Source organism: Cronobacter condimenti 1330 (assembly GCF_001277255.1).
GTDB classification, from domain to species: Bacteria; Pseudomonadota; Gammaproteobacteria; order Enterobacterales; family Enterobacteriaceae; genus Cronobacter; species Cronobacter condimenti.
Genome location: NZ_CP012264.1, coordinates 56,898 through 114,029, shown reverse-complemented (window position 1 = coordinate 114,029; position 57,132 = coordinate 56,898). Strand labels below are relative to the sequence as shown.

General features: G+C 57.4%; 54 protein-coding genes and 2 pseudogenes (2 of these 56 running past the window's edge). 4 read left to right on the top strand and 52 right to left on the bottom strand.

The annotated features are described in order from the left end of the window. The 37 genes and pseudogenes from AFK62_RS00555 to AFK62_RS00375 form a co-directional block, all read right to left on the bottom strand. A protein-coding gene (locus AFK62_RS00555; RefSeq protein ID WP_053531659.1) for a type VI secretion system Vgr family protein crosses the window boundary here: on the bottom strand, positions 1-963 show its beginning. 1,176 nt of this gene lie to the left of the window's left edge; the window shows 963 of its 2,139 coding nt (coding positions 1-963); it begins with the start codon at positions 961-963; its stop codon lies off the left edge, out of view. 252 nt (positions 964-1,215) lie between these two features. Next, positions 1,216-1,608: a DUF4150 domain-containing protein gene (locus AFK62_RS00550; RefSeq protein WP_007679141.1), complete on the bottom strand. Its 393-nt coding sequence runs from the start codon at positions 1,606-1,608 to the stop codon at positions 1,216-1,218. Between the two features lie 5 nt (positions 1,609-1,613). Then, positions 1,614-2,219, bottom strand: a complete 606-nt coding sequence (locus tag AFK62_RS00545) for a DUF3540 domain-containing protein (protein ID WP_007679143.1) — start codon at positions 2,217-2,219, stop codon at positions 1,614-1,616. Between the two features lie 9 nt (positions 2,220-2,228). Continuing rightward, a complete protein-coding gene (locus AFK62_RS00540) occupies positions 2,229-3,299 on the bottom strand; it encodes a pentapeptide repeat-containing protein (protein ID WP_007679146.1) in 1,071 nt (356 codons plus the stop codon). Further along, positions 3,296-5,836: a DUF2169 family type VI secretion system accessory protein gene (locus AFK62_RS00535; RefSeq protein ID WP_053531658.1), complete on the bottom strand. Its 2,541-nt coding sequence runs from the start codon at positions 5,834-5,836 to the stop codon at positions 3,296-3,298. The genes AFK62_RS00540 and AFK62_RS00535 overlap by 4 nt, the downstream gene beginning before the upstream one ends. 147 nt (positions 5,837-5,983) lie before the next feature. Then, positions 5,984-6,349, bottom strand: coding sequence for a DUF3592 domain-containing protein (locus tag AFK62_RS00530; RefSeq protein ID WP_007679153.1), 366 nt, complete (start codon positions 6,347-6,349; stop codon positions 5,984-5,986). A 16-nt stretch (positions 6,350-6,365) separates the two neighbouring features. Next, positions 6,366-6,698, bottom strand: coding sequence for a DUF3592 domain-containing protein (locus tag AFK62_RS00525; protein ID WP_038866215.1), 333 nt, complete (start codon positions 6,696-6,698; stop codon positions 6,366-6,368). Position 6,699: 1 nt separating this feature from the next. Next, on the bottom strand, positions 6,700-8,904 hold the full coding sequence (locus AFK62_RS00520; protein WP_082363035.1) for a type VI secretion system Vgr family protein: 2,205 nt from the start codon (positions 8,902-8,904) through the stop codon (positions 6,700-6,702). Between the two features lie 141 nt (positions 8,905-9,045). Then, the gene (locus tag AFK62_RS00515; RefSeq protein WP_007668245.1) at positions 9,046-9,804 is read right to left on the bottom strand and encodes an ankyrin repeat domain-containing protein; all 759 of its coding nucleotides are present in this window, start codon (positions 9,802-9,804) and stop codon (positions 9,046-9,048) included. Further along, entirely contained in the window at positions 9,801-11,267 is a 1,467-nt protein-coding gene (locus AFK62_RS00510; RefSeq protein ID WP_007668262.1) for a hypothetical protein, read from the bottom strand. Before AFK62_RS00510 ends, AFK62_RS00515 begins: the two co-directional genes overlap by 4 nt. 120 nt (positions 11,268-11,387) lie before the next feature. Continuing rightward, positions 11,388-12,800 carry a serine/threonine protein kinase gene (locus AFK62_RS00505; RefSeq protein ID WP_007668265.1) on the bottom strand — a complete coding sequence of 471 codons (1,413 nt, stop codon included), beginning with the start codon at positions 12,798-12,800 and terminating at the stop codon, positions 11,388-11,390. Between the two features lie 30 nt (positions 12,801-12,830). Further along, positions 12,831-15,446: a type VI secretion system ATPase TssH gene (tssH, locus tag AFK62_RS00500; RefSeq protein WP_007668272.1), complete on the bottom strand. Its 2,616-nt coding sequence runs from the start codon at positions 15,444-15,446 to the stop codon at positions 12,831-12,833. Positions 15,447-15,492: 46 nt separating this feature from the next. Then, on the bottom strand, positions 15,493-15,810 hold the full coding sequence (locus tag AFK62_RS00495; RefSeq protein ID WP_032984155.1) for a hypothetical protein: 318 nt from the start codon (positions 15,808-15,810) through the stop codon (positions 15,493-15,495). Continuing rightward, a pseudogene (locus AFK62_RS23025) lies at positions 15,810-16,316 on the bottom strand (DUF4225 domain-containing protein). Before AFK62_RS23025 ends, AFK62_RS00495 begins: the two are co-directional and overlap by 1 nt. 258 nt (positions 16,317-16,574) lie before the next feature. After that, positions 16,575-17,618: a type VI secretion system baseplate subunit TssG gene (gene tssG / locus AFK62_RS00485; protein WP_007674830.1), complete on the bottom strand. Its 1,044-nt coding sequence runs from the start codon at positions 17,616-17,618 to the stop codon at positions 16,575-16,577. Next, positions 17,615-19,486: a type VI secretion system baseplate subunit TssF gene (gene tssF, locus AFK62_RS00480; protein ID WP_053531657.1), complete on the bottom strand. Its 1,872-nt coding sequence runs from the start codon at positions 19,484-19,486 to the stop codon at positions 17,615-17,617. Before tssF ends, tssG begins: the two co-directional genes overlap by 4 nt. Before the next feature lie 2 nt (positions 19,487-19,488). Then, complete coding sequence (gene tssE / locus AFK62_RS00475; RefSeq protein ID WP_007674824.1) at positions 19,489-20,058, bottom strand: type VI secretion system baseplate subunit TssE; 570 nt, start codon at positions 20,056-20,058, stop codon at positions 19,489-19,491. Continuing rightward, positions 20,051-20,884 carry a type VI secretion system accessory protein TagJ gene (locus tag AFK62_RS00470; protein ID WP_007674822.1) on the bottom strand — a complete coding sequence of 278 codons (834 nt, stop codon included), beginning with the start codon at positions 20,882-20,884 and terminating at the stop codon, positions 20,051-20,053. The genes tssE and AFK62_RS00470 overlap by 8 nt, the downstream gene beginning before the upstream one ends. Before the next feature lie 25 nt (positions 20,885-20,909). Then, positions 20,910-21,902: a hypothetical protein gene (locus AFK62_RS00465; RefSeq protein WP_007674818.1), complete on the bottom strand. Its 993-nt coding sequence runs from the start codon at positions 21,900-21,902 to the stop codon at positions 20,910-20,912. Positions 21,903-21,920: 18 nt separating this feature from the next. Beyond that, entirely contained in the window at positions 21,921-22,715 is a 795-nt protein-coding gene (locus AFK62_RS00460; protein ID WP_007674815.1) for a PP2C family protein-serine/threonine phosphatase, read from the bottom strand. Further along, complete coding sequence (tagH, locus tag AFK62_RS00455; RefSeq protein ID WP_053531656.1) at positions 22,712-24,631, bottom strand: type VI secretion system-associated FHA domain protein TagH; 1,920 nt, start codon at positions 24,629-24,631, stop codon at positions 22,712-22,714. Before tagH ends, AFK62_RS00460 begins: the two co-directional genes overlap by 4 nt. 229 nt (positions 24,632-24,860) lie before the next feature. After that, positions 24,861-25,259: a T6SS amidase immunity protein Tai4 family protein gene (locus AFK62_RS00450; RefSeq protein ID WP_007674807.1), complete on the bottom strand. Its 399-nt coding sequence runs from the start codon at positions 25,257-25,259 to the stop codon at positions 24,861-24,863. A 25-nt stretch (positions 25,260-25,284) separates the two neighbouring features. Further along, positions 25,285-25,653, bottom strand: a complete 369-nt coding sequence (locus AFK62_RS00445) for a T6SS amidase immunity protein Tai4 family protein (RefSeq protein ID WP_032984500.1) — start codon at positions 25,651-25,653, stop codon at positions 25,285-25,287. Positions 25,654-25,952: 299 nt separating this feature from the next. Beyond that, complete coding sequence (locus AFK62_RS00440) at positions 25,953-26,630, bottom strand: hypothetical protein (RefSeq protein ID WP_007674801.1); 678 nt, start codon at positions 26,628-26,630, stop codon at positions 25,953-25,955. Between the two features lie 530 nt (positions 26,631-27,160). Further along, positions 27,161-27,643 (bottom strand): Hcp family type VI secretion system effector, encoded by a 483-nt coding sequence (locus AFK62_RS00435; protein WP_007674798.1) that lies wholly within the window; start codon positions 27,641-27,643, stop codon positions 27,161-27,163. Between the two features lie 205 nt (positions 27,644-27,848). After that, on the bottom strand, positions 27,849-28,250 hold the full coding sequence (locus AFK62_RS00430; protein WP_053531655.1) for a Rap1a/Tai family immunity protein: 402 nt from the start codon (positions 28,248-28,250) through the stop codon (positions 27,849-27,851). 56 nt (positions 28,251-28,306) lie between these two features. Beyond that, entirely contained in the window at positions 28,307-28,735 is a 429-nt protein-coding gene (locus tag AFK62_RS00425; RefSeq protein ID WP_007674792.1) for a T6SS amidase immunity protein Tai4 family protein, read from the bottom strand. 6 nt (positions 28,736-28,741) lie between these two features. Continuing rightward, a complete protein-coding gene (locus tag AFK62_RS00420) occupies positions 28,742-29,161 on the bottom strand; it encodes a Rap1a/Tai family immunity protein (protein WP_007674790.1) in 420 nt (139 codons plus the stop codon). Positions 29,162-29,228: 67 nt separating this feature from the next. Further along, positions 29,229-30,728, bottom strand: a complete 1,500-nt coding sequence (gene tssC, locus AFK62_RS00415) for a type VI secretion system contractile sheath large subunit (RefSeq protein ID WP_007674787.1) — start codon at positions 30,726-30,728, stop codon at positions 29,229-29,231. 3 nt (positions 30,729-30,731) lie between these two features. Next, on the bottom strand, positions 30,732-31,256 hold the full coding sequence (gene tssB, locus AFK62_RS00410) for a type VI secretion system contractile sheath small subunit (protein WP_007674784.1): 525 nt from the start codon (positions 31,254-31,256) through the stop codon (positions 30,732-30,734). A gap of 75 nt (positions 31,257-31,331) precedes the next feature. Then, positions 31,332-32,357, bottom strand: coding sequence for a type VI secretion system protein TssA (tssA, locus tag AFK62_RS00405; protein WP_007674781.1), 1,026 nt, complete (start codon positions 32,355-32,357; stop codon positions 31,332-31,334). Between the two features lie 9 nt (positions 32,358-32,366). Beyond that, positions 32,367-33,077 (bottom strand): type VI secretion system-associated protein TagF, encoded by a 711-nt coding sequence (gene tagF, locus AFK62_RS00400; protein ID WP_007674778.1) that lies wholly within the window; start codon positions 33,075-33,077, stop codon positions 32,367-32,369. Between the two features lie 16 nt (positions 33,078-33,093). Beyond that, entirely contained in the window at positions 33,094-36,711 is a 3,618-nt protein-coding gene (tssM, locus tag AFK62_RS00395) for a type VI secretion system membrane subunit TssM (protein WP_007674773.1), read from the bottom strand. Positions 36,712-36,713: 2 nt separating this feature from the next. Next, entirely contained in the window at positions 36,714-37,949 is a 1,236-nt protein-coding gene (locus AFK62_RS00390) for a DotU family type VI secretion system protein (protein WP_007674770.1), read from the bottom strand. A 17-nt stretch (positions 37,950-37,966) separates the two neighbouring features. Next, the gene (tssK, locus tag AFK62_RS00385; RefSeq protein WP_007674768.1) at positions 37,967-39,310 is read right to left on the bottom strand and encodes a type VI secretion system baseplate subunit TssK; all 1,344 of its coding nucleotides are present in this window, start codon (positions 39,308-39,310) and stop codon (positions 37,967-37,969) included. A gap of 24 nt (positions 39,311-39,334) precedes the next feature. Next, on the bottom strand, positions 39,335-39,841 hold the full coding sequence (tssJ, locus tag AFK62_RS00380) for a type VI secretion system lipoprotein TssJ (RefSeq protein ID WP_007674764.1): 507 nt from the start codon (positions 39,839-39,841) through the stop codon (positions 39,335-39,337). Positions 39,842-39,865: 24 nt separating this feature from the next. Continuing rightward, a complete protein-coding gene (locus tag AFK62_RS00375; RefSeq protein WP_007674762.1) occupies positions 39,866-40,360 on the bottom strand; it encodes a YdgH/BhsA/McbA family protein in 495 nt (164 codons plus the stop codon). A gap of 1,235 nt (positions 40,361-41,595) precedes the next feature. On the opposite strand from AFK62_RS00375, the gene tisB reads away from it, so the two are divergent. The 3 genes from tisB (at position 41,596) to emrD (ending at position 43,611) form a co-directional block, all read left to right on the top strand. Continuing rightward, on the top strand, positions 41,596-41,685 hold the full coding sequence (gene tisB / locus AFK62_RS00370) for a type I toxin-antitoxin system toxin TisB (RefSeq protein WP_032803729.1): 90 nt from the start codon (positions 41,596-41,598) through the stop codon (positions 41,683-41,685). A gap of 75 nt (positions 41,686-41,760) precedes the next feature. Then, positions 41,761-42,216, top strand: coding sequence for a GNAT family N-acetyltransferase (locus AFK62_RS00365; protein WP_007674760.1), 456 nt, complete (start codon positions 41,761-41,763; stop codon positions 42,214-42,216). Between the two features lie 210 nt (positions 42,217-42,426). Further along, the gene (gene emrD, locus AFK62_RS00360; protein WP_032984502.1) at positions 42,427-43,611 is read left to right on the top strand and encodes a multidrug efflux MFS transporter EmrD; all 1,185 of its coding nucleotides are present in this window, start codon (positions 42,427-42,429) and stop codon (positions 43,609-43,611) included. Here emrD and AFK62_RS00355 read toward each other — a convergent pair. The 6 genes from AFK62_RS00355 to ibpA all read right to left on the bottom strand — a co-directional run bounded on the left by AFK62_RS00355 (position 43,514) and on the right by ibpA (position 47,293). Continuing rightward, positions 43,514-44,617 carry a cellulase family glycosylhydrolase gene (locus AFK62_RS00355; RefSeq protein ID WP_071884414.1) on the bottom strand — a complete coding sequence of 368 codons (1,104 nt, stop codon included), beginning with the start codon at positions 44,615-44,617 and terminating at the stop codon, positions 43,514-43,516. The two genes, emrD and AFK62_RS00355, sit on opposite strands and share 98 nt — an antisense overlap. A 71-nt stretch (positions 44,618-44,688) precedes the next feature. Then, positions 44,689-45,036 carry a DUF202 domain-containing protein gene (locus tag AFK62_RS00350; RefSeq protein WP_007674758.1) on the bottom strand — a complete coding sequence of 116 codons (348 nt, stop codon included), beginning with the start codon at positions 45,034-45,036 and terminating at the stop codon, positions 44,689-44,691. After that, on the bottom strand, positions 45,026-45,373 hold the full coding sequence (locus AFK62_RS00345; RefSeq protein ID WP_007674756.1) for a YidH family protein: 348 nt from the start codon (positions 45,371-45,373) through the stop codon (positions 45,026-45,028). Before AFK62_RS00345 ends, AFK62_RS00350 begins: the two co-directional genes overlap by 11 nt. Before the next feature lie 39 nt (positions 45,374-45,412). After that, on the bottom strand, positions 45,413-46,195 hold the full coding sequence (locus AFK62_RS00340; RefSeq protein WP_007674753.1) for a phosphotransferase: 783 nt from the start codon (positions 46,193-46,195) through the stop codon (positions 45,413-45,415). A gap of 101 nt (positions 46,196-46,296) precedes the next feature. Then, positions 46,297-46,764 (bottom strand): small heat shock chaperone IbpB, encoded by a 468-nt coding sequence (ibpB, locus tag AFK62_RS00335; protein ID WP_007674751.1) that lies wholly within the window; start codon positions 46,762-46,764, stop codon positions 46,297-46,299. Positions 46,765-46,876: 112 nt separating this feature from the next. Next, positions 46,877-47,293 (bottom strand): small heat shock chaperone IbpA, encoded by a 417-nt coding sequence (ibpA, locus tag AFK62_RS00330; protein WP_007674749.1) that lies wholly within the window; start codon positions 47,291-47,293, stop codon positions 46,877-46,879. Between the two features lie 304 nt (positions 47,294-47,597). Between ibpA and AFK62_RS00325 the strand changes: the two genes are divergently transcribed. Beyond that, positions 47,598-47,924, top strand: a complete 327-nt coding sequence (locus AFK62_RS00325; protein WP_032984498.1) for a YceK/YidQ family lipoprotein — start codon at positions 47,598-47,600, stop codon at positions 47,922-47,924. Here AFK62_RS00325 and AFK62_RS00320 read toward each other — a convergent pair whose 3' ends face one another. From AFK62_RS00320 to yidA, 9 genes and pseudogenes are all read right to left on the bottom strand, one after another. Beyond that, complete coding sequence (locus AFK62_RS00320) at positions 47,925-49,187, bottom strand: DUF3748 domain-containing protein (RefSeq protein ID WP_007674747.1); 1,263 nt, start codon at positions 49,185-49,187, stop codon at positions 47,925-47,927. A 68-nt stretch (positions 49,188-49,255) separates the two neighbouring features. Further along, complete coding sequence (locus AFK62_RS00315; protein ID WP_007674746.1) at positions 49,256-50,188, bottom strand: 2-hydroxyacid dehydrogenase; 933 nt, start codon at positions 50,186-50,188, stop codon at positions 49,256-49,258. Then, entirely contained in the window at positions 50,185-51,504 is a 1,320-nt protein-coding gene (locus AFK62_RS00310; RefSeq protein WP_007674743.1) for an MFS transporter, read from the bottom strand. The genes AFK62_RS00315 and AFK62_RS00310 overlap by 4 nt, the downstream gene beginning before the upstream one ends. A 138-nt stretch (positions 51,505-51,642) precedes the next feature. Next, positions 51,643-52,979 (bottom strand): annotated as a pseudogene (locus AFK62_RS00305) (MFS transporter). Positions 52,980-53,194: 215 nt separating this feature from the next. After that, complete coding sequence (dgoD, locus tag AFK62_RS00300) at positions 53,195-54,343, bottom strand: galactonate dehydratase (RefSeq protein ID WP_007674737.1); 1,149 nt, start codon at positions 54,341-54,343, stop codon at positions 53,195-53,197. After that, on the bottom strand, positions 54,340-54,957 hold the full coding sequence (locus AFK62_RS00295) for a 2-dehydro-3-deoxy-6-phosphogalactonate aldolase (protein ID WP_053531654.1): 618 nt from the start codon (positions 54,955-54,957) through the stop codon (positions 54,340-54,342). Before AFK62_RS00295 ends, dgoD begins: the two co-directional genes overlap by 4 nt. After that, a complete protein-coding gene (locus tag AFK62_RS00290; RefSeq protein WP_007674732.1) occupies positions 54,941-55,825 on the bottom strand; it encodes a 2-dehydro-3-deoxygalactonokinase in 885 nt (294 codons plus the stop codon). The genes AFK62_RS00295 and AFK62_RS00290 overlap by 17 nt, the downstream gene beginning before the upstream one ends. Continuing rightward, the gene (gene dgoR, locus AFK62_RS00285; RefSeq protein WP_007674729.1) at positions 55,822-56,505 is read right to left on the bottom strand and encodes a D-galactonate utilization transcriptional regulator DgoR; all 684 of its coding nucleotides are present in this window, start codon (positions 56,503-56,505) and stop codon (positions 55,822-55,824) included. Before dgoR ends, AFK62_RS00290 begins: the two co-directional genes overlap by 4 nt. 460 nt (positions 56,506-56,965) lie before the next feature. Further along, positions 56,966-57,132: the 3' portion of a sugar-phosphatase gene (gene yidA / locus AFK62_RS00275; protein WP_007674724.1), read on the bottom strand. Its footprint extends 646 nt past the window's final position; 167 of the gene's 813 nt are visible here — the last part of the coding sequence; its start codon lies beyond the right edge, outside the window; the stop codon is at positions 56,966-56,968.

Below are 57,132 nucleotides of genomic sequence, written 5' to 3'. Positions count from 1 at the left end.
ATGGGCGACGGTGGTCAGGTACTCCCCGTTGTCGCCGAAGAACGGGGCGTTGCGCAGCACAAAGGTGTGCCCCGGCGCGATACCCAGCGCCGTCCCGCTGCCCTGCGTCTGGCGGTGCTCCACCTGCCACCGCTCCTGGCGGATGCGGGCGTAGAACTCACCGTGGCCGTGCTCCACAAAGCGGCCCGGCCAGTCGTAGACGTCGATGCTCCCCGGCTGCGGCGATTTCGGGTTCTGCCGTGCCTGGAACAGCCACGCGTTCGGCTTGCGGAAATCGTAGTCGTCGAGGCTGTAGATACCCGGCGTCACGCTGTCCTCCAGCGCCCACTGGCTGATGCCCTCTTCATCCGTGGTGCCGCCCGACGGCGTCACGTGGTACGGAATGGTCTCGTAGCCGGGGAACGGCTCGTACTGGCCCGGCGCGTCGGTGAGCACCAGGGTGTGGCGGTCCTGCTCGTGGCGGAAGTGATAGGTGATGCCCTCCAGCTCCAGCAGGCGGCTCATGAAGTCCAGACTGCTCTCCTGGTACTGCACGCAGTATTCCCACACCCGGTAACTGCCCGACAGCCGCTCCTCGACGTTCACCTGGCTCTCGCCCAGCAGCGTTTTCACTATCTGCGGCACCGTCTGGCCCTGGAAGATACGCAGGTTGCGGTCGCGCTGCATCGGCCACACGTCCGGCTCCACCGTCAGCTCATACGCCGCGTAGCGGGTGCCGGACATCTCCACGGCGGTCACCGCCACCCGGGTCACCTTGCCGTTGAGGTAGCGCGGCGTCATCAGCGCCTGCGTCGGGATGGTCACCGTCACCGGCTGGCCCAGCAGCGCGCTGCGCTCGGCGCGCGCATCCGTGCCCAGCAGCGTCAGGGTGAATAAAAACGGCTCCGACAGCGCCTCGCGCCCGGAAAGTTTCCAGAAAAGCAGCCCCTCGACCGGGAGCTGAACGGTGATTCGGTTGAGCATAACTTCAGTCCATATCGCTGAGGAACATTACAGAATGGTTATCTTTCTTGCGAATAAACGCAGTGCGGATAAGTAAAACAAAAGGATTTGCGCTTTCGATAATTAGCGCAGAACTTTCTTTTTAATAGCCCAACCCAGCCGTTGCGCTGCCGTAAAAAAACAACAGTAACGGCGGTGGCTGTAAAAAACCGGGCCCTTGCCTGCGGCAAAAGCCCGGCTTCGGGTACTTTTGTTCACCTGTAAACGTAGTTTTCAGGGCGCCAGCATTAATACCTTGAACTGGCTGGGGACAATACGCATCCCCACCGCGTTGGTTGAGTTTTGCAGGCTGACGCTGGTCAGGCGCGTGGCGGGCGTACCTTTAAGCAGCACGGTAAACGCGCCCGTCAGGTGGCGTGACGGTCCCATGACCGTACCTGAGGCGACACCCGTCGCTACACCTGGGTTATCACCATTGGTGAGCGGCGTGACCGTTGCCATGTTATGCGCGGGCATACCCATAAAGAGAATATTCAGCGCGTTCGGGATGGCCGTTGGGCCGAGCGCGATATCAGGGTAAGGGATCGGCGTTGGTGCAGGCATTGGCGTCAGGCAGACGTCCGGAAACGCCAAATCCATGCCAAACAGCTGGCAATTAGCGAACATAATGATTACCCCATGTGGATCTGTTCTGAATCGACTTTGGTGATCGCTTTGGACGTAATCACCGTATTGTGCGCATGCAGTCGTGCGTAATCCTCAGCTTTCATATCCAACTGGCCTGCGCGCACCTGCTCTGTCTGCCGCGTGGAGCGGAACAGATTATGGCTTATCTGCGTTACCGTCTGCCAGACTGACTCCGCACGCTTGCCAACGATGCGCGAAAGGCTTACCCATGCCGAGAGCTTATCGCCACTGTATTTCATCTCGCTGATGTGGCAGTCGCCCTGCTGCGCGCTGACACGCAGCGCCTCGCCGCTGAGGCTGAGTTCACCTGCGCTGCGGATATGCAGATCGCCCGGTACACTAAGCTCCGCACTTTGTGGATTGGCGCGCTCCAGTACCGCCAGCAACCAAAGCTGATTATCGACGCTGGCAATCAACGCCGTGTCGCCTGCCTGCGGCGCGATAACGCAGCTGGCGGCGCGACGGCAATGCCAGCCGCGGCCTTCGCTTTCCACCATCAGACTGCCGTCGGCGAAACAGTGGGTAACGGTGCCGGACGCCTGAACAGGCGGTGTAATCGTCTGGGCCAGCTTGTGATTAATATTGCTCATGTTCTCTCCTTAGATACGGCTCTGGCGCTGCGCGCTCCAGGCTTCAGCCGTCAATAATTCTTCGTCATATTCCAGAATGCCCTGACGATTGGAAAACAGGGCATTGTCCTGGCGCGCCCGGTGTAAACGGGTGCGTGAAAAGGTGGCGCCGCGTAAATCGGCAAGACGCAGATCGGCGCCGGAAAAGTCGCTGTAGGTCAGGTCACTCTGGGTAAACCGCGCACCCGTCGCACTCGCCTGCTGGAAAATGCACTGGAATAACCGGCTGTGGCTGAAATCCGTCTGTTGCAGCGTCGCGCCCACGAATATCGCCTGATCAAACACGCTGTTCTGGCACTGCGCCTCGCTCAGATCGGCTTCCATAAACAGCGCCTGGCTGGCGTTGACGCGTTGAAGCTGTGCACCTTTAAGCGTTGCGCCTTTGAAATTGCACTGCGGCAGTTGCGCGCCTTCAAACTGCGCGCCTTCCAGTTGGCAGTCCGTAAACTGGCAACCGACAAACTGCTGCTGCGAATAGTTTTTGCCGCGCTGGTCGCAGTCAAAAAAGACGGTTCGCTCAAACGTGCCGTTCTCCAGCGACGTGGTACGCAAATCGATGCCATAAAACGTGGCCATCAAACTCTGGCAGCCGCTAAGTACGACGTTTTCCAGTGGTGATTCAAAAAAGACGCTACGGTCGAGTTGCACCTGCGTGAAGTGACTGTCCTTAAGCGTACAGTTCATAAACTGCGTGCTTAACAGCGCGCTGTGTGAGAAATCACTGCCACTGAGTGCGCACTGGTTGAACACGCACTCTTTAAGCGTCGTTTCACGCACGTGAATATTATTAAGCTCACACTGGTTAAAGACCGTCTGCTCCAGATGCGCACCGCTGAGATCCACCTGATTCATCGAGCATTCGGTAAAGAGCGTTTCATGCAGCTTTGCGCCGCGAAGGTTAGCCCCGGTGAACGACACTTCCTGAAAAATACCGCCCGACAGATCGCAGCCTTGTAAATCGAGCCCATCCAGTGTGAGTTCGATAATGGCTTCGCCGTTTTTGATTTTCTGTTGCAGCTCCGCTGCGCTGAGCGTTGTCATACCACTTCTCCGTCACGCTTCGGCAGGGTTTTTACGCGTTTGGTAAACGCGCCGTTCATGCGGGTCTCATCACTCGTGAACGACTGGGAAAGATCCGCGCGGAACAGATTAGCGCCGTTAAAATCGGCCCCGCCCAGCTGGCTTTTTTGCAGCAACGCCCCCATCAGGTTGGCGTTGGTAAAATCCACCCCACGGAAATCCGTACGAATAAACATGCTGCCCACCATACAGGCGCGCTGAAAACTGGCGCCACGGCAGTCGGCTTCGCTGAGGTCAGTGTTCTCAAGTTTTGCCAGCGCAAAGCTTGCACCACACAGCGCCGTCTGACGCAGGTTGCTTTGCCGCAGCGTCGCATGGGTGAAATCGGCACGGTTGAACGTGCTTTCCGATGCCGCTGCGCAGGTTACCCAGGTCGCGCTGATAAAGCGCGCTTCGTCGGCGTTCGTTTCCACAAAGGAGCAACTGTCCAGCATCGCTTCGCTGAAGTCCGCTGCTTCTAATGTGGATTTCACAAATGTCGTCTTATGCAGACGCGCCTGGTGGAAATCGAGACCCGGCAGCGTCAACTCAAGAAAAACGCAGCTATCGAGCATCGTCCGATGGAACCGGCAGCGGGTAAACCAGGTTTCCCGGAACAGCAGCCCTTCCAGCGTGGCGTCATCGAACATGCAGTCATCCAGCAGGGTCTCCTGCAACTGCGTGTCTTTAAAACGTGCGCCGCTAAAATCGCTATGGCAGCACTGGGCCAGCGACAGGCTTGCACCTTCGAAATTGCACTCGCGAAGCGACGTGTGGTGCAGCTCAGCACGCGCCAGCATAGCACCGCGGAAGTTCGCGCCATCCAACTGGCAATGGCTGAGATCGGCGCATTCCAGCAGCGCCTTACTGAAATTCGCACCACGCAAATCCATACCGGAGAAATCCACGCCAGTCAGATCGATGCCGCTGAAATCCCCGCCCTGCGCCAGGGTGCGTTCGGCGCGCTGACGGATAATCTGCGCCAGATCGCCTTTCAGGCGACGTGCTGGCGGCTGATGCTGAACGGACATCAGGTACATCTGATGCAGCGCGTCGCGACTTTGCGCCAGCTTCTTCTCACCGAGGCTGTCGCGGTTGCGATACAGCATCTCCTGCATACGGTGCATCGCTTCCGGGCCGCGCGGCTGGTTATCTTCGCTATTTCCCTGCGGGAAGCGCGCTTCCATTTCACGTTTACGCGCTTCGGCTTTCGCTTGCATCTCTGCGGCCTGCTTTTCCATCTTTTCGATAAACTCGGGGAGTTCATCCAGCTTCGGCATTGCGGGCTCTTCGAAATCTCCCAGCAGATCGTTTACGTCACCGCCGCTGGCTTCAATACGGGCGCGGTGCTGCTCGCGAAGCTGACTGGCGCGATTATTCATGTTGTCGCGCATCGGGCTGGCGGACTCTTCCACTTCGCTGTCGATCCAGGGACCGATAGCATCCTCCGGCACCAAATCCTTCTCACGAAAAGCGAACAGCGCCCCTTTCTCTTTATCCATGCGCTGGGCCAGCACTTTACGGTAGTGATTGACCGAACGGGACGCGCCTACCTTTTCCATGGCGGGCAGAAGTTGCAGCACGTCAGCCGCATCATCTTCATTAACGCGGATGTGCCCCTGCCAGATCAGCATCATCTGTTCGAGATGCGGGAAGAACCAGACGGTGGTGGCACGTAGTGCCACTTCCTCAAACAGGGTTTCATCGCCACGCAGGCGATTGATAAAGCAACGCGCCTGCCACGGCGGCAGCGACCCTTCCTGGAGCGGTTTTTCAGGGTGCATATTCCAGATGCGCCATTTTGCCTGCGGCGGCAGCGTATCCCGATCCTGCCACCACTGGTCAGGGCTTGCGGCGTTAAACACTTTCCAGTCGATATCTTTCGCAAAGCCGGGGAAATCGTTCTGCAGCCAGCTGGCGTCATACTTTTTGCCCATGCGGCCGAACCGGCGCGGCCAGAGAATATCCAGCGGCCCGAAGCTTGCAGGCTCCGGCTTCTGTTTTGGCGATATCATGCGCCCTTCGAAAGGTTCGATATTCGGCAGACGACGAAACTCATGCCCCTGATGGATTTCCGGCCGGAACCCGACGCCGTGCGGGTTTTCTTCATAACCTTCGCCGCCGTAGGCGCGGCTCCAGTCAAGACGCATCTCATCAAAAGGTCGGGGCATCGTCATTTTGCTGCCCGCCCAGTAGCGATCGCCGAAGACGGCCAGCGTTTTACTGAGGTTCTCCACATCTATACGCACTGCGCAGGCGGTTTTTTCCTGCTGATGGTGGGTGTAGGCATGGCCGGTCGCCAGAAACTCGGCGCGCACTTTCGGGATGGCCATGTCGATAATCCCACCGCTGGTTTGCAGCTCACCCGCCGCCAGTTGCCAGAGTTCTACCTCCGGTCGCAGTTTTGGGCTGGGCCCCATGTCCGCGAGCGCAATTACCGATACGCCCAGATAGTTTTTCCCCTCCCAGCGAAAAGGCCGGTTCAGTACGCTCAGGCGCAGGGGCTTAACGATTTTCATGCCATGTGTCCTTCATGAACGACAAAGAAAGCAGAGACAGAGCCCAACGGCCCTGAAGGAAAATGACTGACGCCTTATTTTTATAAATGCGTTAACCAGAGGATGAGGTCTTTCTTAGCCTCCGTACGCGCTGGCGGCAACGGTAAATCAACGGCGCAAGGGATGAGGAATATCCAAAATTACCTTCAACGGATCGCTGTTCAGATAGCGCAACGCAACGGTCTTTCCGGGCTGGTAATTCGCCGTATTCATAGCATTAATTACTGCATCGGCCTGGTTACGAACCTCTTCTCCTGTTTCGGTACGGTAAGTAATTTCAAGCGTAATATTGAGACATCCCGCACCACCTGAACGACTCCAGGCTTTAGTGATGACCGCCGTGGTATCAACACCATTGCACTGGATGTTTTGCTTAATGCGATTTCTCTTCCGGTCCCGAATCAATAAATAACCAATCAGAAAACTAAACAACCCAATCGGAATGCCGTAAACAACGTACAAAATCCAGTGCACTTTTTATCTTCATCCCTTATTCAAAAATGAAATTCGCCTTCACTATATCGCCGTCACCGAGATATCTTAGTTGTATTTCACAGCCAGGTTGAACACGAGGCGCATATAACTGGGGAATCGTCGATTCGAATCCAACCACTCTTTCTCCTTTTTTAGGGTCATTGAACTTTACGACAAAAGAACCGTTTATATTACCAGTTTCGTTACTGCTTAACTGCACTGATTTTAAAACCACTGCTGTAACAATTGTTCCTTTTTTTCGGATCAATGCATCGTTATAAAAGGACTTGCCAATCGTGTATACAAAAAAACCTACTAACAGTATCGCGACGATAACTTTCGTTGTCATATCAACTCCAAATATTTAATCGGGCTAGTTTTATGCTTAGGACGTCGTTTACAACGCGAAGCCCTCTATTAAGCGTAACATTGCCTTTTTCAGTAGCCAGATCAAAATAAGTATCTGAATATACTATTCCTTTTACTTCAGCACCAAATTGAGTAACTCCAGCATCTGCAAATTTATAGGAAGCACCAAACGTCTGAGTAGAAAAACTTTGATTAATAAACTCCATTACAACATTTGATTCTCGTGTCTTCTTATTATCTTTATGTTCAAACTCAGGTGCCTCAATCATGACCTTGGTATCACTATGAATTTTAATCAATTTAGGAGATTTTATTAATACTTCCCCTTGAGTGACCTGTGTCCATGCACCATCAATTTTCACATTGACTGCACCTGTCACATGTTCTTCTTTTTTCCCATTCACAGTCTCTTTCTTATCGCCATCCAGATGCAACGTAGCATTCCCAGTTATTTTGCTTTCATCCCCGCCACTAGTTATCTCGAGCTTACGTCCATTATTAATTTTAGTGATTTCACTATTATTTAATGTTCTGGTTTCAACATCTTCAACAGTCGTTGTTCGCGTTTTTCCATAATGGAAAGAAGCATCGCCCGTCACTTCATCTTTTTGCTCGCGTCCGATAGTGGTGGTGCGACAGCCATCAATCGCGACCGTTTTGTCGTTTTCTACCGAGATATTCATGTTTTTCTCGGCATGCATATCCAGCAACTCATCGCCCATCTTGTCTTCAAAGAAAAGATAGCTGGCATTGTCGCGATGTCCGTCTTTACTGCGGGTCATAAAGCCCATGCGTGTGGCATCACCGGGTAATTCCCACGGCGGCATGCTCGCCTCGTTGTACACGCGCCCGGTTATCAGCGGACGATCCGGGTCGCCGTTGATGAAGTCCACCACCACCTCATCGCCCACGCGCGGTATCTGCACCCCGCCGAAGCCCTGGCCCGCCCAGGCGCTGGAGACACGCACCCAGCCGGAGCTGGTGTCATCGCCCTTCGCCAGCCGGTCCCAGTGGAACTTCACCTTCACCCGGCCGTATTTGTCGGTCCAGATACTCTCGCCCTGCGGGCCCACCACCCGCGCCGTCTGCGGGCCGTAGGTTCTGGGCCACGGCGTCTTCTGTGACGGGCGGTACGGCACGTCCGCCGGTATCACCTCAAAGCGCGTCTCGTGGATGGTGTTGCTGTCTGCGCCACTCGCGTAGCGGTTTTCCTCAAAGTGGTAATGGGCGACGGTGGTCAGGTACTCCCCGTTGTCACCAAAGAACGGCGCGTTGCGCAGTACAAAGGTGTGCCCTGGCGCGATACCCAGCGCCGTCCCGCTGCCCTGCGTCTGGCGGTGCTCCACCTGCCACCGCTCCTGGCGGATGCGCGCGTAGAACTCCCCGTGACCGTGCTCCACAAAGCGGCCCGGCCAGTCGTAGACGTCGATGCTCCCCGGCTGCGGCGATTTCGGGTTCTGACGCGCCTGGAACAGCCACGCGTTCGGCTTGCGGAAGTCGTAGTCGTCCAGGCTGTAGATGCCCGGCGTCACGCTGTCTTCCAGCGCCCACTGGCTGATGCCCTCTTCATCCGTGGTGCCGCCCGACGGCGTCACGTGGTACGGAATGGTCTCGTAGCCCGGGAACGGCTCGTACTGCCCCGGCGCGTCGGTGAGAATGAGCGTGTGGCGGTCCTGCTCGTGGCGGAAGTGGTAGGTGATACCCTCCAGCTCCAGCAGGCGGCTCATGAAGTCGAGACTGCTCTCCTGGTACTGCACGCAGTACTCCCACACCCGGTAACTGCCCGACAGCCGCTCCTCGACGTTCACCTGGCTCTCGCCCAGCAGCGTTTTCACTATCTGCGGCACCGTCTGGCCCTGGAAGATACGCAGGTTGCGGTCGCGCTGCATCGGCCACACGTCCGGCTCCACCGTCAGCTCATACGCCGCGTAGCGGGTGCCGGACATCTCCACGGCCGTCACCGCCACGCGCGTCACCTTGCCGTTGAGGTAGCGCGGCGTCATCAGCGCCTGCGTCGGGATGGTCACTGTCACCGGCTGGCCCAGCAGCGCGCTGCGCTCGGCGCGCGCGTCGGTGCCCAGCAGCGTCAGGGTGAATAAAAACGGCTCCGACAGCGCCTCGCGCCCGGAAAGTTTCCAGAAAAGCAGCCCCTCGACCGGGAGCTGAACGGTGATTCGGTTGAGCATAATCTTCATTCCGTTATGTTTTATGCTATTGCGTGGGTAGCGACAAAGCAGAAGGGATAAAACCCGCGCTATCAAAAACGACACCGCCTGCATAATCAGAAATCATGCAGGCGCGTGTCAGCGGGTAAGGCCGTGCAGGAATTATTTCACTGGCGCAGGCGGCCACTTCCCGCCGTGCTCGATGAGCTTGTCTTTTATCTCGGTCAGCGTCTTATATTCGTCGCTGCCCGCTTTTGCTCGCTTCAGGAAACGCTCAAGCTGGTTGCCCATCGTCCAGCCGAATTTACCGTGGATCTCCGGGTCGGCACCGCGATCGAGCAGCAACATAACATGATCGTAGGCGTGATAATCCAGCGCCTCGATAAGCAACGTATTGCCAAGCGAATCGGTGATATTGATATTGGCACCCGCATCGAGCATGGCTTTTAACGTTTCAGTATTTTTGGCTTTAACGGTTTCAAAAATAATCGGCTCATGGAACGTTTTGTCTTTCGCATCCGGCGATAAACCGCCGTCGAGTATCGCCTTGATCCATTCACCGCTGTCCGCATTAAGAACAAATACCGCGGGGCTGCTTTGTCCCTTAGGGCGCGGCTGAAGCGGATCGGCCCCCGCCTTAACCAGTGCGGTAATGATTTTTAACCGGGCAGCGGTTTTATCATCAATAGCATTTCCCAGTGCCCAGAACAGTAATGTCATTTCCTGCTGGCCGGGGGTATTCAGATCGGTTTGCGGCGCCTGTTTGTCTACTTCGCTGACATCGCCAGCTTCGATAGCCTTCGCAAGCGTCAGTTGCTGGCCGCTAAAATAATCCTGCGGATTTAAATCCATATCTTTCTTACACCCCTGAATCATGAAGGTAAAACACAGCGCGAGGCAGCCTACAAAGAGTTTTCTCACAGGCGACTCCCGATGATGGCGATATCCTCATCTTTTTGCTGCTCGATACAGTTAATAGCCTGGTCAATACCGTGGCGCTCCAGCGCGCTGCCGGTGCCTCCGGCGAGATCGTGCGGAATGCCTGCGGCGTTTGGACTGAGCGCAGATACCCCTTCTTTGAGCAGCGTCGGTACGGGCAGGCCTTTCATTGTCTTAAGGTCTTCCCAGACATTCACTTCCTGCACTTTCGTCAGCAGTTCTCCTTCAACGCGGTAGGCCTGGATATCATCGGTTTTACCCAACACACTGCCGCCATATTTTTCCACAGTGCTGCTGTGAAGCCCGGCGGCGTTAAACGTCCAGCCCGGTTTGCCGCTTGCCATGGAAGCTGCAGAGGCGAGACCACCGCCCAGTGAGTGGCCAGCGATATCGACGCTCTGACCGGATTTCGCCAGCTTGTCGCCGATAGTCACCGCACTTTGGTAATACGTGGAATTTTTACCCATCCCCTGCGCAAAGTTGTTCGACCAGTCCGCGCCGTTTTTCACGGGTGCCAGCTCACCTTTACTCCACAGCGAAGAGAGGTTATCTCCCACAGAGGCAAATTCCGGCTCCCTTGAGCCCCTGAACACTACCGTCGGGTTCATGTCGCTGCCAAAGACGGCAGGATCCGGCTTATAGACACGCGCCAGAAAATCCGGGGACGCGGGATTGTCATACAGCATGCTGCTTTTCAGGCCGAGCTTATTCAGGGCCTCAGCGTCATTACTGATATCTGACCATCCCTCCGGCACACCGGGTGTGGCTTCCAGCGGGTTAACTGTCTTATAAACATTCCCCGCAAGCTTGGCCTTTTCGACGGCGATGTTGTTATCGGCAAGACGCTTCGCGGCAATCTGCGCATCGGGGTAGATACTGGCGTTGCCCTTGCTGATGAGATCTTTACGCGCCTGCCAGCGCTCCGCCTTGGTCATCGCTTTAAGCTGCGCGGCGGTCTTGAGCGTGTCTTTGCCTGGTGTCGCCAGCTCAGGGCCTATTGCGGCTTTCGATTTCACGACCTGCGCCGGTCTGACGGTCGGCGGCGGAAGCGTCCGATAGACACGCACCATCGCGCCATAGCGCACGATGATACTGCCTAACGGGAACGACAAAGATCGCGGCGCGTAGGTGGGCGTCAGCTCTCCTTTCTGATTGATGTAATAGAGTTCGGTCGTGGACGACCAGGGTCGCGAACTTTCATCAATCGCCACCAGGTTGCCATACCAGAACTCCTGCGCCACCAGCTTGCGAAGATCGCGCCCGGATTGATACGGGCTGGAACGGGTCGTCGGTTGAAACTGATCGTAACGCGAGAAAAGCGAGCGTACGGTGTTATCCGGCACAGACATTACCCACTGTGCAGCGATGTCCGGACGCATAATCCTCTCAAACTGCGCGGGCGGGACGTTCTCACGGAAAATAGAGACAATTTTGATGTGGTACATACGCTTTGTCCTGTAGCGGGTATTCGCCTGCCGGCGTGTTTTAACGTCACAAGCCGGAGTCAGGACGGGAGGCGCGGTGGGATGGCTGCGTAAGCGCTGCCTGAACGCCTCCCGGTATCCTTACGGGTTTACAAGCCAGGTGCCCGGGCGAGAGACATTAATCGTCTGGCTGCGGGACTGGCCACGCCCTTTAATCACCAGCAGATATTCACCGGTGGGCAGTTGCAGCGAGGCAAAGCCGTTCTCGGCAGGCGTCACGGTTTGCGTTTTGCCGTTAAGCGAGAGTTGTTCGCCGTCGCTCATGCGCACGTAAATTTGCGCTACCGGCGCGTTCTGCTCCGGCGCGGCGTCCTGGGTGGTCGTGGTCGCAGGCGCGGTGTTCTGCACCGGCTGCTGCGCAGGTTCTTGCTCGCGCGGCGCGCTGTCGTTGCTCGCCGTTTCCGCCGACGGGTTGTCAGAACCGCCGCTAAACAGCAGTCCGCCTGCGATCAGGCCAACCAGCACGCCCGCAGCAATCAGCCCCGGTACTTTATAACGACGCCAGCCGGTTTCTGCGGCAGGTGTGGTCTCTTCTTCTTCCACCGGCACCAGCATCGTACCTGGCTTTTTCACGCTCATCACATCATCAAGCCCGGCAACCGGCATTTCGATAAGTGCGGCGAAGTCGTCAATCGACTGCGGGCGATCTTCCATTTTCAGCGCCAGCGCGCGGTCAATAGCCTGCAGCAGCGGCAGTGAATAACCTTCCGGGCGCACTTCAGCGAGCGGGCGGTAGCTGTCGGCGATGCTGCGCACCACGCTCACCGGCGGCGGCGAGCCCATAATCAGCGTATGCAGCACCGCGCCAAGCGCGTAGATATCCGTCCACGGCCCCTGCTCGCTCTCGTTATCGTCGGTGTACTGCTCGATAGGCGCAAAGCCCGGACGCAGCATGGTTTCGGTTTCATCGGAGATATTCCCGATGCTGCGGCGCGCCGAGCCGAAATCCAGCAGCACCGGCAGGCCGTTGTCCTGGATCTGAATGTTGTCCAGCGAGATATCGCGATGCAGATAACCTTCATCGTGAATCGTTTTAATGGCCCCGAACAGCATCGGCAGCGTGCGGCGGATCCACGCCTCGTTGATCATCTCCGGATGCTGCTTGCTCAGGCGCGACAGCGTCGTGCCGCTGTAGAACACGGTGCCCATGTAGGCCGTGTCGTTTTGCACCCAGAAGCGCAGCACGTGCAGCAGATTCGGGTGGTTGAAGCGCGCCAGCAGACGCGCCTCCTGAATAAAGCTGTTCAGACCCGCCGTAAACGCCCTGCTGAAGCGGTCGCTGCGCAACACCAGACGCATGTCGTCATTACGTACCGCCAGCGATGACGGCATAAACTCTTTAATCGCAATGGTACGCTCAAGCTGATGGTCCCAGGCGCGATAGACAATGCCGAAACCGCCACCACCAATCACTTCCTTAATTTCAAACTCATTGAAACGGTAACCAATCGGCAGGGCGTTGGGTACAGTCCGGTTGTTTTCGTAATCCGTCATGTTTGGAAAACTCTCTGCTTGATGATGGCGTTACGCCGCAAACTGACACTGAAACTCACCCTGCTCGAAGGTGACGCGCAGGCGGCGATATTTCTCGTCTTGCGCGCTCGCGGTGAGCAATATCTGGCTCATCTGCGGCAGCAGGGTGTTGGTAAGAATCGCATCGACCATACGGCCGCCGGACTCCACCTCGGTGCAACGCGCCACAATCTGGGTAATCACGCTGTCGTCGAATTCAGAAATAATACCGTGATTTTCCGAAAGACGACGCTGGATCCGCTTAAGCTGCAATTTCACAATTTCGGCCAGCATCGCGTCGCTTAACGGATAATACGGCACAACCAGCAATCGGCCCAGCAGTGCAGGCGGAAAAACCTGCAAAAGCGGCTGACGCAGTGCACCGCTCAGCGCTTCTGGCTCCGGCATCAGGTCCGGGTCGGCGCACATGGCACTGATAAGATCGGTGCCGACGTTCGACGTCAGGATAATAATCGTGTTACGGAAATCGATATGGCGGCCTTCGCCATCTTCCATCCAGCCTTTATCAAACACCTGGAAGAAAATCTCATGCACGTCCGGGTGCGCTTTTTCGATTTCATCGAGCAGTACGACGCTGTAAGGACGACGACGAACCGCTTCGGTCAGCACGCCGCCTTCGCCGTAGCCCACATATCCCGGAGGTGCGCCTTTGAGCGTCGATACGGTGTGCGCTTCCTGGAACTCGCTCATGTTGATGGTAATGACGTTCTGCTCGCCGCCGTACAGCGATTCCGCCAGCGCCAGCGCGGTTTCGGTTTTACCGACGCCAGACGGGCCGCAGAGCATAAACACGCCCACCGGTTTGTTCGGGTCATCGAGACGCGCGCGGGAGGTGCGCACGCGTTTAGCGATAAGCTCCAGCCCGTGACGCTGACCGATAACACGCTGGTTCAGCGTATCGGCGAGGTTTAGCACGGCGTCGATTTCGTTTTTGACCATACGGCCGAGCGGGATGCCGGTCCAGTCAGATACCACGGCCGCCACCACGTTGGCGTCCACCGCGGCGAACAGCAGCGGTGCGTCGCCCTGAACGGCTGCCAGCGCGTTCTGGCGCTCCGCCAGCGTCTCACGCAGCGCAGGTTGCGCCTCTTCATCGGCCATATGCAACTCGGCGCGCAGGGCGATGATGGCATCCACCAGCGCACGCTCTTCTTCCCAGCGGGCGGTGAGCGCGTCGCGTTCGGTTTCCAGCGCCTCACGTTCGGCGTTAAGACGCGCCACGCGATCGCTGTCGCCAACCGCCACACGGGCTTCACGCTCGGCGATTTCCGCTTCCACATCCAGCGCCGCGATGCGGTGCAGACAATCTTCTAACTGCGGCGGCGGCGCGCTCTGGCTGACGGCAACGCGGGCGCAGGCGGTATCCAGCAGCGCGACGGCTTTATCCGGCAACTGACGCGCGGGGATGTAACGGTGAGACAGTTTCACCGCCGCGCTGACCGCTTCATCGAGCAGCAGCACGCGGTGATGTTTTTCGAGCGGTGATACGGTGCTGCGCAGCATCAGCACGGCTTTCTCTTCATCCGGCTCATGCACCTGCACGGTCTGGAAGCGGCGGGTCAGCGCTGGGTCTTTCTCAATGTATTTTTTATATTCCGCCCAGGTGGTGGCGCCAATGGTGCGCAGCTGACCGCGCGCTAACGCTGGTTTCAACAGGTTCGCGGCATCGCCGGTGCCCTGCTGGCCACCCGCGCCGATGAGCGTGTGGATTTCATCAATGAACAACACAATCGGCGTGGCGCTGGACTGCACTTCGTTAATCAGCCCCTGCAGGCGCGCTTCGAATTCGCCTTTCATGCCCGCGCCCGCCTGCAACATGCCGATATCGAGCAGCCACAGTTGTACGTTTTGCAGCGGCTCCGGCACGTCGCCTGCGGCGATACGCAGCGCGAGGCCTTCCACGACCGCGGTTTTACCCACGCCCGCCTCGCCGGTCAGCAGCGGGTTGTTCTGACGACGACGCATCAGGATATCCACCATCTGGCGGATCTCTTCATCGCGCCCCACCACCGGGTCGATTTTGCCTTCGCGCGCACGCGCGGTGAGATCCTGGCCGTACTGCGCCAGCGTTCCCTGCTGTACCGGCGCGTTACCGCCGGCGTCAGGCGCTGCCGCGACCGCCTGCTGGGCTTCTTTGCTGCCCGCAAAAATCGCGTCGAACTGCTCTACCAGCAAGTCTGCGCTGATGCGGTTGAACTGGCTGGAGATGCCTTTCAGCACGTTCGCCAGGTTAAAGGTTTTCAGAATGCCGATAAGCAGATGGCCGCCGCGAATGCGCGTCACGCCGAATTTCAGCGAACCGTACACCCATGCGCGCTCAACTGCGCTGTCGATATGCTCCGAGAGATCGGAAACGGAACTCGCCCCGCGCGGCAGGCGATCCAGCGCTGCCACGATATCCCGGCTCAGCGCCTCTTCATCCAGTGAAAAATGGCGGATCAGATGTTGTAAATCACCGTCCTGCTGCTGCATCAGCTGATGCAGCCAGTGCGCCAGCTCCACATAGGGGTTGCCGCGCAGCTTGCAGAAGGAGGTGGCGCTTTCCAGCGAGGTAAACAACAGCGTATCCAGTTTGCCGAACAGTACGGCACGGCTGATTTCTGACATGATCGGTTCCGTTCAGGTAGGTGCGTAGTTAACGCAACAAACAAAATTAATGGCGGGCATGACGTAAAGGCAGGCAAAACGCGTAAGCGCAACAGAACGCAAGCCCCGCTAAACGCACCCAGAGCGCGTCTTGCGGGAAGTAGCCAGCCCGTTCGTAAACCCCGGTTAGTCCATAACGAAAAATAAAAAACTGAAGAAGTGCGCCAGCAAGAATAAAGAAAAAGGCGGTCACTTTTATGACCGCAGAACCCGGTTGTCGTCGGAATTTTATCACGCTAAACAGCGCCAGCAACGCCAGCAACACTATGAGGTAAGCCCCATTAACCCAGCCGCCGGGCTGACTAAGCACTGTTTCACTGTGCATTATTTTTTCCCTTCCTGAGATAACGGGTATGTTCCATATAGTGTCGTAGAATCAACACCCATTTCAGTAACAAGCGACCCCTTACCCATCTCTCGCCAACCACGAATAAAATCACTATTAATATGACGAAATAGTCGATATGAATCTTCGCGGAGCACATGCCTTCCTCATCCATAAGTAGATAATGTTAAATCCACTTCTGCATAAGCAGAATCGGCTTCCTTGCTAGATTGACCTCATTTTTATGCCACATATCGATAACCTTGACGAGTTAGTCCAGGCTTATCCTTTCTGTACATCAGATAATAACCATTCTCGAACATGTTATTTAAGCCATGCGCGACTAATGATGAACCAAACGCTGCGCAAGCCAACCCAACAGTAGCCGCACAAACTCCATATCCTGCTAAAATTTGTGTACCGCCGCCAACGAAGCCAACCTGCTTGAGGATTAAATTAACAACGTTATTTATTTTTTCTTTTTTAACCTGGGCGAAAAAAAACATTTTTTCAGCACCAGAAACTGAAAGACAATTAATCCTGAAATTTCGTATAATTTCATAGATCAGAGCGTCTGCTTCTGAAATAAATTTGCTTCTGGATCTATAATCTGGCAAGTATTGTATGCTGATTGCTGAGGCTAACCCTATTATTTTATGAGATAAGTCCTCTATCTTCTTATTTGTATAATCCATTATATGAACATCCTTGTTATTACGTTACTCGTTGGGGTAACTAACGTATGACATCCTGTCCCGCAATTTTTACCTTTCCGGGCGAAAAACCAGATCGCCGCGCGGTTGTGGCGTGGGCTGTTTGCCAAGCCAGGCGCTGTAGCCCAGACGACCTGTACCGCCCGGCGTCACGCCCTTAACGTCTTCATGACGCAGGCTGATACGCACTTCCCACTCATATTCGATACCCATGTACTGACGCACCCAGTCGCGCAGCTCCTGCACCCACGGCTCGCCGGGCAGAAAACGCTGGTAGGTCTCTTCATCCAGCGGGCCGATTTCAATGCGGAATTTATGCTGTACGTCGCGCACCGCCACGCCGAGAAACGCCGCATCACCCAGACGCGGCAGCCGGCGACCCGCGCCAAGCCGCGCTTTCTCGCGTTCGGTTAGCGGCATCCACTGCGGGATGTTCTGCACAATCGTCACCGGCACCTTGAAATAGTGGCGCAGGATTTTCTCAAGCCCCTCGGCGTCGCGCCCGTTGCGCGACAGATGGCCGACCAGCGAATAACGGGCGTGATGGCTCAGGCTGCCCTTTTCCATCTGTCCCGGCTGGCCCATACCAATCAGCGAGGCGAGATATTTTTCAATACGCGGCCCGTCGGTACGGTCGAGCGACGCCGTCGGCTGAGCGTCGGCCCAGGCGCGGTAAAACAGCAGCGTCAGGCGGTGATGAAACACATCCGCAAACGCGCTCATGCTGTCATCCTGATGATGATACAGCCGCTCGCGCGCATATTCGGTCAGGTGCACCGGCAGCGGGCCATTCGGGCCAAACAGGCCGAAGCTTAAAATCGACACATCGTGCAGCGGCGTATTCTCGCGCGGCTTTACGGTCGCAAGCGTGGACGGCGCGAACGCCATCGACGGTTGCTGACCGATACGCAGCGGCTCAAACCGCGGTAGCGGCGCGCGGCCCAGGCGGTAACGTTCGCCACCCTGCGCATCAATACGACGCAGCATCTGGAACAGATCGTAGCGCCACGGCGCGGCCATCATCTGTTGCCAGTAACCTTCCGGCAACCGGGACGCGCTTTTTACCGGCGCGTTCGGCGGCAGCGTCTCACTCATATCAACGCCCTTTTACCCATCCGCGGGCCCCAGTACCCTACTTCGCCGCGCTGCTGGCTCTTCAGGGTGAACTCGGTGAAGCTGTTCATCGACACGAGCCGCGCGAAGACGCGCTCCAGCACGCTGCCAAGCAGCCATGGGCTGGAGCCGGAAAACGCCTGCTCATCGACCGTCATGGAGATGCCAACACCGCGGGCGAACACAATCGGCCCCGGTTCCGGCACGCGACGGTGCACCGGCTCCAGCACGCACTGGCGAATGCCGTCTATCTGGCGCGCCACGGGCGATTCTGCAAGCCGCGCGTACAGACCGAGCAACTGGCGCAGCGCCGCGGCGCCCTCGCCGTCTTCCGCGTCCATCAGGCTTAAATAGTTCATTTGCAGCTGACTGATAAGCCGCCAGGTGCTGAAGCCTTCCGCCAGCGCCGGGCGCGGCGGTGTCGGGCCTTTGCGCATGGTGAGCGCGCGCACCGGCATGGAATCCGGCAGCACAAACTGCCCCATGTCCTGCGCCAGCATCAGCGGCAGATCGCGGCTGGTGCACATGACTTCCGCAGTGATGTAACGCAACTCGTCGCGCCACGGCGCGTGGTTGGCGTCCACCAGCGACACGAACGCTTCAGAGCCGATATACCCGGTACGTGTGCCATAACGCAACGCGTGTTCAGAGAGCGCGCGCTGCTCGCGACGCAGTGAGAAATAGGCGCCATAGTTGCCGCCGTCACGACTCCAGGTGCTCCAGAAGGGCCGGAAAACCTGATCGTCACGCTGGCCGTCTTCACTGGCGTAAATTTTACTGACCGAGAAAATCTCGTAATCGAGCGGGCGAATGTTATCCACCACCAGGTGATATTCGCTTAAGCCTTCGGTGAGCTTCTGGCGCTCGGCGATTTTCGGGAACAGGTTGATAACCGGCGTGCAATGCATCGCCAGATGACTTTTATCAACCACGCGCTCCAGCGGCGTGTCGGTTTTATCCAGCAGAATGATGATATCAAAGGCATTGGACTGGCCGCTCTGGGCCAGCAGTTTGCTGATGCCACGCAGGCTCAGGAACTGGAAGCGCGCCGGGAAGGCGAAATACTCCTGCAACAGGCGGTAGCCGTCAAAGTTGCGCAGGTCGTCTGGCAGCAGCGCCTGGTCAGCGTCAAAGCCTTCCTGACGCAGCGCGTCGTCACCCAAAACGACGCGCGCTGGTTTCGGGCCGACGGTCTGACAGAAGATGCCGACGCGATGCTCCATCAGCAGTTCCAGCAGCTGCAGCGCCTGGATATCCGGCCCGCTCAGGAAGAAATCGAGCCGGTCGAAATCAAGATGGTTGAGCATCACCGGGCCGTCGCAGGCGATACGCACGCGCAGGGCGCTGACTGCGCCGCGCTGGCTTAAACCCAACTGGCTTAACGGCGCATCTGCCGGCACGCCGCCCAGTTCAACCTGGCTGATATGCAGCGGCAGCAGACGCACATCGTGCGCGGTCGCGTAGCTACAGGTGACGCCGTTCTTTTTCAGTAACTGGCTGTCCATCATGGTGCCGCGCGGCACCACAAACCCGTTGCTTAAATCCCCTTTGGCGCTGTCCGGGTGCAGTTCAGCAATCGCCATCGAGGGTGTGGGCGCGAGATAATTTGGCGCCAGCATCTCCAGCAGGCGCTGGGAGAAGCGTGGAAACTCGGCGTCCATTTTGAGCTGTACGCGGGAGGTGAGAAAGGCAAAGCCTTCCATCAGGCGCTCGATGTACGGGTCTGCTACTTCTATCCCGCGCATACCGAGCCTGCCCGCCACTTTCGGGTAGCGTTCGGCGAATTCCGCGCCCATTTCGCGCAGATACGCCAGCTCTCGGTTGTAGTATTCGAGCAGTTTACTGTCCATGTTTACCCCGCGTCTTTAAGCTCAAAGTGGCCGTTTTCCAGATCCACATCGGTGCGGAACAGGAACTCAAGCGGCCAGGGCACGCACCACAGGCGGCCTTTGATCTCGATAGATAATACGTTATGCAGATCAAGCGATTTGGTATCGCAAACGCAGCGCACTTGCAGCCCCTGCGGCAGAATGCGCGGCTCAAAGTTTAAAATCGCCTCGGTGAGCCGCTGCTGAATGTCGTTCCATTCGATCTCCGACATTCGCTGGCCCGCGAGCGGCGACACGCCGAAATTCCAGACCGAGCGGCGTACGTGGTCCACCCGGCTGAGATCCTGCTGCGCTTCGTTGTTAATGGTGTTAAACAGCCACTGCAAATCGCGCAGGACATGGCGGCGCAGCGCGCTGTGGGAGACGAGATTGCTGTTCACCGGCTCCTGACGCTTATCCGGCGCGTCGTCCGTCAGGCGGTCGAGCAGCGAGGGCTGCATTTTATCGCGCGCGCCAACCGTTGAGGTGTTGCGGCGCGAACGGTAGCCCTGACGCAGCAGATCGCCGCCGTCGTCCTGATACGGTTTATTCATGCGAAGCGTCGTCCGGTTGCCCGAAAGCGAGCATATCCAGCGTCAGCAGCGCGAACTCCTGTTCGCCGCTGAGCCAGACTTTCTGACCCGCGCCGAGATAGTGAATGCCTTCCGCGTCCAGCGGCTGCCACTCGGTCGTACGCGCCAGCAGGAAGCGATCCTCCGCGCCGGTTTCCAGCGGGTAACGCGCCGGGATCTGGCAGACCTGCTCTGTGCCATCCACCAGCTGGACCATCGCGTGACGCCACACCAGATCGGTCACGCTCGCCGGGGCCTGGAAGCGGATGGAAGCAATAGCGCTGAACGGTACCCAAAAATAGTTGCCGTTGACGATAAGCTCGCACACCGGTCCGAGACGCGCGTCGCCATCCATCAGCCAGTCAAAGCGCACCGGCTCGCCCGGTTCGTCGCCGGTGGCAAGCGTCAGTTCACCGGGATTGGCTTCCGCCTGTTCCAGCGCTTCGCTTCGCATTTCGCTGGCGCGCGCCGGGTCGGTTTCGGACAATGCCTGTAAAAGCAGATCCAGCCACGGCCACTGTTCGCCCGGCATTGCCGGACGCGCGCGCCCTGCCAGCACCTCGGCGCGCTTCTGCTCGCCTTCAATAGCCTGTTGCAGCAGGGTCACGGTCGGCTGTGCCTGCGGAGCCAGCGCGGCCCAGCTTTTAAGCTGAGTCAGCGCACGGGTCCAGTTCGCGTTGAGGCAGAGAAATTGCACAAACGCGGCGCGGCGATCGGCGTTGCCCGGCTGGGCTTTGATATCGCCCTCAAGACGGGTCAGCGCGTCGCTGACGCTCGCGCCGGCCAGTTGTTGATACAGCGTATTCATAACGGCTCCTGGCGTTTAACGGTAATTACAGCGCGCGGTAAGCGCCCGCCGCAGGGTCGCGCAGCTGCGGATGCAGCGCTTCGACCAGCAGAATATTGAGCGTGGCGCCCGGAGCCAGATAGGCAGACCAGACTTTACGCACCTCATCCAGGCGAGTGCGCAGACGCGCCTCGTCACTGGCCTGTTCGCGGGAGATTTCAACCGCCACGGTGCCCTGTGCCTGCCAGACGTTTTGCGTGCTGTTATACGGCAGGATCATCCAGCTTTGCGCGGCGCGACCATCGCTGACCACCATGCGCTCGTTATTCACGCTAGTGATAAGCAGGCGATCGGCGTCCACGTTCGCGTTGATGCCAACAATCGGGAAACCGTGCACAAAGGTGACGGCAACTTTTTCCTCACCGGCCACGCCCATCTGGGTGACTTCGCTGCGGCCATTCAGCCAGCCGCCTTTCTCGCAGATGCCGTCGTCTTTCGCCGGAATAAACAAGGCCCGCGCGTCAGCGCCGCCCTTCCAGAACGTGCGCAGATGGCAGCCGTCCTGCAGGTTAAACTCAAGCCACGGGGTACGATCCGCGGGCGGCGAGAGATCTTCCGGGCGGCCCTGCGGCAGCGTGTCGGTCGTCGCAGGGGGTTCGGTCGCGGCAGTCTGCGCAGGCGCCGTCTCCGGCGTGACGACCGGGTTCCATTCATTGCCTTTGACAGCCGTACCGCGGGCGAGCGTTTTACCCTGCCCGTCGTTCAACTGCCAGCGCACCGTTCTCAGCGTGCCGCACTGGCTTTCCAGGAGCGAGCCAAGACGCGGCATAAAGTCATTCAGCACTTTTGGCGTTTTATCGCCGTTAGTGACGATACGCAGCGGCAGCTCAGGGCCGCACCAGCTTTGCGGAGTGTTGTCTTTGATGTTGTCTACCCAGACATCCAGTTTCAGGGTATTTGACTGAACGATACGGAAATTATCTGCCCAGACGCTGGATGACGCCGCAAGCAGAGCCAGACCCGGAAGCCAAAGTTTCATAAAAATCCTTGTTAGCCTTTAATCTCGAAGAGGGAAAAACTGCGCCGCGTCAGAGAGCGTATGCAGCAGCGTCGTATCCTGGGGCGATCCTACCCAGACGGCAACGGCGCTGTAATTATCCTGCTTATCATGCCCCTGCTCACCATTTTTCAACAGTATTTGATTCATCAAAGTGAGCCATTCATCTGGAGTATTCACCATATGAAGGGATTTTTTCATCTGCTCTTCGCTCACGCCGTGCCAGAAACCGTCGGTACAGAGCAAAAACGCGTCGCCATCTTCAATCGGCACCACGTCGCTGTAGCTCGGCTCGCGGCCCTCATCGCCCATCCCGAGCGCAAAGTACAGCAGGTTGCCATTCACCCCTTCCGTCTGATGGCCAGCGTCTTTCATCTGCTGCACCAGGCTGTGGTCGGTCGTAACGTGATAGAGCCAGCCGCGACGAAACAGATACAGGCGACTGTCACCCGCGTGCGCCCAGTAGGCCAGATGATAATCGCGATCGATAAACAGGCTCACAAGCGTCGTGCCCATGCGGTGATAGTCCTGCACCGCCTTTTGCTCGGCGCGGATCGCCTGGTTCGCCTGATTCACATAGTCGCGGATGTATTGCGCGTTAAGATGCTGCTCGCCATCGAAACGCGAGAGTATGGCGTTGCGCGCAAGCGCCGCGGCGACGTCGCCACCCGGCAGGCCGGCTATCCCGTCGCATACCACGAAGCAGGCGGAGCGTTCGCCAACGGTCTCTCCCGTCTGATCCTGGTTGCTGGCGCGCTCGCCTTGTCTGGAGAGTGAGGCCGTGCTGATATTCATTCTTCTTCCGATCCGCTCTGTGAGTCTTTGTACTGATTCACTTCCATGTCATAAGCGTGCAGGAAGGCTTCGCCGAACAGGGTATGGAAATCGTCCTCGATTTCGCCCGCGGTATCGCTGTAGCGACGTACAAAGTAATCCCACAGCGCGGCTTTACGGCTGGCGGGCAGCGCCAGGCGGGAGACCACGCCATCGCGCTTCGCTTCCTCTTCCAGTTGCTCCGGGTTAAAGGATTGCAGCATGGCGGCGATAATGGCGCGAATACCGGCAATCATCCCTAACTGGTGGGCCTGAAGATCGATAAGCGCGTCGCGCACCGATTTTTTCGGCGGCATAAAGCCCGGCATACGGGTGCCGAACATCTGCATCAGTACGGTTTTCCCGGACGGCAGCAGTTTGAACGGGTTGTTGGCGTCGTCCAGCACCATCGTCATGTCGGCTTTCACGCCGCGTTTGAGGATAGAGCGCGAGGAGAGCAGCGCCACGGTGCCCTGCGAGAACATACTCAGCATCTGGCCGAGCTGGCGCATATTGTCGCGGTCAAACTGCGGTGTCGGTTGCAGTTCACCAAGCCCCATGCCTTCCAGCAGGGCTTCCAGCAGTTCGCCGTTCAGCACGTCGCCATTAGACGCGGTCGGCACGCCGCCCTGGCTGGTGGGTGACTGCACCGGGTCGATACGCAGGCGGCCTTTCGGCGTTTGTGCGGCGCTGCGCACCACCGTCTGCGGCGTCGGCAGCGTAATGCCCGCATAATCCTGTACTTCCGGCGGCTCCGGCTGCACTTCCACGCGCGTGACCGGCTCTTCCGGCACTTCTTCCGGGAACAGCGGCGACCCGGCGAGCGAAGCCAGATCCAGCGGCGCTTCGGCATTCGGCGCGAGCGGGGACAGGATGTCCGGCTGCGGGGCTTCCGGCGGCGTCTGCGGTTTAACCGGCTCAGTCTGCGGCTGTGCAGACGGCGGCGGCGTCAGCGGGGCCGCGCCTGCGGAGAGTTCATCCGGTTGCGTGAGCGGTACCGCGCCGCCCATCATCAGGCCGAGCGGATCGTCGCTGCGGCTTTGTACAGGCGTCGAACCTACGCCGCCAAACAGCGCCAGCGGATCGAGTTCCTCTTCGTTCTCTTTTTGCGGCGCCTGCGGTTTCGTCGCCTGACGGTTGTCAGATGGCGGCACCAGCGTGGTCGGCGTCACATCGTTAAAAATGCTGTCTTTATCGAACGGCGTGTCATCTTTGAACAGGCTGTCCGGGTTGACCCTTTCATTACCAAACAGCGGTTCGTTGCCGCCGCTCTGGAAGTGCGCCAGCGGATCTTCCGGATTGCGATCCACTTCTTTCGGGGCGTTGAACGGGTTAAACGGCTGCGCCTCCGGCGCTTTCGGGCGCGCGGTCTGGCTCTGGCTCTGGCCCTGGCTGATGCTGTCGGAGATAGAAAACTCCTGCATCAGGCTGTCCCAGATTTCTGTCGGCACCGCTGTCGGTGCGTTATCCTGGGCGGCTGCTTTCGGCGGCTGTTGCGGATGCGCGGCCTGCGGTGCTTGCGGCGGCTCTGGCGCGACATTCGGTTTCGGTGCGGCCATCGCGATGACCGGCTGCGCGTTCAGCGCCAGATCGCTCACCTGGATGCGGTAATCATCAATGCCCAGTACATCGCCATCCTGCAACTCAACCTGACGGCCGCGCTCCAGCGGGATATCGTTCAGCACCACGCGGGTAACGTTGCCGCGGTTGGTAATACGGCACTCGCCGTCGGCAGAGATATGGACAATCGCCTGCAGGCGGGAAATCGTTCTTTCGTTGTCCGGCAGTACCAGATTGTTATCCGTACCACGGCCAATCGTGCCGCCCGGCGGGTAGAAGTCACAGCTGCTCTGAGGAGGCTGGTGGCCGGGCTTGTTGGTAGTAATGGTGAATCGCATAGCGTATTCCTGCCTGGGGTTATTAGCGCTCAAACGTCGTGGGTCTTCCGGGACGCCCGACGTTTGAGTACTAAGGAACAGAGCCGCGCTTGCGCGCTGCCCGTGACTGCCTGTCGTTTAGCCTCACGCTTCACAACCGGACGGGTTTATTCTATTGATAATATGCATGTAAGCGCTATTAACATCATCGCTGCGCATAAACATAGTCGCTGGCGCGCCTGGCTGTGATTTAAAAGTTTTCCACGCCTTGTGCGGCTTTTTTTCTGCTAAATCGCTTATACAGCGCGTCAATGTCCGGGCTTTGGGCAATCAGCGCGCATTTCAGCACCCGGTAATCGCTTTTCGCCGTGCCGCCGAGCGGCGTTTGTAGCGCCCTGGTGATGGCCTTATCCGCGGCGTTGAACGCCTCAACCGGCAATTCACTCGCTTCAAACCAGGCGGCGGCGCTGGCGTTAGCGTCCTCTTTCAGCGCGGCGCTGTCGGCGATAGCACTAATACAGCGGCTGTGCGCCCACTGGGTAAAAATCTGCGGTTGCGAAAAGGCGCTGATGGCAGGGAGTGATTGCGCCAGCGCGCTATGGGAAGAAAATGCAAAAACGGACAACGCTGCGATATAGGTTCTTAACATGATGAGCGTCCTTCTCGCGGCCCGTTTAGTTATCGGGCTGGCCCTTATAGCGGCGAATGAGCGTTGCCAGTTCGTCGCTGTGTACAAAATCGATGCATTTCGCGAGCGTCATCGGCTCACCCGACTGGCTGCCATACTTTTTATCGAGAAAGGTCTTCCCAAGCTCGACGACCGCCGTATGCGCCTCGATTGAATAATCGCCAAACTCCAGATAGCCACTGGCTGCCGCTGCGGCGTCGTTTTTCACTTCTTTGGACTGATAACCCTGTGCGATACAGGTGCTTAATGCGTAATTTTTCAAATACTCTTCTGGGCTATATTCTGTGGTGCGCGCCATAGTCTGCGAAGAAATAAGGAACGCCACTGCAAAACAGTACCTTATTTTAGGAGACATATCGAAGCCTCTGTAGACATAGGGAAGTAACAATGATCCGCACAAATATTACCGTTTCATAACGTCGCATGACCATTTGCATTATCCCAACCGCTTATAGTAAAAATTTGCTGCCAAGAGCATCGCCAGGGTTAATACTGCAATTGCGACAATGAAGCTTATTTTTTACTTCAGATTAAACGGGCTTTTTAAAGGAATGAGCGCACTGACTTCATGTTCGCAATATTTGGCGATATCTTTTGCTGCATTCCCTTTATCAGAAAAAGGGAGCGAGCATTGTCGCTCCGATGCACATGTTATTAATTAACAGGCTGTAAATAACTCATTTTAACATAGCCGCCAGGCGTTCCGATTAGCCCAGGTTTACTTTCATCATAAACCGCTGCCTGGATCCACTGCGCATTTACCGTTTTGACCTTTATCAAGGGCGAGTCCATCGGAATAGCCCCAGTATCTTTTGCACTATCTTCCGGAGAAGCTTTAAAATGCGTATCTTTCGCCTGCTCTTTTAGCGTGTAAGTTACGGCATAAGGATAAGATTCACAGCCTGCGCTTTTTTCAAGTTTATCAATATTAAAAGTTTTATCTTTTAACGGGGTAAAAGCGACTAACTCTGCTTCATAATAGTGGTGACTACACTCTGTAGACCCTTTCATTTTTGCGACAGAGATAGTACCCGCACGCTCAATATGCCCCTCTTTAAACTCGACAAAATTCGGTGGCACCTTGTCAAAATAATGACTAATATTTTGCAGGGTTAATTCAGAATCATTGCTTTCTATATTAATGACTTTATCAGCCTTTTCGCCGTTAACCGAAGCAATATAGCGATATTTAAGATGGGGTGTACTCTGCGTACCATCATCGTTCCACACCGGTAACCAGTAAGCTTGCAAAATACCTTGCTTGATTTCCTGGGCGTTAACTTGAGAAGAGAATGACACTAAAAGCAGTGCGGTGCTTACTAATTTATACATTATTAGCTCCCTTTATTTTCAATCCACATAACAAGATGTAATTGAGACGGTGAAATTCTCGATGCCCTCTTGTGTTATGAACTCCTTTAACTCTTTTAGTTTCGCAACACTGCCACCTACAAAATCGTTCCCTTTCGTGCTACCTATTAACAAACATCCATCGGTATTACGAAGAACATTACCGCAAACCATCCAGTCGAAAATAAAACCTTAATTGAAACGACAGGCTAAATTTCATGTCATTATAAATGCCAAAAAGTTTTTATTCGAAAATAGATGCCGCAGAAAGCTTTACCCTTCAAATATATCATCCATTCACAATAAAAATATAAATACTCATTTTCAGCACGTTGTACTAAGCACACTGCACGTTGTTTTTCAGGCCAAATGCCTTATTTATTTTTATTATGCCTTAAATATTTAGCAATTTTAGAAGCGCTTTAACTTCAGTGTCCATTTCCAAAGCGTGGAGCTGGAATTTATTCCTTTGAAAAGATTGCAATCCCCTCGCGGGGATTGCAATCATCATATTACGCTTCTTTGTTTTCTTTGATGTTCCAGCCAGCGCTGGTTTCTGCGCCTTTACCGCCAGAAGCAGTCTGCTCCCAGTACTGCTGTTTCACTTTAGCAGCCTGGAATGCATAGGTAACACCAACGGTGTCGCCGTTATCTGCACCGGTGTACTGTACGGACGTTACCAGCACGTCTTCCAGAGTGATGCGAGCGTATTCGACCTGCTGGCCGCCAGCTTTGCAGACAGACAGCTCAACTTTGGTCAGGTGCTTACCGCTGGAGCAGTGCTTCAGGATAGCGGTGGTGGATTTGTCGATCAGCGCGTTAACGTGCAGATCGTTGAAATTCACTTTACCGGCACCGCCGCCGCCGCCCACGCTCATGTTACCCGGCTGGGATGCGCCCCAGGAAAAAGAGGTGATGTCGGTCCAGCCGGTGTGGTTGGAATCTTTAGATTCGCCGGTTACACCGTCTACTTTCAGGAACATATCAATAGCCATAATATCTACTCTTCGTTAATGACGATTATTGCTTTCGAAAAAGCGCTTAATATGGCAAACAGGAAAGCATGGGGCTGAATAAAACCATCCATATTTTACCTCTGCCTCTCAGCCTGACAGCATGTTTATTCCGTCAGGCGATCTCAGTAGCCCGCCCAACGCGAACTACTAAAATGGGTTATTTATTACTGCTGATATCACGGTCTCATTTGTCAGCGTTATTGCGACAAGGGAAAGCGTGTTTAAGCGCGTCGAGCATCAGGACGCTGGCTTTCTCTTTAAGCCGTTCGGGCGGTAACTTTTTAAAGTAACCGTAAGTCCATTCGCGAAGCGCGGAGGGCATCGTGGTTTTACTTTTGCACCAGCCCATTCCTTCTGTCGCATCAAACAGACCCAGCAAATAGATTTGCGCCTGTAGCGAAGCCTCTTTATCTGCTTTGTCACTCCAGGCGTTTAAGAGTTGCTCGCCTGTCACGTTGCCTCTGTCTGGATCAAACCGGTTTTTTTGGCTCTCGTCGGGTTCGATAACCCATATTCCTGCCAGTACAGGGGCACTCAGCATTACCGCACTCAGCACGGATGCCAGAACAAAAACAGAACGTTTCATGAATGTCCTTATTCGTTATTTCCTGAACAATCGGGAGCGAATAAACAGTGAAACCGTCAGGGGTTGTCTTGCATCCAGGTATGGCTCGAATCACCAACCAGAGCTTCCTTACTTAACTGTTCCAGCGCCTGGCTGTGATAGAGGCGTAAACAGTTAAGCGTCACGCCCTTAATGGGCCGTCCTGCTAATGCCTCCGGAGAAAAGGCATTTTGCTGGTCGCGATATTTCAGGATGAGCGCACTGACCTTTTCATTGCCCGTTTCGATGTCTAAGGGAATCCATTGCATTAAGGCATAAGCGCTGAAGCCCGCATCGGTACTAAAAGCGCTGTCGTCAGTGGAAACCTGGGCCAGACAGCGGGCCAGCACCATGTCTTTAAAGACCTGTTTATAAGGTAAGACTTTAAAAAACGCGGCTGGCTCCTGAACAGAATTCGCTAACGCGCTTGTGCAGATAAACAGCAACAGCGAAACAGGTATTTTCATGAGCGTTTACTTACAGGCATGATTTTCTTTTAACGCCTCAACGATAAGCGTTTTAGCTTGCGCGTTTTTAAGCCGCTCAGGCGATAATTTAGAAAAATAGTCGTAGGCGATACTACGCAACGTGCCCGGTTTTGACGGTCGTTCAGGGCACCACAATATGCCTTCGGTCGCATCCATGACGCCCACGAAATACATATCGGCTTTTATACGCTCGCGCTCGTTCTGCATGTTGCTCCATGCATTAAAAAAACGCGCTGCGGACAGATGGTTGTCAAAGGCGTTTAGCAGCGTCGGGTCGCGCGTGAAAAACGTTATGCCGTCCTCGGGAAAATCCTCTGCCCGTGGATATTCATAGCCGGTGGTCTGCGCGGCGACCAGTGCCGACAACGCCAGCAGACCGCTCGCCAGTAAAACACGTATTTCCATCACTTCTCCCTGTGATTATGAGGTCAGTGACAGGCCGTAAGGAATGCCCTTACGGCCTGAGTCAGACTTACGCGTCTTTGCTCTTCAGCGACGGCAGCTTGGAAACCAGACGCAGAGAAACCGTCAGGCCTTCCAGCTGGTAGTGCGGACGCAGGAAGAACTTAGCGGCGTAGTAGCCCGGGTTGTCCTCGATCTCCTGAACCTGCACCTCAGCAGCCGCCAGCGGCTTACGGGATTTGGTTTCCTGAGAGGAGTTTGCCGGGTCACCGTCCACGTAGTTCATTACCCAGTCGTTCAGCCAGCGTTCCATTTCGTCACGCTCGCGGAAAGAACCAATCTTGTCGCGAACGATGCACTTGAGGTAGTGCGCGAAACGGCAGCACGCGAACAGGTACGGCAGGCGCGCGGCCAGACGAGCATTCGCGGTGGCGTCCGGATCGTGGTATTCCGCCGGTTTTTGCAGTGACTGCGCGCCGATAAAGGCGGCGAAGTCAGAGTTTTTGCGGTGGATCAGCGGCATAAAGCCGTTTTTCGCCAGTTCCGCTTCACGACGGTCGCTGATAGCGATTTCGGTCGGGCACTTCATGTCCACGCCGCCATCGTCGCTCGGGAAGGTATGGCACGGCAGGTTTTCCACTGCGCCGCCGGATTCCACGCCGCGAATCGAGGTGCACCAGCCGTACTCTTTAAAGGAACGGTTGATGTTAGCCGCCATCGCGTAGGCCGCGTTGGCCCAGTTGTAGTTGCCGTGGCTCGCGCCGTCGGTCTCTTCTTCGAAGTCGAAGCTGTCCACCGGGTTGGTGCGAATACCGTACGGCAGACGCGACAGGAAGCGCGGCATCACCAGGCCCAGGTAACGGGCATCTTCTGACTCGCGCAGGCTGCGCCATGCCGCGTATTCGGTATTCTGGAAGATTTTGGTCAGGTCGCGCGGGTTCGCCAGCTCCTGCCAGGATTCCATCTGCATCACGCTCGGCGCGGTGCCGGTGATGAACGGGCAGTGCGCCGCCGCGCCGATGCGCGCCATCTCGCTCAGCAGCTCAACATCCTGCGGGCTGTGGTCGAAGTAGTAATCGCCCACGAGGCAGCCAAACGGCTCGCCGCCGAACTGGCCATACTCTTCTTCGTAGATTTTCTTGAAGATAGGGCTCTGATCCCAGCCCACGCCTTTAAAGCGTTTCAGGGTGCGGCCCAGTTCCTGCTTGGAGATGCTCATAAAGCGGATTTTCAGCATCTCGTCAGTTTCAGTGTTGTTGACCAGATAGTTCAGGCCACGCCAGGCGCTTTCCAGCTTCTGGAACTCGTCGTGGTGGATTATCTGGTTAACCTGCTGAGAGAGTTTCTCATCGATACCGGCAATCAGGTTCTGAATCGTGCGATAGGTATCGTTTGAGAACGTGACGGTGTTTTCCAGTGCCTGCTGCGCCAGGGTTTTGACCGCGTTTTCCACGGCAGAACGCGCCTGGTCTGTCTTCGGGCGAAACTCTTTGCTGAGCAACGCGCTGAATTCATCCTGGCTGAACGCCTGCTGCGATTGCAGCTCTTGCTGTTGAGAAGGATTGCTCATCGATTACTCCTCGTTACCTTTGTTGCCATCGTCGTTTTTCGGCATCTGGCTCAGGGATTTGAGCAGCGTCGGGTCCTGAAGCACTTTCGCGATAAGCTCTTCGGCGCCGTTTTTACCGTCCATGTACGTCAGCAGGTTAGAGAGCTGGGTACGGGCTTCCAGCAGCTTGTTCAGCGGCTCAACCTTACGCGCAACGGCATCCGGCAGGAAGTCGTCCATGCTGTCAAAGGTCAGATCGATATTCAGTTTGCCTTCGCCGGTCAGGGTGTTGTCCACCTGGAACGCCACGCGCGGCTTAAGGGCCTTCATACGCTCGTCGAAGTTATCGATATCGATCTCAAGGAATTTACGCTCGTCCACCGCAGGCTGCGGATCGACCGGCTTCCCGACCAGGTCAGCAAACACGCCCATCACGAACGGCAGCTGGATTTTGCGTTCCGCGCCGTAGATTTCCACGTCGTACTCAATCTGCACGCGCGGTGCACGGTTACGGGCGATAAATTTCTGCCCACTGTTACTCATTGGCATGATGTTCTCCATCAAAGATGCGCGGTGAATTTCGGGCGACGGGCCTCATGCCTGCCGCCGTAAAGAGAAACGCCGTTAGTCGCGGCGCCCGATAATGTTTTCCACCTGATGCACGCTGTCGGGCGCCAGGTCGCGAATAAGATCCATGAAATTCATTTCAATCAGTCGCTGCACGCGCTCAATCATCAGCGGCGCGGGGTGGCTCGGCTCGTGCCGGGCGAAATATTGCTTCACTTTCTCAAGCATTAACTGGGCGTCGTCGCGCGTTTGCAGCTGCACGTTGCGCCAGTCGGTTTCCACCACCCGCGTCGGTGCGCTGGTGCTGGCGACAACAGGCGCGCCTTCCGCCTGCGCCTGGGGTTCTTCGGTATCCTGCGGCGCATAAGCAGCCTCGCCGGACTGGCAGGCCAGCGCCACAATGCTGGTCAGCTTCTGGAGCTGCTCCATTTCCGGCACGCCGCTCTCACCGAGATGGCTGACCAGAATGGTGCGAATCGTCTCCAGGCGCGCATGAATGTGCAGCATCGCTTCGATGCCCGGCTGGTCGCCGCGCGCGAGTTCGTCCACCAGGCGCGGACGCCCGCCCGGGTAGCCCGGACATTCGCTTTTGCTGTTATCCAGCAGCGACTGGGCATCGCGCAGCGTAATCTCATCACCGTTGCTGCGCAGCAAGATGGCGGTACGCAGCGTCGTGGTCAGGTCGGATTTATCACCGAGGCCCGCCAGCGCGTTAATGCGATAGAACGGATCTTTTTCACCGTACTCTTCCAGCAGCGGGTAGAGCGGCTCCCAGTAGCGCGACAGCGCCTCCTGGATAAGCAACAGCCCGTCGGCATAGCCCGGCAGGCCGCGGCGTTTAGCCCATGCGTGGGTCAGCGCCAGCATGACGCGCAAATCTTTGGTGCGCTCCAGTAACGACAGCGCCAGCTTTTCAACTTTAGTCCAGTCCGCCGGCTCTGCCGGAATAATGGTATCGCCGAACTGCTGTTCCGCTTTGCCCTGGCTTGCCTGTTCCATCGCCTGATAATCGGCGTCGTACTCCAGGTTTTCGCCGCAAGGCTGCTCCGGGGTTACCGGGGCGAGAAGGGTTTCAATATCCATCGAACGGCCTTATTCGAACATGGGCGGGTAGAGCCCGTGGCGACCCGGACGCGCACCGCCCGCCGGGTCAAACAACAGCGAAAAGAGCTGACCGGTAAAGTTACCGCTGTGCACATGCGTGTAGAGCGGGTAGCCGTCGCTGCGGTTGGTCCACCAGAAACTGGTCTGGCGCTGCGGGTCAAAACACTCTGCCGCCTGTCGCCAGCTCAGGGTCACCGGCATCTCTTCATAACCAATGACATCCAGAATTTCCGAGCGATTCTCCGGCGCGGGCAGCGCCGGAGACGGGATAGCCAGCACCGCCTGGTCTAACTGCTCGGCGGAGAACGCGTTTCGCACCGCATGGTGCAGGATGCGCCCGAGCTGCTGATACCAGGCCTCCGCCATCGCCAGATGCTGCGGCGTCCACTCGGCTGGCGTGAATGCCACCGTCGCAAGAAGCGGATACTGACGCCCTACGCTGTCGCGTCCCGGCATCAGGCAGCCCATCTGTACCTGCTGACTGCCGAGCATGGGCGGAACCACGAAGTTCCAGACCGGCGCGCTGGCGAACTGGCGGTTGCCCGTCTCGCGCTGTTCGTCCTCTTTTTGCCAGTTCAGCAACCCTACCTGAAACCAGTGTGACCACTGGCGCTGTAGGGCATCGGGAAAACGGCGCTGGAGAAAGTCACCGGCACTGGGCAGTTTCCCGTACCAGCTAATCGCAGGGTAATGACTCATTATCCGTTCCTTGCGGTTAAGGGCATGCGAAGCCAGGGAGCTGGAATGGGTTGCGGATACTGTTTGGCGTGAATTCCAGCGTCACGCTGTGTCCGTCAACCGAAAACGTCGCCTGGCGGCTCAGGCTTCCTGCACCCGGCGCGATGCGGGCGCGATCGAAAAAGCGGTTCAGCGCCCACGCGCCGTTGGTCACAAGCGTCGAGGTGGTGCCATTAGCCAACCCGAGCTGCATACGCACCTGATTGGTGCCGCCGCTGCCCGGCCAGCTCATCAGCTGCACCGCCTGCGGGCCGTGGCTGTAACGCAGCAACTGGCCGTCAACGTCCAGCGACAGCGTCAGAATGTCGTTATCCATACGCACGGTGCGCACCGTCACGCGGTAGGACGGCGTCGTCGCGCCGTTGGCGAAGAACGCGTCGCGAATGTATTGCGCCTGCTGGAACGGGCGCAGCACGCCTTCGCTGCCCGGCAGGGTTTTCCCGTCGATGCCCGGCGTAAAGCGCCAGCGCGCCTGGGTGGTGTCTACTTTGTTGGTCAGGTTGTCGCGAAAGAAGCTGTCCATCAGGCCCGTACCCGGCGCAAACATGCGCGCCAGATCGTCCGGCGTCACTTCGCTGCTGGCGGAGCGCACCAGCGGATAACGGCCCGCGATCGCCTGGCGGCAGAAACTGCCGACTTCCACGCTGATACGCTTGCGTACGTTTTCCAGTTCGCGCTGCTGGGTGTCGCTGCTGGCTCCGACGGCCATGCGGCTGAACATATTCTGTAACCCACCCGGCAGTCGGCCTGCGCTTGCCTGTAAACGGCTAATCGCCTCGCCCCCCGGCGGCGGCATGCCGCTGTTGGCGGCGTCCTGCACGGCGGTCAGGTAACGGTAAAGCTCATCAATCTGCTTGATGAAGTCATCAAACACGATAGCTTTGCCGCCTTTCTCCAGCGGCTGCGCCAGCTCGATAATCGGTGCGTAGTGATCGGTCACCACTTGTTCCGGCGTCTGCGGCGCGGCGGCGGCGGTCGTCGAACCGCTTTCGCGGTCGCTGAACAGCGCCTCCAGCGTGCGGGTTGCGCGGTTGCCTTGCTCTTTGGCCTGCGCTTCGCCCGCCTGCGGCTCGGCACGTGAAAGCGTCAGCACCTGGCTTAAGTTCATCACCAGGCGGCGCAGCGGCGAGTTGCTGCTGGAGAGCACGCGGGCCGTGTTGATGCGCTGGTTCAGATCCGCGCTGTTGTTAAGCTGGATATCCGCAAGATAGCTGTCCCACTGGCCGATAAAGTCGCGCATATAGAGCTGACGCACCGCGTTGTCGGTCTGCTCTTTATCTTCCTGGGCGCTGGTCAGGCCCAGCACCCAGGCGTCATCTTCATGCAGCGACGCGGTCACGTTATCTATCTGACCGTTGAAACTTTCCCAGTAGCCTTTCGGGGTATAAAGCCCCGGCACGCCATCGCTCACCGGTTTGCCGCTTTTACGCGAAAAGACCAGTTCGCTTTGCGGGCCGCCGAGTGTGGCAAGTGACACCGGCTTTAAATTCTCATCGCGCTCCAGCAGACGTTTAAGGCGACCATACACGCGAAGAGACAGTGGCTTCTGGTTGATCATCGCCTGCTGGCGGCTAATCAGCGACTCGTCTTTGGCATATGGCGACGTCTGGATTTGCGGCTCCAGCAGTTGTGTCAGGTGCCATTCGAGTTGGTTCAGCTGCGCCTGCGTAACGTTCTGCGGCAGGTTGCGCTCAAGGTTAAGCATGACCCAGGAGTGCAGGAATTTGCCGTCGTAATGCTTCGGCTGGTACAGCATCTGGTACGCCTTCAGCGCTTCGTAGCTGTATTCCACGTCGCTGCCATTATCATTACGCACCCAGCCGGTGATGAGCTGCGCCACGGCGGGCATCAGCATCTCCTGCAGCGCTTTCTGATAGAGCGCCTGTGAGGCGTCGTTGACATCATCACCGCGATACAGCCCCATGCGATATGTCACCGGCGGTGAGTTCAGGTCGAACTCTTTGCTTTTCGGCAGTTCCACCAGGCTGTTGAAGAACGGCAACATGCTGAAGAGATCGCGCCCGGTCGTGGTTTGCAGCGCTTTGCTCTGGCGCTCGACACCCGGCACTTTCGCGTCAACTTCCGCCAGATAATCTTTGTTATTGCCGTAGCTCGTAAGCCACAGGCCGCCCAGCACCACTAACAGCGCCACCAGCGCCGCGTAACCTGACCAGATCACCGCGCGGTTGCGCAGTTCCCACCAGCGGTTCTGCCCGGCGATGCCTGCTTCCTGGAAAATGACATTCTGAAGCAGGTTTTTAATGAAGAAGCTCTGTCCTTTGCCGCCGGGGATCGGCGCCTCTTTGCTGACTGAATCCCAGTTGTCGCCCTCTTTGCCGCCCGACGGCAGCGAGAGCGCGCGGTTCAGTTCACCCATAACGCGGTCAAACGGCAGCCCTTCCTGGGTACCGCTCGCAAGATAAATACCGCGCGGCGAGAATTCCGTTTCAAAGTTGGAGCGCGCAAACACGGTGCTGAGGTAATCCGCCAGCAGCGGACGCAGCGCCGCGAACTCCTGAGGGAACAGATAACACTCGGCACGCGCTTTCGGGTCGCTCTCCGCAAGCAGCGTATCCGGCAAGCCGGCATCCAGACGTTGTTGCAGCAGGGCGAATTCCTGCGTGAACGCCGCCATCATGTCGAAATCGGCCTGCTTTGAACGATCCCAGGGGAAGGTAAAGCCCCAGATCTGGTCGCGCTGCGCTTTATCAAAACGCCCGAAGTAAGAACGAAAACCTTTTAGCAAATCCGCTTTGGTGACCAGCACATAGACCGGGAAGCGGATGCCGAGTTGCTCGTGCAGCTCTGACAGACGCTGGCGCAGGTTGACGGCCTGTTGCTGATTCGCCTCTGCTGACTGGGTCAGCAGATCGGAGACGCTGACGGTAATGATGACGCCGTTAATGGGCTGACGGCGGCGGTATTTACGCAGCAGGTCCACAAAACGCAGCCATTCGCCCGCGTCCTGCGCCTGCTCGCTCTCCTGGGTGGTGTAACGACCCGCGGTATCCAGCAACACGGCTTCATTCGTAAACCACCAGTCGCAGTTACGGGTGCCGCCAATACCGCGCAGCGCCGTTTTACCAAAGCGGTCAGCAAGCGGGAATTGCAGGCCGGAGTTCACCAGCGCCGTGGTTTTCCCGGAGCCAGGCGCGCCGATAATCACATACCAGGGGAGCTGATAGAGATACTGCGTGCTGAAGCGCTGCGTCCACTGGCCGCGCTGGCCCGGCGCGTTGAAGTGCGCTTTTTTGAGGATCTGCGCGGCTTCATCGAAGCGGTCCGACAGGACCTGATCCTCATTGCCCAGCCGTTTGAAGTCCCCGCCCTCTTCCGCCGGTTTGCCGTCGTTGAGTTTGTCCATCAGCTTGCGGTTCAGCCAGGCGTTGTAGAGGCGCGGCACAATGTGGCTATGTACCCAAATCAGGTAAATAAGCGCAATGCTGATAATACGGTTAGTTTCCGACTCCAGCGGGCGGCTGTCGACGATAGACAGCAGCGGCCCGATCATCCAGACGACCGCCGACAGCGCGGTAACGCCCATGAACCCCCACAAGATGCGGTTGGTCACTATTGAAAGGAGAATATTCAGCATCCTTAGTTTCCTTGCGGCCTTCCGTTCAGCTCGGCCAGCGTATTATCTGGCGATACCAGCAGAGTGATTTCGACTCGGCGGTTACGGGCGCGGTTTTCCGGCGTATTGTTCGGAGCGATAGGGTCCATCTCGCCACGGCCCTGCGCTCTGACGCGGCTTGGGTCGGCGAGGTGCGCCTGGAGCATTTTCTGTACCGATTCGGCGCGCTCAAGCGACAGCTCGTAGTTCGAGGCGAAACGCGCGCTGCGGATAGGCACGTTATCGCTGTAGCCCACCACGAGGATTTTGCCGCTGACGTTGTTCATCGCCTGCGCCACGCGGTCGATGACCGTTTCGTAACGGTCGCGCACCACGGTCGAGGCAGACGCGAACAGGCCGTCGCCTTTGAGGATAACGACGCTGCGATCGGCTTCGTCGCGCACCGCCACCAGGCCCGCTTCGATTTCCGGACGCAGGAAACCGCGCAGGTTAAGTACCGGCGCCACTTCGCGCGCAGGCTGCTGAACGGTGACTTCCGGCAGCGGCGTCTGGTAAATCTTCGCCAGCACCGGGCTTGTGTTATCGCCAAGCCGCCAGTTGAGAATGATAAAGAACAGGCAAGCCAGGAAACCGGCCAGCGCCACACAGGCCCACAGCGGCACCACCGGACGCCAGAGTTTACGCAACACCGGCTGATCTTCCGGATGCGGCGAGAGCGGCGGCGGGTAACTGCCGCGCACGCTGCGGATCATCTGCCACAGGCGCTGTTTGATGGTTTCGAGCTGCGTGCGGCCATTATCCATGACGCGATAGCGCCCTTCGAAACCAAGCAACAGGCAGTAGTTGATCATCTCCAGCAAGAAGATGTGCTCACGCGGGTTTTGCGACAGCCGCGCCAGCAGCTGGAAGAATTTCTCCCCGCCCCAGGTTTCGTTGTGAAACGTCACCAGCAGACCGCTGCCCGACCAGACGCCACGGCTGCCCCATGGGGTAAGCGCCGCGGCTTCATCGAGCGCCGTACAGAGGCAGTAGCGCGCGCCGACGATCACCTCGTAAGGCAGCGCCGCCTGCTGGCAGCGCACCTCAAAGCGGCGGATCTCGTCTATCAGACGCTGGCGCAGGCCTGCCTGATCTTCATGCGAAACAGAATGACGAATCTGCGGGATCGCGTTAAGCAGCGGGTTGGCCGCCGCGACCAGCGGATTATTACTGCTGGCGCCGGAAAGAATGGCATCGCTGCCGGTGGCTTGTGGTTCCATAGTGAGCGCTCGTCGTGTTATTCATTCGTACTGCGAATGGCCCAAAACTCCATATCAAGGCCCGGGAATTCACCGGCGAGATGCAGCGCAAACGCGCCAGATTTTTCCATCTCTTTCCAGAGTTCGCCGCCCTTTTCCAGTTCGAAATAGCTATAGCCGGCATGCCACGGGATCTGCGGCGGCGCGACCGGCATGGCGCGCAGCACCATACCCGGCAATTGCAGCTGCACCAGATCGCGAATTTTGGTGACCGGCGCGACTTTCATCTGCGCCGGGAAGTGCGTTTGCAGGGCCTCGCCCGGTACGTTGGCTTTCACCGCCAGCACGAAACCGAACTCGCGCACCATGTTGCTTTCCGGCACGGTGGCGACGTTGAGCCCATGCGAGCGCTCGGTGAGCGGCAGTTGAATCGCGCTCTCTTCCATCACCAGCGACAGTCCCTGGCGCAGCATCAGCGTCAGTTTGCCAAAGCAGCCCGCCAGATTGTCGTGGTCATACACCGGAAGCGTAGCGTCCGGCGCGCGCTGGGCGGTCCAGGTGGCGAGTTCGCAGGCGAACGCCAGCCAGTCGCGCCACAGGTTTTCCGGGTGCAGGAGCGGCAGCGTTTTCAGGTGCGTGACGTGCCCCAGATGGTGGTTGATGAGCGACAGCAGCATGAACTCCACCATTTCCGAGGTATTGAAACGCCCCGGCTGGCGCAGACGCTGGCTGATTTGCTGGCTGCGCTGGCCAAGCAGGCCATGCAGATCGTTCAACATGCTGTAGAGTGGGCCGTTGTTGATGGCGTTGAGCATCGGCGGAATGTAGCTGGTGTCGAGGCGCACCTGGTTGTCATTGCGCTTTTCAATCACCTGCGCGACGCCAATCGCGGTCCACTCGGCGGTCAGTTCGCTCTCCAGCATCAGCTTGAGGCGCAGGCGGCCAAACTGTACCGTCGCCGCGCCAACCGACAGCGCGTTATCGTCTTCGACTTCTTCTTCAAACGTAGCGTAGCGGGCGAGTGAATCGGCCGCCTCGCTGAAAATCACTTCTTCGCGTCCGGCGCGGCGGGCGGGCAGCGCCAGCACAACACGCTCGTGCGTCAGGTTGTCGGGAATGGCGAGCGGTGCCGGGCCGTGGCGAGGGTCGCGAAAGGCGAACGGCGTGCCGTCCGGCAGCAGACCACTGGCGTAGCTCAACGCCACGCGTCCCTGGCGCAGCATCGCCTCGTCAAATTCCAGATCAAGAAAACCCCAGAGATACGGGCGCTGCAGCGAACCCCACTCACGGATGTGGTGTTGCAGGAAACTTTCCGCACGCTGGAAGTGGTGCGGACGCAGGAACATCCCTTCGGTCCAGACCACTTTTTCTGCTTTGTTCATACTGGTGTCCTGTAAGGGCGCTGATTATTCGTTGATGACGCGGATCCCGTTGACGTCAAGAAACACCTTTGCCTCAAGCTCGTCGGATGACCATTTCCAAAATTTATAAATGCTGGAGTCACTGGGTGCAGGGAGCGGCAGCGAGATTCGCCATTTTTTACCGTCAAGCGCCTGATATTCCGCCATGACGCCGATATAGCGCGCGTCAAGCGAGCTTTGACCGCTGAGGGTTTTATCCAGCTGGCCCGGCATCAGGAAGAACTCGTCACTATTGAGCAGGTTCGCGCCCAGCACGGTCTGAGCATTGTTCTGCAGCGAATAGAAATCGGCAGACATAAAGTCAGCATCAGATTTCAGCAGCAGCACCCGGACTTTCAACGGTGCGGAATTATTAATTTGCGGGTGAGCCTGAAAATGCAGGCTGTACTGGGAAGGAACGCTGCGTGAAGACGATAAACAGCCGCTCAGCAAGGTGAGAGCGGCAAGCAAAAACGCCAGGAAGCCCTGGCGTAAAACGGTACGGTTTTTCATGAGGTGTGGCTCATTGAATCAGGATTAATCGATAACCCAGGTTCCGCTTTTGGTGTTTTTACAGGCTTTGCTGTTGCCATCCACCGTCACGCAGTTAGGTTTGGCAACTTTACGGCGCAGTTTCGGGATTTCTTTACGAACAGTTGCGTCGTAGAGATCGCTCTTCACTGCCGCGCGCAGCGGAACATAACCAATCAGTTGTTCTTCACCCTGATCGGCAATCGCCAGCCAATAGCCTTCAACCTGGCCCAGTACGTTATAGGTTTTGCCGGTTTCCAGCTGACGAACCACTTTGCCGCCGAAATCCGGACGGGTCATGACCGACGCCGGATACATCGCACGGTATTCTTCGTTAACCGGCTGGAACTCTTTAGGCGGAGTCACCGCGTGGCGGTGCGTCAGCGTGACGCCATTAACCACACTGGTCTCGATAGTGTCATCCGTAACGGCAGGAGGCGGTGCTTTACAACCAGCTACGCCTAACACAAACAGCAGGGCTAATACGATTCGCATATTCATCGATGGTTTCCGTTGCAAATATATTCTGTATACAAAGAAATAACGGCTTCTGGATTCAGGCTATGACTAAAAAATTGTCATTGCCAGGGAAGATTATGCCATTTCGGTGATGGAATTTCATTTTCTTCAGAGATAGCTACCGCACGGGCTTTACCGAAGTAAACCCGGACGTTTTACGCATATTTCTGACGCAGAGCGAGAAAATTCTACATAACCTTGATGACAATTCAACACCAGGCCTGGCGGGCATTCAGGCAAAAACAGCTGCCTGTTTAATTCAATAGCCTATTTTTAGGAATTTTCCGCAGCAGAGGTGAAAGAATTATCCGGAACGCAGTGAATATATTAGAAACCACCCATTCCTTATTCTTATATTAAGCGATTGTTTTAAAAGAACTAATTACAGGAAAGCGTAACGGTTTTATGGGGTTTCGAAGCGGTAAATAACCGGGCGGAAGGATATTAGGATTAATCTGAAAACAGATTATTGAGCAGGCACGTATATATCCAGCTACCATATTTAGTGGGTGTGAAAATGCCTGCTAAAAATCACACTACAAGATCTTAAGTAAAATTTCATTAATTAATGATGACAGCGAATAGTGCTATTGCATTTGTGTTCTTCACAGAGCCTATTTGTTAAAAACGCATAATGACAGAGCATTGCCCTTTTTTGTCATCAGGTTTTCCTTACAAACAGTACGAATTATGTCGTGCACGCCGCTTTTTCAGCCTGCCATTTTGCTACTAAAGTGAATATTATTTTGCGTGACTATTTCGATACGTGCGCGAATGTCAGCCGGGTGAAAGGCCAGGTGTGAGAGCGTAAAAACAAAAAAACCCCGCCAGAGGCGAGGTTTTTTTCAGCTACTGTTGCGGTTGGTGGCCGCAAAGCACACTGTGTTACGTCAACTGTGTAACTATACGACGAAATACGCGCGCCCGCAATTGGCGCACGGCGCAGCAGTGGCTTTTGATAAGTATGGTCCAGCTCTCTCGTTCTTGTCCAGAAAATACTGTTCATTTATACAGTATCTATCTATAATGATGTTGCTGTCACAGCGTGCGATACGGGGCCGCAATTAAACGGGCGCAATAAAAAGTCCTGGCTGAAACGGGTGGTGCCGTCAGTGCCTTAACCCCGAGAGAGCACACTGTGTTACGCCAACAAAACAACTGGCAACAGGCAGCGGAGAGGTACGCCAGTTGGTGCTCCTTTACCAGAGGAGACGCGTATGAGCGGAGTGGATCTGTTTATTCTTATCCTGAAACTCATTGTTGCAGTCCTGCAACTGCTTGATGCTGTCCTGAAGTTCCTTCGGTAACTCAGGTTCAGGCCGCACCAAAGAGGGGCGGGCAACCGCCCCTCTTTAACACGGTACATCCACCAGGAGGGAACCATGTCAGGAATCATCACTATCAGGTCTGTTACCCCGGTCGGCATCGATTTCGATCGGCTGCGTGAAGAGAGTCAGGCACTCGGCTTTAACATGCTGGACCGGCTCGCCGTCCACTGGATGGACGGCAGCAACGCCTTCTGCGCCCCCGGTGAGCAATTGCTCGGTGCGTTTCTCGGCGACGCGCTGGTCGGCGTCGGCGGACTGAATCGCTGCCCGTTCGACACGCATCCTCGCGCAGGGCGCGTGCGGCATCTTTATGTCAGCCATGCGGTACGCCGCGTGGGCGTCGGCAATCAACTTTTGAAAACCCTCGCCGATCATGCCCACAACGCTTTTGATTACCTCAATATTCGCGCGCCGGAATCCGCCTTCAGTTTTTACTTACAGGCGGGTTTTTTGCCGGTGACGCAGCATCCGCATATTACGCACCGGCTTTCCTTGCCGCTGTTCGCCTGAATACAGCGCGCCGACGCTCGGGCGCGCCAGGTATTCCCTAATGTGGCAATAAAACTTTCCGAAAAGTGTTCGTAAAAGCTGCCTGCCCGCTTTTCCTCTCGCGTGATAGCTCACTGGATAATCCCCACGCATGCGGTATATTTCTCTCGCATTTAATACCCATACAGAGATATATCCTGTTTCTTCACCTGTGCGTATCGAATAATCATGATGAGAATATTGGCTAACCGTCATTTATTAATGATGTTGATTCTGCTTGTCGCCGTCGGGCAGATGGCGCAGACGATTTATATCCCGGCTATCGCCGATATCGCGCTGGAGATGAATGTGCGTGAAGGCGCAGTGCAGAGCGTAATGGCGGCGTATCTGCTGACCTACGGCGTGTCGCAACTGATTTACGGCCCGATCTCAGACCGCGTCGGCCGCCGCCCGGTTATCCTCACGGGCCTGGTGATTTTTATCGTCGCGACGCTGGTGGCGCTGGAGGCACGCAGCCTGACGGTGCTGATTCTGGCGGGGTGTTTGCAGGGGATGGGCACTGGTGTTGGCGGCGTGATGGCGCGTACGCTGCCGCGCGATCTCTATGACGGCCCGGCGCTGCGTCATGCTAACAGCCTGCTGAATATGGGGATTCTGGTCAGCCCGCTGGTGGCCCCGCTGTTAGGCGGCCTGCTGGATACGTGGTGGGGCTGGCGCGCGTGCTTCGCGTTTCTGCTCATGCTGGCTGTGGTGGTGGCGTGTTGTATGTTCCGCTGGATGCCGGAAACCCGCCCGGTTCAGGCGCAGCGCCCGCGCCTGCTGGCAAGTTATAAACTGCTGTTCGGTACCGCGAGCTTTAACTGTTACCTGATTATGCTGGTCGCCGGGCTCGCGGGCGTTGCGGTATTTGAGGCGTGCTCCGGCGTGCTGATGGGCGCGGGGCTTGGGCTTAGCAGCCTCGCGGTGAGCGTGCTGTTTATTCTGCCTATTCCGGCGGCGTTCTTCGGCGCCTGGTTTGCAGGCCGCACGCACAAGCGCTTTACGACGCTCATGTGGCAGGCGGTGTTGAGCTGTCTTTCGGCAGGCGTGCTGATGTGGCTACCGGGGTGGCTTGGCATCATGAATATCTGGACGCTGCTTATCCCCGCCGCGCTGTTTTTCTTCGGCGCCGGGATGCTCTTTCCGCTCGCCACCAGCGGCGCGATGGAGCCGTTTCCGTTTCTGGCCGGGACCGCCGGCGCGCTGGTTGGCGGGCTACAAAACTGTGGGTCCGGGCTGCTGGCATGGTCGTCGGCGTTGCTGCCGCAGAATGGCCAGTTTAGCCTCGGGATGCTGATGACGGCGATGGGTGTGCTGATGCTGGCGTGCTGGCTGCCGCTGGCGCACCGTGAGCGGATGCCGGAGCAGACGATTTAGCATGAGCCGCATGACCCGGCGCGCTGTCTGCGACGCATGTCGGGTTTATCATCGCATCCAGCAGGGCCGCCTGGGCTGGTCGCCAGGCGCCCTCTTCCCCATCGTAAAATTGATTTGCGGCGTTCAGCGCATACGGAATCCCCGCTTTTTTCAGTTCGCAGGCCATAAAACTGGCAAAAGCGAGCGTGGCCGATGATGGCGTGGTTTTCACCGTTTGCGCTGCCGACCATCCCCCAACCCAGCTGACGTGACCGGTTTTCTGCTGCCAGCGGCGGGCGCTGTTAATACGCTCGCGTATCGCCGTCTTTTCCGCCGGTGTTCCTGAAGTCCATGGATATTTCCCGTTCGCGCGCAGCGGCCCCCACGGGAAAATATGCCACTGCGCCAGCACGTAGTGGTTGCTCTGGGGGGGCAGTTTCAACATGGCGAGATCTTCCGGTACAGCGCGAAACCGCGGCGCGACAAAAATCATCCGTTGCGCATCAACATGGTGAATGGTTTTGATCACCTCGGCATAGAGCCGGTTGAGCTGTTGCGGATTATGGTTGAGCTTGTCGGCAGGCTCGTAAATCACGTCGAACCCCAGCAGCGGGTGTTCGCTGCCGAAGTAGTTCGCCACAGCGCTCCACCAGGCCACTACCTTCGCGGCATTCTTCTCGCTCGGCTCGGCTTTAAACGCATCCGCCTGATAAGAAATAATGGGGATGATGTCGTAGCGTTCGCAGGCTTCGACAATTTTGCGCAAATGAATCAGCCGTGCTTCCGTGGCGTCGCCCGCGACCCGCACCCGCACATGACGAATGCCGCGCTGCTGGAAATCGCGTACCGCCAGCGGGTCGAACTCGCGAATGCCGCGCTCGGTACGCGCCCAGTCGACATCCATTCCCACGCCCAGCCCGGCGGCGTAGCGCTGAGCCGTCAGCGGTTCACCGGCGACGGCAGGCGTCGCGGCATGCGCGGTGGTCAAAAACAGCAGGAAAGCGAGCGGAGGCAACAGCGTTTTCATGGCGATCGTATCGGGAAGAATAATCAGAAATATGTAACACGGATCCACGCCGGACAGGTAGTGCGCCGGTGTTATCCCGTCAGTAACTGCGCCAGCGTGCGCACATGCGTGACCAGAAACAGTAGCGCCAGTGCGCAGACCGCCAGCGCAATTAAGAGCTTAGCGCGTACCTGGCCCGGTGCCGAGAAATCTTCGCGCACCAGCGCCGTCAGATGACGCCTGCGGGCGTAGGCGTAAATCAGCCCCGCAACCGCCGCAAGGCACCCCAGCGCCAGCCATAACAGCAGCCCCGCGTTGCTCCAGGCGTGGCGCAGCGCCAGCGCCAGCAGCGCGCCGTAACCGAGCAGCGTGCGTATCCAGGCAAGCGACGTGCGCTCCGGTTGCAGACCCGGATCGCGCGGGCGTGGGTTATCCGGCATAGAACACCACCAGCATGACCGCCACCGCGACCACCGCCATGACGCCGCTGATAAACGCCAGCATACGGGTGTACGGCAACGCCTGTTTCAGGCGCATCGCCTTCTCGTTGCGCAACCAGCGCAGATAGCCGTAAATGGCGAGCGATCCCGCGAAAAAACACAGCAGCATCGACACGGCTTCACGCACAACGGGTGTCGCGAAATCGGGCGCGAGCTGATCAAGCCCCACGCCCGCCGCCAGAAAGCCCAGCGCGGTGCGCACCCACGCGAGAAAGGTGCGTTCGTTCGCGAGCGAAAAGCGATAATCCGGCGCTTCGCCGATACGGGAAATTTTCATGAGGCCTCCTTGTCGCCGTGAAAGGCACGGACCGCCAGTTTACAACACCGTAGCCATTTCACGCAGCCAGCCTGGCAACACCTGCCGGTACCAGTCAATATAGCGCGCACGCTGCGGGTTCTGGCGGCGGTGCAGCAGGCCTGTCACGTCTGTTGCAATCCACGTTTTGGCGATAATCAACGGGACGAGTAAATCGACCGCCTGTGGTGCCCAGGGCGCATAACGGGCGAGAATGGCGTTAAAGTCCGCAAGGCTGCCCATGCCTTTCACCAGCGGCGCAAGATCGATAGCCGGGCTGCCGCGCCCGAAGCGCTCCCAGTCGAACAGCACCAGCTCGCCGTTATCGCGCCGTCTCCAGTTGCCCGCGTTGCTGTCACCGGAAATCAGCGTATTCGCCTCAAACAAACACGTGCTGCGCGCCGCTATTTCCCGCAGATGGGCCTGCGCATCGGCGTCGGGCGAAAGCACCTCGCACAGCAGCGCCACGTTTTCTTCTGCCAGACGATGTGGATGCAGACATGCGCCGGGGGCAGGCGTCGCGGCATGGAGCGCGCCGAGCGTACGGTAGAGCGCGTCGTCGTTTCTTAGCGCCTCCAGTGAAACCGCGTGCGGAATAAACTCCAGCCACAGCGTACCGGTTGGCGCGTCGTGTGCCAGCATCGCAGGCGTAAGGATGCCGCGCTCAGAAAGCATGCCCGCACTATCGCGATAGAACGCGATTTCTACTTCGCTCGCGCCGCGCTTTTCGATGACCGGTTTGCCGTCACGCTCGCCTTTGCGTACCTGCGCTGCGCCCATTTGCGCCAGGTTTTCCTGTGCCATGCGATCTCCGGTGTGGTTGCAAAACGTACGTTGACTATAAAACAGCGCCGGACGGCAGGCATAAAAAAGGCCCCGTTAAGGGGCCTTTTATCGTCATGCGATTACGCGTTGTCGGTTTCGCTGTGGGTCAACGCCGGACGCTCGGTATTAAGCGTACGCGGCTCGCCGATGGCGATACGCTGCGGTGCCAGCGCTTCCGGGATGTTGCGCACCAGATCGATGTGCAGCAGGCCGTTGGTGAAGCTCGCGCCGGAAACTTCCATATGGTCCGCAAGCGTAAAGCTCAGGTTAAAAGGCTGAAGCACCAGGCCCTGATGGAGCCATTTCGGTTCGTTTTCCGGTTTTACCGGCGTGCCTTTAACACGCAGCACCGTGTTTTCCAGTTCGATGTCCAGATCTTCCTGACGGAAACCGGCTAACGCAAGCGTGATGCGATAGTGGTTATCGTCGCTTTTTTCGATGTTATAGGGCGGGAAAGTCTGGCTTTCGGCGGTGCTCATCAGCGCGTTGGCCAGTTTGTCAAAACCGATCCACTGACGGAAAAATGGGGATAAATCATAGTTACGCATAGTATCTCTCCTTCATTGAAGCGAGTGAAAACGCCAGTGCGTGTACTGGCTGTGCTCCCGTTCGGCGAGCACGAGACGACAAAAAGGGGTCGCCGCGGCGGCCCCGGCGAAATTAGTTACCGATTTCGATCCGGCGCGGTTTTTTCGCTTCCGGAATGACGCGTTCCAGCTCGATGTAGAGCAGGCCATTGACCAGATTTGCGCCACGCACGAAGATGTTTTCGGCCAGCTGGAATTTGCGCTCGAAGTTACGTTCGGCGATGCCCTGGTAGAGATAGGTGCGCTCTTTCTGCTCCGGCGCGTGGGAGCCTTTCACCACCAGCAGGTTGTCCTGAGCGGTAATATCCAGCTCACTTTCTGCAAAGCCTGCCACGGCAATGGCGATACGGTAGTGGTTTTCGTCCACCAGCTCGACGTTGTATGGAGGGTAACCGCCGTTGCTCTGGCTCTGGTTGTTCTCAAGCAGATTGAAGAGACGGTCAAAACCGATGGCGGAACGATACAGCGGGGACAGGTCAAAATTACGCATACATACTCCTGAAATCAGCGAGGTTTAACATCGCCCTCCTCAAAGGACAGGCGGCTGTGGCGGGAGACCCGTTCGGCATGCTCCCTGTTTCCACAATCCAAAAATGGGTGCGACCCGGCTGTTTTCAAGGGCCGAAATCGGCCTTTTTTTGGCGATTTACATTTCTTTGCGTAGACTGGGAATAAGAGCATGTAATGCTAAACTGCGAGCGCTGCCACAGGACGGCTAAGGCGCGCTATTCATTCTGGTTCAGGGGCGTTATATCTCATGACTGACGCCTGCGATGCGACAACGTAAAAGAAGAATGAAGATGAACAATATCCTCGGGAAAATGATTTTTTGCAGCGGTGCACTGCTGCTATGTGGCTGCTCCAGCATGATGTCGCACACAGGTGGCGGCGAACAAGGGCTTTACCCCGGCACACGCGCCAGCGCGACGATGCTGTCAGACGACGAAACCAGTTGGGGGTTAAAACCGCTGGTGGCGCTCGATCTCCCCTTCACGGCTATTGCGGATACGCTGCTTATCCCGTGGGATGTTTTCCGTACCGATAAATCAGTGAGATCGCGGGTGGAAGAGAGCGAAAAAAAATCTTTCGCGATTAACTCGGTTATCCCACCCGCGCCCTGATTATCGCCCGGTTTCCGTCATCCAGATCTGGCGGAAATCTTCTGTCTCTTGCATCCAGGCGATGCGTTTTCCGTCCGGTGAAATCACCACGGCATCCGCCGAGATAACGTCGGTTTGCGCCGGCGTAAGCGGCGTGATAGCCCCTGTTTGCACCTCGCAAAGCACAATGCGGTTACGCTGCATAAACCCAATAGCCTCGCCCGACGGATGCCAGCTAAACGCTGATTCCACGCCTTCCTCACCCTGCGTAACCTGACGCGGCTCGCCGCCTGCGGGTGAAATCAGCCACAGCTGCACCACGCCACCATTGTCTTTCATAAGAAAGGCCAGCGCGGTGCCCTGCGGGTTGCTGCGCACCCAGTGACGCGGCGCGGTGGCAAGGCCCGGGTAACGACGCGTATGCGTAAATGTCAGACGACGCTGACTCACGCCTGCGGGCGGCGCGGGCAGCAGCGCGTCGGTACCTTCAAGCGGTGCCTCGCCCGGGGTTTTCCACGCGCGCTCGTCTTCCGGCAAGTCGACAATAAACAACTCAGGCGCTTTCACGCCCGCAGGCGTCAGCGTGTCACCGATAAACGCCAGCGCGCGACGTTGCCTCGTGCCGTCTGCTTTTTGATAACCATTAATACCTACCCAGCCTTCTTCATAGGCACGGTTGATATCGTCACTGCCGGGGCGCGGCGTCGGCGTGGTGCGGCTTACCAGCGCGCACCAGCGGCTGCCCGCGTATTCGCGCGGATGGGACAACGGCGGGGTCACCGGGCCAAACGGCAGCGCCACACCGACGTTGCGCAAATCAAGTGCCGGGTCACGCTCATGTAAAACGTGGTCATTGTAAGTGAAACTCAGCCACGCGCCGTCCGGGCTGAATACATGCACATGGCTGCCGCCGCGCAGCGCGCCGGGGGTGAACGGCGGCGTGATAGCCATCGCGTCGAGATTTTCAGCAACGCCGTTTTCCACCACCACGCCGCGACGATGGTGAAAGTCGTAATGCCAGGTGTCGTCAGGGTTTTCAGGGCCGTGAATAAACACATACCGCGCTGCCGTTGGGCTTACTGTCACGACGCCCACATGCGCGCCCTGTGGCGCGCGATAAATCACCTCGACCTCGCCCGTTTCCACATTGACGCGCTCAATGGTTTCACCGGTAAACGACGCGCCGGACGGACGCACGTCAAAGGCGAGCCAGCGGCTGTCCGGGGTCCAGACGTTGATATTGGTGAGCTGATGGTGACGCGGGGCGAACGTGAGCTGTTTCATCAAGAGAAAACCCTGAAGCCTGAGAGGGCCTCAGGGTAAAAGATAAATGCGGTACGGGCAATTGCCCGTCAGGGCACCGGCGTGACGAGCGGCGCCCCCGCAGACCAGGCGTTGACGTTCTCCAGCACCAGCCGCGACATCTCCCGCCGCGTTTCCCACGTCGCGCTCGCCATATGCGGCGTGATGACCACGTTGTCGCGCTGTTGCAGGGCGGCGGGCACGTTCGGCTCATCCGTGAAGACATCCAGCCCCGCGCCCGCAATCGTGCCGCTGTCCAGCGCCGCCATCAGCGCGGTCTCATCCACCACGCTGCCGCGCCCAACGTTTATCAGCATGCCCTGCGGCCCGAGCGCCGCCAGCACTGCCGCATTGACCACGCCGCGTGTCGCGTCGCCGCCAGGCGCGCAGAGCATCAGGAAATCGCTCTCCTGCGCCAGCTCGCGTAAATCCGGCACAAAAGGGTACGGCAATGCAGGCTGCGCATGGCGGCTGGTATAGCGGATTGTCATATCGAACGCCTGCGCGCGACGGGCGATGGCCTGGCCGATGCGGCCCATGCCGAAGATACCGAGCCGCGCGCCAGACACCTTACGCGTCCACGGAAAGCTGCCGTGCACCCAGCCGCCCTGCTCGATAAACCGCTGGGCGCTGACAATTCTGCGTGACGTGGCGAGCATCAGGCCGATGGCGAGGTCTGCCACATCGTCGGTCAGAACGCCTGGTGTGTGCGTAACGGCGATGCCGCGATCCCGCGCCGCCGCCACGTCCACCCCGTCATAGCCGACGCCAAACACCGCAATCAGTCTGAGCGCAGGCAGCGTCGCGATAAACTCACGCGTCACCACGGCCTCGCCGTTGGTCACCAGTACCGTGACCTCCCCCGCTATCGTGGCAAATTCGCGGTTTGTCATGCTGGCGTATTCGCAAAGCGTATACCGCTCGCGCAATGCGTCGGTAAGCGCATCCGGCAGATAAGCGTGTTTCAGGACGGTCTGTTTCATCGTGACTCCTGTTTCAGTGAGGCCGGTTGCTGCGGCGCGCCGGGGCGGGCTGGGCGTGACACCAGCACACCGATAATACCGCCGAGGATCAGCGCGACCGCCACGATCAGCAGCCCATAATGGTAACTGTCCGTGGCGTCTTTGATTTTGCCGAGTATCGGCGGCAGGCCGAGGCCGACAAAATTCGCCACGGTATTGATAAACGCGATGGATGCCGCAGCCGCAACACCTGCCAGCTTCTCGGTCGTTACTGCCCAGAAAATCGGCGTCAGCGCGAAGTTAAAACCTACGGTCAACACCAGCAGCCCATAGGCCACCAGCAGGTTGCTGGAATAGATAGCGATCGCAAGCGACACGCCGGAGATAATCAGCGGCAACCCCAGATGCCAGGCGCGTTCATGGGTGGTGTCGGAATGACGACCATTGAGATACATAAACACGCAGGCGGCGATAAACGGCACGGCGGAAAGCAAACTCACCACAATGTTGCTCTGATCGCTTGCCATGCTTTTGATAATCAACGGCAGAAACAGCGTAATGCCGATAGAGCCAAACGCCTGCAGGAACCAGACCAGGCTTAGCAGCAGGACGGTTTTGTTTTTCAGCGCGCTGGTCCAGCTATGGTGTTTACCCACTTCCACACTGGCGTTATCGCGCTCAAGCTGCGTCTTCAGCCAGTTTTTTTGTTCACCGGAGAGCCACGGCGCGTGATCCGGCGTCTGCGGCAGACGCCACAACACCATAATGCCAAGCACGATGGCGGGAATGCCTTCAAGGGCAAACAACCAGCGCCACCCGGCAATGTCCGCGATGCCGTGCATATTAAGGATCGAGCCTGAAATCGGCAGGCCGATAATCGAGGCCATCACTGATCCCATATAAAAGAAGGACATCGCCCGCGCGCGGTTGCTCTTCGGGAACCAGCAGGAGATGTAATAGATTATGCCCGGTGTGAACCCCGCCTCCGCCATGCCGAGTAAGAAACGCATGACATAGAGCTGCGTCGGCGTCTGCACCAGCGACATCCCTGCACTGACGATCCCCCAGGTGATCATAATGCGGGCGATCCAGATGCGCGCGCCCACCTTCGTCATGATGACGTTGCTCGGGATTTCAAAAATGATGTAGGAGATGTAGAACATCCCGACGCCCAGGCCGTACATGCTGGCGCTCAGGCCGAGATCGGCGTTCATTTGCAGCGCCGCGATAGAGATGTTGGTTTTATCGAGGTTAGCGACAAAGTAACAGAGGATAATAAACGGGATTATCTTCGCGTTAAGCTGCCGCAGGGTGGTCGAGTACAGATCGGTATGCATAGCAGAACCCTCGTCGCCTGCCGTGGCATCCCCGGCAGGTTTATGGTTGTTATTATGTAATTCTCAACGCGCGCCGGTTACCGGCGGCGCGCTGGCTGCGCATTCCGTCGCGGGCGTCCCTGCCTTCCGTTATGGGCCTTAGCCCACGCGTTTCACCTCCCCGACCAGCAGGATGTAAGAGAGTGCGCCAATCAGCGCCACAACTGAGATGTAAACCAGCGCCGGGCCAAAACCGTAATCCTGCGCCAGATAGCCAATCACCAGCGGCACCGTGATGCCGCCCAGCCCGCCAACGAAGTTGAACATGCCGCCGGTCAGGCCAATCAGGCGCATCGGGGCAAGCGACGAGACCAGCGACCAGGTGATGGAGGCAAAGCCGTTGCCGAAAAAGGCAAGCGCCATCAGCACCACAATCCATGTCGGGTCGTTGGTGTAGTTCGCGCCCATGATGCAGGTGGAGATCAGCAGTCCGCAGATGATTGGCGTTTTACGCGCCACGCCAAGCGAATAGCCTTTGCGCACCAGACGGTCAGCCACCCAGCCGGAAAGCAGCACGCCAACGAACGCGGCGAGGAACGGCACGGTCGTCATAAAGCCCGCCTTGAGCGCCGTGATGCCTTTTTCCTGCGTCAGGTAGTTCGGAAACCAGGTGAGGAAGAACCAGAGCGTCGAGGTGACCGCGAACTGACCGAGATAGACGCCAACCAGTTTGCGATGGAACACCAGTTTCCAGTCGGCGCGGGAGAGGGGCTGGCGCTCCGCTTTGGCGGCTGGCGCGTCGCCATCGACCAGTCCTCCGCCGTCGCGGATGTAATCAAGCTCCGTCTGGCTTAAGCTTTTAGTCAGTCGCGGCGGCTGGTAAACCTTAAACCAGACCAGCGACCAGATAATCCCAATCCCGCCGGTGATGATAAATACCCAGTGCCAGCTCAGCAGCTCCTGGATCCAGATGAGCAGCGGTGTGAGAAACGCGAGGCCGACAAATTGCCCCGAGGTATAAAAGCCAACCGCCGAGGCGCGCTCATGTTCCGGGAACCAGCTGGTGACCATACGGTTATTGGTCGGGAATGCGGGCGCTTCGAACACGCCGGTGATGGCACGAAGACCAATCAGCGAGAGCAGTCCGGTCGCGAAGCCCTGAAAGAGCGTCGCCACTGACCAGCCGAAAATCGCGATAAAATAGGTCAGGCGCGAGCCAACACGGTCAAGAAACCAGCCGCCGGGGATCTGGCAGAGCGTATAAAGCCAGGCGAAGGCGGAAAAGACGTAGCCCATTTCCGCTTTACTGATGCCAAATTCCTCCTGAATATGCGCCGACGCCACCGCTAAATTGGCGCGATCGACATAACAGATAACCACGGTAATAAATATCATCGCGAGCGTCAGATAACGACGACGCCCCGGTTTTGCAGCCGTTACAGAAATATCCATCACGTTCTGTCTCCAGAATAAGGCATAGCGAGGCACCTCACCATGCCCTTTAAAATACAGAGGGTGTGTTTTTATATTGGATTTATCGCCCGGTGGGCCGGGCCTACAACAGAGTTTTTATTTAATGATTCTGCGCAGCGCTAAATAATTCGCGTTGAGGGAAGGCGGCAGGTTTACGAATCCCCGGGAGCTTACTGAAGTAAGTGCCCGGTGTGAGGAAACGCAGCCAACGCCGTTGCAGCGCGAAATATGACGGGCATTACCATTCGGCGACGGAGCCATCGGCATGCCGCCACAACGGATTACGCCAGTCGGCGCATTGTTGGCTGCGCGCAATCACCTGCTCTTCGTCGATCTCAACGCCAAGACCCGGTTTCATCAACGGCTGGAAATAACCACCTTCCATTTTGAAATCGTCTTTATTTTTTACAAAATCAAGCAGTTCGGCGCCCTGGTTGTAGTGAATGCCCATGCTCTGCTCCTGGAATACCGCATTGCGCGAGACAAAATCGACATGCAGGCAGGCCGCGAGCGCAATCGGGCCAAGTGGACAGTGCGGGGCAAGCCCGACGTCGTAAGCCTCGGCCATCGCCGCGATCTTCATGCATTCGGTAATACCGCCCGCATGGGATAAATCGGGTTGCAGAATCGCAAGACCGCCGGCCTCCAGCACGCGTTTAAATTCAAAGCGCGAGAACATTCTTTCGCCTGCGGCAATCGGAATATGCGTTTGTGCGGCAAGACGCGGATAATATTCCGCCTGTTCGGCTAATACCGGCTCTTCAATAAATAATGGGCGATAAGCTTCCAGTTCTTTAATTAATACTTTTGCCATCGGCGCGCTGACGCGGCCATGGAAATCGAGACCAAACTCTATTTCGCTGCCGAATTCATCGCGAATTTGCGCCACGGTATTGACCGCCGCATCGACTTTGCGCGAGTCATCAATAATCCCTAACTCTTCGCAGCCATTTAATTTAAAGGTGTCGAAGCCTATCTGGCGCAGCGTTTTAATACCGGCGATCACTTCCGCCGGACGGTCGCCGCCAACCCAGCTGTACGCTTTGATTTTGTCGCGCACCAGCCCGCCCATCAGTTGCCATACCGGCGCATTGAGCACTTTGCCTTTAATATCCCATAGCGCCTGGTCGATACCCGCGATGGCGCTCATCAGGATCGGGCCACCGCGATAAAAACCGCCGCGATACATCACCTGCCATAAGTCGTTGATGCGGGCCGGATCCTGGCCAATCAGGTATTCGCCCAGCTCATGCACCGCCGCCTCGACCGTGCGAGCACGCCCCTCAATAACCGGCTCGCCCCATCCGACCACGCCTTCATCCGTCTCAATCTTGAGAAACATCCAGCGGGGCGGTAAACGGTACGTCGTTAGTTTGGTAATTTTCATTGCACTGCCTCTCGATACGCCTTAACAAATGCTTTCGCCTGCGCGGCCGTGCGCTCAACCGGCTGTCCGGCACGGTAAAGATCGCTGCCAAGCCCGGCGCCCGCGCAGCCCGCTTTCAGCCACACCGCCAGGTTTTCCGGCGTGACGCCGCCGACCGCAAAGACCGGGATGTCCGGCGGCAGGACGGCTTTTAACGCCTTGATGTAGTCAGGACCGAAGGCGGAAGACGGGAAAATTTTCAGCGCCTGCGCGCCTGCCTCAATGGCGGTGAACGCCTCGGTCGCCGTGGCGCAGCCGGGGCAGACGGTCATGCCGTAACCCACCGCGCGTTTGATGACGTCAGGCTGAATGTTCGGTGTGACGATAAGCTTGCAGCCCATCTGCGCCAGTTCGTCGACCTGCTCCGGCTTCAGTACCGTGCCCGCGCCAATCAGCGCGCGCTCGCCGAATGCCTTCACCAGCATCGGCAAGCTCTCCTGCCACTGCGGCGAGTTAAGCGGGATCTCTACCGCGTCGAAACCGGCGTCGAGCACCGCGGCGACATGCGCTTCGGCTTCCGGCGGGGTAACGCCGCGTAAGATTGCGATAAGAGGGAGATCAGTGTGCCACTGCATGAGCGAGACTCCTTATGCCTGCCTGAAATGCGTGGTCGCCCTCAAGCGTCCGGGCCGTGTACCCCAGCAGCGTCAGCGCGCGCTGGTAACGGCTCGCAAGCGAAGGACTGGCGACCAGCGTGAGGGGCTGCTGGCGGTCTGGCTGCCAGTGACGAACCTGGCTTGCCACTTCATTGCCAATCAGCAACCCGGAAAGGAATTCAGAGACGTGTTCGCGCGCAAGCGTGCCCAGGACATGGGCGGCGCGCACTTCGAACAGGCGCGCCAGCGGCGCATCGGTAGCCACGCCCTGCTCAAGGCCCGCCTGAAAGGCGTCGGCGTCCGGCTGCTGTTCAGGCAGGCCCGCGCCGATAAGCGAATGGGTCAAGAGAAGATGGTGCAGTTCGCCGGTCATGACGGTGCGAAAGTCGCTGACCTGCGCATCGTCGGCCTGCACCCATTTACAGTGCGTGCCGGGCATGATGTAGAGCGGTGCCGCCGCAAGCTCACGGGCACCCAGCAGTTGGGTTTCTTCGCCACGCATGACGTTGAGGTTATCGTCACGCGTCACGCACAGACCGGGAATGATAAAAACGTCGGGCGCCACAGTCGTGAGCTGGCTGCCGATATCGGCAAACCGCGCCGGACAAGGCAAATAAGGGGCGATTTTCCAGCCTGCATTGCTGCCGACCATGCCCGCCATGACAACAGGCGTGGCGTCATCGCGCCAGCCTTCGGTCACCTGCGCTAACACCGCGTCGGGGGTTCTGCCGTTAAGGCGGGTAACGCCCGCCTCCGATTGCCTGCTTTTAAGGCACTTTTCGTCCTGATAAAGCCAGGCACGAAGATTCGTGGAACCCCAGTCGATAGCGATGTAGCGAGATGTCATGTGATTTCCTTAAGCCTTTTTGTCGAGCTTGCGATCATGGTTAATGCCGCCTGCTCTGCCGCCTCGCCGTCCTGATGCCGTATCGCATCGAACAGCGCCTTATGTTCCTGGAGCGTTTTCGGCATGTTGGCCTCATCGCCCATCCAGGTGCGTTCAAACACGGCCCGTTGCAGAGAGCTGATAGCCACGCTGAGCTGTTGCAGCACCGGGTTATGTACCGCCTCAAGCACCGCCTCGTGATAGCGGATGTCTGCTTCGTTAAAGGCGTCGCGATCCTGGTTGTTGGCAATCATGTCGTTGAGCGCCGCCTCGATACGTGCCAGATCGCTCGACGTGGCGCGCTCCGCCGCCCAGCGGGCAATGGCGGGTTCGACCAGATTGCGCACCTCGCTCATGGAGGCGATAAGGCGCGGGTCATCGTCATGTTCCAGCACCCATTGCAACACCTCGGTGTCGAGGTAGTTCCACTGGTTACGCGGTGCGACAAAAGCCCCGCGATAACGTTTCATCTCAATCAGCCGCTTCGCCATCAGCGAGCGATAGACTTCGCGGATGATATTGCGCGACGTTTCAAACTCGTCGCACAACTCGGCTTCGGCAGGCAGCGACGCGCCTGGTGCATATTTTCCGCCGACAATCTGGCGGCCCAGCGTAACGATGATGCGGTCGGTTTTGGTCATGCTTTGGGTTCCTTTCACGCGAGGTTTCTTCGCTTACTTTACCCTGACCGCCGATTTTCGCCGCATTTTTGAAGTACAACCGTGACGCGGGTGGCCGTGCTGATGGGTTCAATGTAGTACAATCAATGTTGGTTGTACTACAATTTAGATCACAAAAACGACAAAAGGATATATCGGAGCACAGTAACAGACAGCGATTCATTACCCAGAATAATGATGTAAAGGCGTGGCGAAGGGCGGAAAAACAGCAAGAAAAAGGCGCGAAAATTCAGGAAAACGCCCACAGGGCGTTGAAAGGCGGGACAGGGAGAATGGCGACGGCGCGTGAATATTGTAGCTTTGCGCGGCGGATAGATACACGGAATGTGGTGAAGCAGAAAGAAGGAAGCCATGAAACAGCGGCGAGGTACTCTGTTCTGACGCGCCGTCTGATGAACAGACGGCGCGTTAATGATTTACCTTAACGCAGGGCAAATTTCTCAATCGCGTAGGCAACACCGTCTTCCAGGTTCGAGCGGGTCACGACATTCGCGGCCTCTTTCACCGCATCGATGGCGTTCTCCATCGCCACGCCAATGCCCGCATACTCCAGCATCGCAATGTCATTTTCCTGGTCCCCTATCGCCA

Excerpts from the sequence above, each read along its gene's own strand:
- AFK62_RS00550 (WP_007679141.1), bottom strand. The coding sequence starts at position 1,608 with ATGTTCGCTAATTGCCAGCTGTTTGGCATGGATTTGGCGTTTCCGGAC.
- AFK62_RS00545 (WP_007679143.1), bottom strand. The coding sequence starts at position 2,219 with ATGAGCAATATTAATCACAAGCTGGCCCAGACGATTACACCGCCTGTT.
- AFK62_RS00540 (WP_007679146.1), bottom strand. The coding sequence starts at position 3,299 with ATGACAACGCTCAGCGCAGCGGAGCTGCAACAGAAAATCAAAAACGGC.
- AFK62_RS00535 (WP_053531658.1), bottom strand. The coding sequence starts at position 5,836 with ATGAAAATCGTTAAGCCCCTGCGCCTGAGCGTACTGAACCGGCCTTTT.
- AFK62_RS00525 (WP_038866215.1), bottom strand. The coding sequence starts at position 6,698 with ATGACAACGAAAGTTATCGTCGCGATACTGTTAGTAGGTTTTTTTGTA.
- AFK62_RS00520 (WP_082363035.1), bottom strand. The coding sequence starts at position 8,904 with ATGCTCAACCGAATCACCGTTCAGCTCCCGGTCGAGGGGCTGCTTTTC.
- AFK62_RS00510 (WP_007668262.1), bottom strand. The coding sequence starts at position 11,267 with ATGTACCACATCAAAATTGTCTCTATTTTCCGTGAGAACGTCCCGCCC.
- AFK62_RS00505 (WP_007668265.1), bottom strand. The coding sequence starts at position 12,800 with ATGACGGATTACGAAAACAACCGGACTGTACCCAACGCCCTGCCGATT.
- tssH (WP_007668272.1), bottom strand. The coding sequence starts at position 15,446 with ATGTCAGAAATCAGCCGTGCCGTACTGTTCGGCAAACTGGATACGCTG.
- AFK62_RS00495 (WP_032984155.1), bottom strand. The coding sequence starts at position 15,810 with ATGCACAGTGAAACAGTGCTTAGTCAGCCCGGCGGCTGGGTTAATGGG.
- tssG (WP_007674830.1), bottom strand. The coding sequence starts at position 17,618 with ATGAGTGAGACGCTGCCGCCGAACGCGCCGGTAAAAAGCGCGTCCCGG.
- tssF (WP_053531657.1), bottom strand. The coding sequence starts at position 19,486 with ATGGACAGTAAACTGCTCGAATACTACAACCGAGAGCTGGCGTATCTG.
- tssE (WP_007674824.1), bottom strand. The coding sequence starts at position 20,058 with ATGAATAAACCGTATCAGGACGACGGCGGCGATCTGCTGCGTCAGGGC.
- AFK62_RS00470 (WP_007674822.1), bottom strand. The coding sequence starts at position 20,884 with ATGAATACGCTGTATCAACAACTGGCCGGCGCGAGCGTCAGCGACGCG.
- AFK62_RS00465 (WP_007674818.1), bottom strand. The coding sequence starts at position 21,902 with ATGAAACTTTGGCTTCCGGGTCTGGCTCTGCTTGCGGCGTCATCCAGC.
- AFK62_RS00460 (WP_007674815.1), bottom strand. The coding sequence starts at position 22,715 with ATGAATATCAGCACGGCCTCACTCTCCAGACAAGGCGAGCGCGCCAGC.
- tagH (WP_053531656.1), bottom strand. The coding sequence starts at position 24,631 with ATGCGATTCACCATTACTACCAACAAGCCCGGCCACCAGCCTCCTCAG.
- AFK62_RS00450 (WP_007674807.1), bottom strand. The coding sequence starts at position 25,259 with ATGTTAAGAACCTATATCGCAGCGTTGTCCGTTTTTGCATTTTCTTCC.
- AFK62_RS00445 (WP_032984500.1), bottom strand. The coding sequence starts at position 25,653 with ATGTCTCCTAAAATAAGGTACTGTTTTGCAGTGGCGTTCCTTATTTCT.
- AFK62_RS00440 (WP_007674801.1), bottom strand. The coding sequence starts at position 26,630 with ATGTATAAATTAGTAAGCACCGCACTGCTTTTAGTGTCATTCTCTTCT.
- AFK62_RS00435 (WP_007674798.1), bottom strand. The coding sequence starts at position 27,643 with ATGGCTATTGATATGTTCCTGAAAGTAGACGGTGTAACCGGCGAATCT.
- AFK62_RS00430 (WP_053531655.1), bottom strand. The coding sequence starts at position 28,250 with ATGAAACGTTCTGTTTTTGTTCTGGCATCCGTGCTGAGTGCGGTAATG.
- AFK62_RS00425 (WP_007674792.1), bottom strand. The coding sequence starts at position 28,735 with ATGAAAATACCTGTTTCGCTGTTGCTGTTTATCTGCACAAGCGCGTTA.
- AFK62_RS00420 (WP_007674790.1), bottom strand. The coding sequence starts at position 29,161 with ATGGAAATACGTGTTTTACTGGCGAGCGGTCTGCTGGCGTTGTCGGCA.
- tssC (WP_007674787.1), bottom strand. The coding sequence starts at position 30,728 with ATGAGCAATCCTTCTCAACAGCAAGAGCTGCAATCGCAGCAGGCGTTC.
- tssB (WP_007674784.1), bottom strand. The coding sequence starts at position 31,256 with ATGCCAATGAGTAACAGTGGGCAGAAATTTATCGCCCGTAACCGTGCA.
- tssA (WP_007674781.1), bottom strand. The coding sequence starts at position 32,357 with ATGGATATTGAAACCCTTCTCGCCCCGGTAACCCCGGAGCAGCCTTGC.
- tagF (WP_007674778.1), bottom strand. The coding sequence starts at position 33,077 with ATGAGTCATTACCCTGCGATTAGCTGGTACGGGAAACTGCCCAGTGCC.
- tssM (WP_007674773.1), bottom strand. The coding sequence starts at position 36,711 with ATGCTGAATATTCTCCTTTCAATAGTGACCAACCGCATCTTGTGGGGG.
- AFK62_RS00390 (WP_007674770.1), bottom strand. The coding sequence starts at position 37,949 with ATGGAACCACAAGCCACCGGCAGCGATGCCATTCTTTCCGGCGCCAGC.
- tssK (WP_007674768.1), bottom strand. The coding sequence starts at position 39,310 with ATGAACAAAGCAGAAAAAGTGGTCTGGACCGAAGGGATGTTCCTGCGT.
- tssJ (WP_007674764.1), bottom strand. The coding sequence starts at position 39,841 with ATGAAAAACCGTACCGTTTTACGCCAGGGCTTCCTGGCGTTTTTGCTT.
- AFK62_RS00375 (WP_007674762.1), bottom strand. The coding sequence starts at position 40,360 with ATGAATATGCGAATCGTATTAGCCCTGCTGTTTGTGTTAGGCGTAGCT.
- tisB (WP_032803729.1), top strand. The coding sequence starts at position 41,596 with ATGAGCGGAGTGGATCTGTTTATTCTTATCCTGAAACTCATTGTTGCA.
- AFK62_RS00365 (WP_007674760.1), top strand. The coding sequence starts at position 41,761 with ATGTCAGGAATCATCACTATCAGGTCTGTTACCCCGGTCGGCATCGAT.
- emrD (WP_032984502.1), top strand. The coding sequence starts at position 42,427 with ATGAGAATATTGGCTAACCGTCATTTATTAATGATGTTGATTCTGCTT.
- AFK62_RS00355 (WP_071884414.1), bottom strand. The coding sequence starts at position 44,617 with ATGAAAACGCTGTTGCCTCCGCTCGCTTTCCTGCTGTTTTTGACCACC.
- AFK62_RS00350 (WP_007674758.1), bottom strand. The coding sequence starts at position 45,036 with ATGCCGGATAACCCACGCCCGCGCGATCCGGGTCTGCAACCGGAGCGC.
- AFK62_RS00345 (WP_007674756.1), bottom strand. The coding sequence starts at position 45,373 with ATGAAAATTTCCCGTATCGGCGAAGCGCCGGATTATCGCTTTTCGCTC.
- AFK62_RS00340 (WP_007674753.1), bottom strand. The coding sequence starts at position 46,195 with ATGGCACAGGAAAACCTGGCGCAAATGGGCGCAGCGCAGGTACGCAAA.
- ibpB (WP_007674751.1), bottom strand. The coding sequence starts at position 46,764 with ATGCGTAACTATGATTTATCCCCATTTTTCCGTCAGTGGATCGGTTTT.
- ibpA (WP_007674749.1), bottom strand. The coding sequence starts at position 47,293 with ATGCGTAATTTTGACCTGTCCCCGCTGTATCGTTCCGCCATCGGTTTT.
- AFK62_RS00325 (WP_032984498.1), top strand. The coding sequence starts at position 47,598 with ATGAAGATGAACAATATCCTCGGGAAAATGATTTTTTGCAGCGGTGCA.
- AFK62_RS00320 (WP_007674747.1), bottom strand. The coding sequence starts at position 49,187 with ATGAAACAGCTCACGTTCGCCCCGCGTCACCATCAGCTCACCAATATC.
- AFK62_RS00315 (WP_007674746.1), bottom strand. The coding sequence starts at position 50,188 with ATGAAACAGACCGTCCTGAAACACGCTTATCTGCCGGATGCGCTTACC.
- AFK62_RS00310 (WP_007674743.1), bottom strand. The coding sequence starts at position 51,504 with ATGCATACCGATCTGTACTCGACCACCCTGCGGCAGCTTAACGCGAAG.
- dgoD (WP_007674737.1), bottom strand. The coding sequence starts at position 54,343 with ATGAAAATTACCAAACTAACGACGTACCGTTTACCGCCCCGCTGGATG.
- AFK62_RS00295 (WP_053531654.1), bottom strand. The coding sequence starts at position 54,957 with ATGCAGTGGCACACTGATCTCCCTCTTATCGCAATCTTACGCGGCGTT.
- AFK62_RS00290 (WP_007674732.1), bottom strand. The coding sequence starts at position 55,825 with ATGACATCTCGCTACATCGCTATCGACTGGGGTTCCACGAATCTTCGT.
- dgoR (WP_007674729.1), bottom strand. The coding sequence starts at position 56,505 with ATGACCAAAACCGACCGCATCATCGTTACGCTGGGCCGCCAGATTGTC.